This is a genomic window from Pseudomonas sp. 31 R 17 (assembly GCF_900004915.1).
Lineage (GTDB): Bacteria > Pseudomonadota > Gammaproteobacteria > Pseudomonadales > Pseudomonadaceae > Aquipseudomonas > Aquipseudomonas orientalis_A.
In genome coordinates, this window is sequence record NZ_CVTN01000067.1 from 11,098 (window position 1) to 59,060 (window position 47,963).

Genomic DNA, 47,963 nt, shown 5'->3' on the forward strand with positions numbered 1-47,963 from the left:
AAAAGCAAAAGCGCGGCGGCCTTAGAGCCGACCGGCATCATTTGCCAGTCCGCGATCCAAATGTGGGAGGGGGCTTGCCCCCGATGGCGGCCTCTGGGCCGACCAGGATGCTGGGGGCATATCCGCTCCTGCGTTCAGCCAGCATGGTTTGACGGGGCGCTTGATATCAAAAGCAGATCAAGATCAAGAGCGACTCGCTTCGCATCGTGGTTAGCGTTGACGGCTGTAGCCTGCGAAGTTCTGTAGATATTGTTCATCGGCGGCAACCCCCTTCCACATTGACCCTTGCCAGCCGCCACTCTTGTCTACACTCATCCATACCCTCAGGAGCGTAAACGCTCGGCGACTCGCCGGCACAGGAGTGCTCGATGTCTCCCCGATTTCATGGCAAGCAACGTGGCGCTATCGGCCTGATGGCGGTGGGTGTGTTGGGGCTGGTGTTGGCGTTTACGTTGCTGGCGGTGGACAGCGGGCGGCTTTACCTGGAAAAACGCAAGCTGCAAGGGGTCGCGGACACCGCAGCGCTGGAGGCCGTAAGCCGCAATGGCACGTGTGCAGCGGGTTTGAGCGCAGCAGCGTATGCGACGCAAAGTGGCGCGCGTAATAAATTTGTGACGGGTAACGGCAATACCTTGGTCACCCGCTGCGGCGCGGTAACCACGGCGGCTTCCGGCCGACGGGTGTTTGCTGCCAACCCGGCGCTGTCGTCAGCCATTGAGGTGGTGGTCGCCAAAACCGTGCCCACCAGCGTGGCCGGTGGCATCTGGTCGCTGATGTCGGGTAACTCGGTCAACCTCAATACCCGGTTGAGCGCGACGGCAGTGGCGGCCAAACCCACCCCGCCGATTGCGCAGTTGAGCATCAGGAGCACGTTGGTTAACTTTGATACCGCCAGTGCCAGCATGATGAACGCGGTGTTCAGTGGGCTGCTCGGTGGTGGGGTCAATGTTTCTGTGCTCGGCTGGAACGGCCTGCTCAACAGCAATATCAATATGCTCAGTTACCTCGATCAATTGGCCGTCGACCTGCATGTCACCGCCGGCGACTACACCCAACTGCTGAGCACCACGGTGAGCGCCTCGCAATTGGTTCAGGCGGCAATCACCGTGCTGGGCAGCGACCCGTTGACGCTGGATGCAGTCACCGCGCTGGGTGCTATCAAAGGGGCGACGCTCAACAATCCGTTGCCGCTCACACTGGGCAAAATCCTGCAGCTGCAGACGGGTATCACCGCCGCCGCGCTGAATGCCAATCTTCAGCTCTTTCAGCTGGTCCAGGGCGTGGTGCAACTGGCCGGCAACCAGAGCGCGGCGGCGGTGACGCTGCCCGTGAGCCTGTTGGGGCTGGCCAATATCACCACGCAGATCAAAGTCATGGAGCCGCCGCAGTTATCGGCCATCGGCAATCCGATGCTGGCGGCGGCCAACCCGTTGGGCCCGAATAAAATTTATGTGCGCACCGCCCAACTGCGCACGCAGATAACCGTGAGTTTGCCGGTGCTCGGCAGTTTGTCCGGCTTGACCACGGCGGTAAATGACCTGGTGGGGCCGCTGACACCGGTCCTCAACGGCCTGTTGAGCTTGAACCTGGTGACCACGATTAACTCGACGCTTTGCCTGTTGGGCGCCGGTTGCCAACAGTTGGACGTGCTGGCACTGCCGGGCAACCTGCCGCTGAAGATCGTGCTGGATGCCGGCGGCGCCAGCAGCTATGTCACCGCCTATAGCTGCCCGGCGGCAGGCGCGGGCACCAAGAGCTTGACGGCCTACACCACCACCTCGGCGGCATCGCTGAACGTGGGCAATATCAGCAATGCATTTTCATCCACACAGCCAATGACCGTGGAGCCATTGGCCTTGATCGATTTCGGCATCAAGACGTGCCATAAGATCCTCGGCATCGGCAGTTGCGACCCTCGCGTACCGTTTGCGGGGGGCGGCGTCGGGATCAAGGTACAAAGCCCGATTGCGGGCAGCAATAGTATCCAGAACCTGGTGTTTTCCAGCACCACGCCCTTTGCCATGCCCGCCAATGTGGGGCTGGCCCCCAGCTATCAAACGTTTGCACCGGCCACCAACCTGGTCAGTGGCCTTACCACAGCCCTCAATGGCGTCGGCATTACTGCTTATCAACCGGTGGGGAGCAACCCCTTGGGAAGCGTGATCGCCGGCACGGTATCGTTGCTCAGTGGCGTCAGCACGCTGGTGACGCCCATGTTGAACAATGTGCTGAGCCCGCTGCTCAATCCGATCCTTAACAACCTGTTGAGCAGCTTGGGTATCAGCCTGGCAAGCGTGACCGTGGGCGCCAACCTGAGCTGCGGCCAGGCCGGCGAGGCCTATCTGGTGATTTAAGCATCGGTGACCCTGGGCAGCTCCACGCAGAACCGCGCGCCGTGTTCGCCGTTGCTGACGCTGAGGCGTCCGCCCATGTTTTCAACGATGCCGTAGCTCACCGACAGGCCCAGCCCGGTGCCCACGCCAATCGGCTTGGTGGTGAAGAACGGCTCGAAGATGCGCTCCAGCAAACGCGGGTCAATGCCGCCACCGTTGTCTTCGACCCAGATGCGCACGTGGCGGCTGTCGTGTTCGGTGTGCAGGGCGATACATGGGCGCAGGTCCGGGTGCTTTTGCTTCAGGCTCAATAGCGCATCGCGGGCATTGACCATCAGGTTGATCAGCACTTGCTCCAGCTGGTCGGCGTAGCCTCTGACCTGCACAGGCGTATCGGCCTGGGTCAGTTTGATTTCCACGCCCTTGCCGCGCAGGCCTTCGCTGAGCAGTGACAGGGTACCTTCCACCGCCTGCGCCGGGTCGAAGGGCTGCTGCTCGACTTCCGAGCGGCGGCCGAATACGCGCATGTGGTCCACCACCCGCGCCGCGCGTTGTACCTGCGCGTCAATGCGCTGGAGTTTTTCCGTCAGGTAGTCGATCTGCGCGTCGCCATTGCCCAGGCGCTTGAGTACGTTGACGATGGCCATGCGCATCACGTTCAGCGGCTGGTTGATCTCATGGGCCAGGCCGGTGGCCATTTCGCCGAGGGTGGCCATTTTCGCGCTTTGCGTCAGTTGCTGTTGCGAGCGCCGCACTTCGGTGTTGTCGCGGCCCACGGCCTGCACTTCGAGCAGATTGCCGTGTTCGTCGAACACGCCACGGTCCGACCACACCCACCAGGCATGCTCGCGCCCCGGCAGTTGCAGGCTGATTTCCGCCGTGCTGACGGGAAATTCCGGGGTCAGTTGCTCGATGCGCGCCACGAACGCCGCGCGTTGCTCGGGCGATAACCAGTGCCCAAGGTTCAGCCCCGGCAATTGGCCGGGCAGGCACTCCAGGTAGTTGGCCAGGGGCGTGTTGCCAAAGGTCAGGGTCAGGTCCGGACGGTAGCGGCAGATCATCGCCGGGGAGTCTTCCACGAGGATGCGGTAGCGTTCCTCGCTGTCCTTGACCTGTTGCGCGGCCAGGGTGGCCTCGGTGACGTCCAGCCACAGGCCGACCGCCTCCACCGGCAGGCCGAGGTCGTCGCGCAGCAACTTGGCTTCGTCGAGCAGCCAGTGGTAGTCGCCGTGTTTATCCTGGACCCGGTAGCGGCTGCGCACACTGCCTTCGCGCAGCAGTTGGCGCGTACGCTGGAAATACAGGTCGCGGTCATCCGGGTGGACCCATTGCACCAGGCTGTCGTGGCTGCATTCGGCGAGCGTGCGGCCCAGCAGCGGCAGCAGGCTGTCGCTGAAAAACACCGGCTCCAGGGCGCCTTTCACGTAGCGCTGCACATAGATCACCGCCGGCGAGCTGGCGATCAGGTTGTCCAGGCGGGCGTGGGCGGCGTCGGCTTGCAGTTGCTGGTTCTTGACGTCGCTGATATCGAGCATGAAGCCGATCCAGCGGCGCTGCTCACCGGCGCCCAGGGCCTGGCCCTGCACGCGGTACCAAGTGGGTGGCTGGTCGCTGTCGCCACGGTTGAGGCGCACGCTGGCGAGCAAGGGTTTGCCGAGGGTCTGCAAGTCGTGCAGGCGGCTGTGCAGTTCCTGGCGATCGGCCGGGTGGATGAGGTTCAGCCAGGTTTCCAAGCGTTGACGGGTAGGGCTTTCTTCGCCGCTCAGGTTGCGCATCAACTGCGGTGCGAGCTGGATCTCGCCGCCGGCGGGCAGCAATTCCCACCAGCCGGTGCCCAGCAAACCCTGCAGGGCTTCCTGGCGTTCCAGTTGCAGATGGTGGTGCTGTTCACGCAGACGGCTGAGCAGCGGGGCGGCGAGGGCGGCGGCGAGGTCCAGCCAGTCGCGCTCACGTGTGTCGGCTTCACCGCTGAAGGCTGCGCACAACAGCCACGCGGCGACACCCTGGGCATCGCGGTAGGGCACCAGGAAACCGTCGGCATTGCCGAACACGCTGTGCAGCCGCGGGTGCTCCCCGTGACCGTAAGTGACGTGCAGGCTCGAGGGAACGGTGCCGTCGAGGCAGTCCAGGCACGTGCCAAGGCGCTGCCCGGTGTGCCACAACTGCGGCGCGTCATGCTGGGCGTACTGGCTGTAGATCACCCAGCCCTGGTCCTCTTGATCAACAAGCGCCAGGGCGATACACGGGATTCGCCAGCGCTGCGCCACGCTGCACAGTTGGTCGTTGAACACCTCGGGCAAGCGGCTGAGGCTGCACACGCGCAATTGCTCGCTGGCCTGACTGGTCAATTGCTGGTTCTGTTCACGCTGCTCGGCCAGTCGTCGGCCGCTGAGCAGATCGCCGATATCCACCGCATGCAGCCGCCACCCGGTGTCGTGCGGCTCGAGGGTGGCACGGGTGTGCAGCACCTGCCCGGCGATGCCCTGGAAATCCAGGTCAAGGCTATGGCGCTGCCAGTCGGCGGGAACGCCCTCCACCGTCAGGGCGCTATGGGCGCGCAGCAAGGCTCGCAGCGGCGCCGCCTCGGCATGGGGCGCCAGCTGTGAGCGCAGTGTGCCGCTGATACCGAGCACCTGGCCCTGCGCATCCAGTTGCACCTGCAAACCGGCCGAAGGCGGCGCAGCGGGTAGGATTGCCAGCGCAGCGCTACGGCCAAGCAAACGCCCGAACAGCGTGTCCCCCGACGTCAAAACTGCAAGCTCGACTGGGCCCGCAGCGTCGCCGGCAACTGCGGCACGCTGCCAATGCCGGGCAGCACGATGAAGGGCATCACCGCCTGTAGATTGGCTGAGGGATAGTCGATCTGTACCGACAGCAGGCCATTCACGAACGTGGTGCTGACATGGGTTGCCGCATCGAAGTGATAGGCGCTGGGGATCCACTTCAGGCGGTCGCTGATTGCGCTTCTGGCGGTGGTTTGCACGGCGCTGCTGTAGCCCTGCATCGCCGGGTCGAGCCCCACGCTGAGGCGTACCGCTTCGGCGGTGGCCTGGTTGAACGACTGCAGCAACAGCAGCGGCAGGCTATAGCTGACCATGCCATAGAACACCGCGAAAAAAATCACGAAGACGGCCACGAACTCGATCGCGGCTGTGCCTTTCTGCTTGTGGGGGAGGCTAGTTTTCATCACCGCGTCTACCCTGACGGCTACTACTTGATATCAGCATAGAATCAATCAGCGAAAAGGCAGGTTTTTTACGTGATCCAGGGTGTAGTGGTGATGGTGTGGTTGGTGGTGTGTGCGGTGCAGGACACGCGGCAGCGATTGCTCGCCAACCGCCTGACGCTGGGGGTTGCATTGCTGGGCGGGGTCTACCTGTTCTGGACCGGCAGCACCTGGCTCGGCGCCTCGGTCGGCCAAGGCCTGTGGGCATTTGTGCTGGCGCTGCTGTTGACCTTGCCGGGTTACGCCCTGGGCCGTCTCGGCGCCGGGGATGTGAAGCTGCTCGCAGCCCTGGCATTGGTCTCGGACGCCGAGTATTTATTGGGTGCGTTTATCGGCGCCGCCCTGACGAGTGTGCTCTGGCTGTTGCTGGCGCCAAAGCTCTGGCCGCTTATGGGTCAAAGGCTTACGGATTGCCTCGGGCACCTGGCCCCCGAACCGTCAAAAAAACTGCCGTTTGCACCCTTCCTGCTGGTGGGATTTACGCTGGTCTGGTTTTGGATCCACTGAGCGCCGCAGGGCTCTGGCGCTATGTACAGAGTCGGGAAGTACGTCTACGTTTAATAAGGCGTTGTATAGGAATTGAGTGGTTTGAGGATGGGTCAATCTTTGGCTTGCCAGGCATGGAGTAGCGCGTGAACAAGCTTAATTCTGCGGTAAAAGTGCTCGTGGTCGACGATCAGCCGCTGATCGTGGAAGAGCTGTGTGAGTTTCTTGAAAGCAGCGGGTTCCGTTGTGTCCCCTGTGAGTCCAGTCAGCAAGCCTTGAAGCGCTTTAGCGAAGACAGTGAAATCGGGTTGGTGCTGTGCGATCTGCATATGCCGGGCATGGACGGCATCGAGTTGGTCCAGGCGCTGCAAAAGATTGCCGGCAGGCAGCGGGTGTTCGAGTCGATCATGTTGACCGGGCGCTCCGACAAGCAGGACGTGATCAAGGCCTTGCGCGCCGGCATCGCGGACTACTACCAGAAGCCAATCAATCTGGACGAATTGCTCGAAGGTTTGCAGCGCCAGGAAGTCGCGTTGCAGGAGCGCAGGAAAGACCTGCAACTGGGCAACCTGAACCAGAAGCTGCAATTTCTCTCCGAAACGATCGACGACCTGTACCAGGATCTCGATAAAGTGCGCCGCAGTCCGCCCGGGCCGGACGCTGAAGAGGCCTCGACGCAGGAGGCGGGCCAGGTTGAAATGCCTGCGATTTTCCACCAACTGTCACCGCGCCAACTGGACGTGGCCAGGCTGGTCGGAAAGGGACAGACCAATTATCAGATTGCCTGCGAGCTGGGCATCACCGAGAACACCGTCAAGCTGTATGTTTCCCAGGTGCTGCGGCTGACGCATATGCATAACCGCACGCAGTTGGCCCTGGCGTTGGCGCCCAACAACGCGACGATGCGCCAGCGGGTGACGGCGCACTGAAGGCAACGGTCGATGATGATGTAGGAGCGAGCTTGCTCGCGAAAAACGTCAACGATAACGCGTGCTTGCTGAATGAACGCGGCGCCTGTGAGTTTTTCGCGAGCAAGCTCGCTCCTACATTTTTGCGTGCTCAGTTGCCGCCCTCGGTTTTTCCGCCGACTTTCTGCTCGAAAAACTCCGGAATCTCATGCTTGAAGCTGTCCACCCAGCGCTGCGCGGCCAGGTCGCGTTCGGCGGCGGAGGCTGCCTGTGGCGTGGTGGATGCAGCTCGGCCACTGACCTGCAGGGCCAGCCAGTCCTCCGTGGCGGCCTGCTGCGGGGAGGACGGGCCAGGCTCGATGGCCATGACGCTGAGGGGCAGGGCCAGCGCGGCCAGGCTGGCAAGACAGGGCAGTTTCATCGTCAATTCCTCGGGTTGCTGTGGGCTTCACTGACCGTGGCGATCTGATCCTTGGCCTTTGCGGCCTTGACGCTTGAGGCCTTGAGTTGCTCGGCGCGGGCCTGGGCCTGGGTGACTTGTTCGGGGCCCAGGCCTGTCTGGCTGACCACCTGCGCGGCCTGCTTCCAGTTGTCTTGATAGATCAGCAGCGTCACCAGATTGATGGCCGCCAGCGGGTCACTCTGCTTGAGCTCCATGGCGGTCATGAATTCAAACCGTGCATCTTCCAGGCGCAGTTGGTTCAGGTACACCACGCCCAGGTCATTGCGGATTTTCTCGTCGGTGGGCGCCAGCCGCGCCGCGCGCTGCAAATGGGCCATGGCCAGGCCGTTGTCGCCTTTGGCCGCGGCCATTTGCCCCAGGCCGTGTTCGCCTTCGGCGGCCATGCAGGTGCCGAGCAGGCTGCGGTACAGCGGCTCGGCGCTGCGCCCGAGCAAGCGATACGCCTTGGCCTGGCGCAGGCGCACCTGGGGCAAACTGGCCGGCAGGGTGTGCAGGTTGGCCAGGCTGGCGTGCAGTTTGCCGTCGTTGGCCATTTCATCGGCCAGGTTCAACGACAGCGTCTGTTCGGCGTCGGGCTTGGGGCAACTGCCGGGGGCCGTCAGGGCGCTCCAGGGGGGTTGGCCATCGGTGGCGCAACCACCGAGCAGCAACAGGCTCAAACCGGCGATCAAGGCTTTCATCGAGCATTCCTCATAAGTTACTCAAGGCCCGGGTGATGCCGATGAATGCCGGCCCCCCGAGCACGATCAGCAAGGCGGGAAACAGAAACACCATCATCACCACCGACATCTTCGCCGACATCTTCGACACAAATTCCTGGATGCGGGTCAGGCGCCGGTCGTCGAGCAATTGCTTGAGCGCCAGCAACGACTTCATCGCGCCGGCGCCCTGATGAACCAGTTGCTGGAGGATGATGCAGGTGTCGGTGAACTCGTCCACGGCCAGCAGCCTGGCGGTCTTGCCCAACTCTTCACTGAGCTCAAGGCCGGAGTCGACCCGGTTCAGTATCAGCCGCAGTTCATGGGTCAGCGCCGGCAGCAGGCGTTGCGCTTCGATGCTCAATACACGCAGCGCCTGTTCGACCGCCATGCCCGATTCGAACAGGATGCGCAGCAGCGGAATGAACGTCGAGACTTCCTGGGAGATGCGCTGCTGGCGGGCCTTGGCCACGCTGGCCAGGATACGCTTGGGCAACAGGTAGCCGATGCCGAGCGCGATCAGGGGCACCAGCCATGGCGAGTCGCCCTTGGGAAACAGCACCTGCTGCGTGATCAGGGTCACGATCAGCAGCAGCACCGGCGTGCCGATCTGGAAGGCGGCGAACATCGAGCGCTGGTTGGCTTTGCGCCAACCCACGCGGTTGAGCAGCGTCTGGGTTTCGTTGTCCAGGCTGACCGAGCGTTGCGCCAGCGGGCTGTTGCCCAACTGCCGCATCATCGCACCGAGACGGTGTTCGCGGCCCATCCGGCCTTGCAGGCGCTGGGCAACCAGGCGCTGACCACGCCGATGTTTGATCAGGTTGGCCAGCACCAGCGCCAGGGCGGCCAGAAACAACACGGCGCTGATCAGCAATGAAATAGCCATCTCATACGCTCCGCAACATGCGCCACAGGGTGAAGCAGCCGAGCACCTGCATGATCAGGGCGACGAACAACAGCAGGCGGCCGGTGCCGTCGTTCCACATGGTCATCAGGTAGTCCGGGTTGACCGCCAGGAAATAGCCCACCATCGAAATGGGCAACGCGGTGAGCACGTAGGCGGTCACCCGGGTTTCGCCGGTCAGGGCGCGCAGCTGGCGCGCGGCTTGCTCGCGCTCGCGGATCATCTTGATCAGGTTTTCCAACAGCTCGCTGGCATTGCCGCCGTAGCGGTGATTGACCTTCAAGCCCAGGGCGAACAAACGGAACTCGTCGCGTTCGTAGAATTCGGCGAAATCGTGGGCGGACTCCGGCAGGCTGACCCCCAACTGCACGTTGCGCCGCATTCGGCCCATGGCATTTTTCAGCGGGTCTTCGGCCACCTCGATACCGCCCAGCACCGCGTCGGCCAGGGTGCGTCCGGCCTTGAGACTGCGCACGGTGTGGTCGAGCAATTGCGGCAGTTGCTCGATCATGCGTTTGATCCGGCGCTGGTAACGCCAGGCGAGGTACAGGCGCAGCAGCACGGGCGGCAACAGCAGCATCACCAGCAGGCCGAGCCAACCGGCGAGCATCACCCCCAGCACGGCGCCCAGGCCCCAGGCGGTCAGCCACAGGCGCAGGTTGTCACTGGGTTTGCCCAGGCCGGCGCGCAGGAACATGCGTTCCACGCCGCTCCAGGAAGCGCTTTCTTCGACGAGCTGCGGCTGGCCTTCGGCGAGGCGGTCCAGCACGCGTTCGGTACGGGCGCGGCGCAAGCCGTTCTGGAATGAGCGGACCGACAGGCCGATCAGGATCAGGCAGATGCACAGCAGGATGGCCCCGGTCATGCTCGATTCCCCTCCAGGGCTAGGCCGGTTCGCGGCGCAGTTTTTCGCCGGCCGGGTTGAGCGCCTCGCGCACGAAGCCGAAGCCGGTACGCCGGTCATGGCGAAACAGCGTGTTGGTCACGTACACGTCGTCGCGGATGCCCACCACTTCGACCACCTCGCTGACGCAACGACGACCGTCCGGCAGGCGGGTCAACTGGACCACCACATCCAATGCCGCGCAGATCATCTGGCGCAGGGTCTTTTCCGCGACCACGCGACCGGTCAGGCCCACCAGGGTTTCCAGGCGCAGCAACGCATCGGCGGCATTGTTGGCGTGCACGGTGCTCATGGAACCGTCGTGGCCGGTGTTCATTGCGGTGAGGACATCGATCACTTCCACGCCGCGAATTTCGCCGAGGATGATGCGGTCGGGGCGCATGCGCAGGGCGTTGCGGATCAGGTCGCTGGCCTTGACCTCACCATGGCCTTCGGCATTGGGTGGACGGGTTTCCAGGCGTACGACATGGGGGTGGGCCAGTTGCAGTTCGGCCACGTCCTCGATGGTGACCAGGCGTTGATGGGGGTTGATCAACTGACTGAGGATGTTCAGCAGTGTGGTTTTACCGGTGCCGGTGCCGCCGCTGATGAGGATGTTGCAACGCTTGCCCACCGCTTCCTGGAAGAAGTCGAAAATGTTCTGGTCGATGGTCTGCATGGCCACCAGATCGCTGCTTTTGAGCATGTCCCTGCGAAATTTTCGAATCGACAGGCACGGCCCGTCCAGGGCAATCGGCGGGATGATCGCATTGACCCGGCTGCCATCGGGCAAGCGTGCGTCGACCATCGGCGACGACTCATCCAGGCGCCGCCCCAGCGGCGCGAGGATGCGCTGCATGACGCGCTCCACATGGTGCGCGTCGATAAAGCGCAGGTCGCTCTGGTGCAGCAGGCCGTCACGCTCGATAAACACCCGGTGCGGGCCATTGACCAGGATTTCGGTGACGGCCGGGTCGCGCAGCAGCACTTCCAGCGGACCGAAACCGGTCAGTTCGTCGACGATTTCTTCGGCCAGGCGCTCCATCTCGTAGCGCGAGATCGCCAGGTGCATGCGGTTGATGTACTCGGCGACTTTGTCGATGACAAATTGCGCCAGCGACTGGCGCGAGCCTTCCAGCAGGTTTTTCCCCGACTCTTCGATGGCATCGATGATGTAGCGGTGCAGCACCAGTTTCAGGCCGTCGTGGTCGGTGTTGCCACCCACGCCTCGTGCGGGGGCGCCGAAGAGTTTTTCGCTGGTCATTTATCGGCTCCCAACAAGCGCTCCAGCCAGCGGCTGGAGGATTTTCGATTCGCGTCCTGCGAACGTTTCGCCAGGCGCTCGCCCAGGGTCTTGAGCGCCTGAGTCAAGGCTTCGCGCGGTGTCAGCGCAAACAGGGTTTGCCCCTGGTTCTCGGCGTTCAGCCGGACCTCCGCGCTCAGCGGCAACACGGCAATCACTTCCAGGCCGAAGCTTTTGCTCAAGGCATCGGCGTCCGGCGCGCAGCTTTTGATGTAGCGATCGATCAGCAGTCTGGCATGGTCGAGCTTCATGCCTTTTTCGCGCCACAGGTTCAGTACGGCGAGGTTGCGCCGGCAGTCCAGCACGCTCTGATCGGTGTACCACAGCAGCTTGTCGCAATGGCTGACAAAGGTGCGCAGGGCTTCGCTGTCCGGCTGGCCGGCAAGGTTCACCACAATGTGCTGGAAGTGTTGGCGCAGCGCACTGAGCAGCATGTAGAGCTCGGCGGCGCTGGTGCGCTCCAGGGGCTCGTCGTTGTGCGTGTAGGCGAGAATGCGCAGGCCGCCTTCGACCGAGGTAAAGGCGCTGTTGATCAGGGTGGTGTCCAGCCGCCTCAGGTGGCGCAGGGCATCGCCGAAGTTGAACGAGCTTTCCAGGCCCAGCAGCGCCAGGCTGTCACCGCGTGGCAGGCCCAGATCGAGCAACAGCGTCTGCTGGCCGCTCTTTTGCACCACCAGCGCCAGGTGGCTGGTGAGCAGTGCGCCGTCGGAACTGCCCTGGGTGCCGTACAGTACCGAGAGGCCGCCCAGCAGCGTGTTGGTCGCCACCGGCGGCAGGCGCTTGCTCAGGCGGCGTACCAGGCCTGCGACTTCACTGGAGCGCGAGCCGTAGGCGACGAAATCCCGCGCTCCAGCGCGCATGGCATTGAGCACCAACTGGTTATCCATGCCGTCACCGAGGGCGACGATGGCCAGCATCGGCTTGGCTTCCAGGGCGCCTTCGATCAGCGCGCTCTGGGCCACCAGGTGCTCGCGGTCAAGGCCGACGAACACCAGGTTGGCGAAGGTTACATCGACCAGGGCGAGCAATTCATCGAGGGTGCCGCTGCCGGCGCTGACCACTTGGCCAAGGGGCGCCAGCGCGCCCTGCAGCCACTCCAGGTCGGTGGTGTTGCGGGTGATTGCCAGGAACGTCTGGCTCAGGTTGTCGCTCATTGGGACAGCCCGTTGAGCCGGTCGAAATTACCGTTTTCCAGGAAGAACAGGCGGTACCAGTTCGGGTCGTAGTTGCGCACTTTTTCACCGGGCAACGCCGGCAGCTGGGCATTGGCCGCCAGTGGTTGCACCAGGTGCGGCGTGACGATCATCAGCAGCTCCTTGTCTTCGCGTCGGACCGAGGAATCGCGAAAGAACGCGCCCAGGATCGGGATGTCACCCAGGCCGGGAAACTTGCCGATGTTGGTGGTGGTGTTGCTGCTGATCAGGCCGCTGATCACAAAGCTTTCGCCATCGGCCAGGGACACGCTGGTATCGGTGCGGCGGATGGTCAGGGCCGGCACGCGGATATTTTCGATGACCACGGCGTTGGTGTAGTCGAGCTCGCTGACCTCCGGCGCCACCTTGAGGGAGATGCGGTTACGGTCGACCACGGTCGGCGTGAGGGTCAGGCGGATGCCGAATTCCTTGTACTCGATCGAGATGGTGTCGCTGCCGCTGCTCGGCACCGGCACCGGGATTTCACCCCCGGCGAGAAAGGTTGCGCTTTGCCCGCTCATGGCCACCAGGCTTGGCCGGGCAAGGGTGTAGGCGAAGCCGCTGCTTTCCAGGGCGTTGATCATCGCCGAGACGCGACCACCGCCAAAGCCGATATTGAAGTTGTCCGCGCTCACCGGCAGTTTGAAGGTGCTGGGTGTGGGGAACAGCAAGTTCGGGCTGCCGAGGAAGAAGTTGTTGCCGATGCCGAGGATCTTGGTGCTGGCCTCCTTGAGTTTGGTACGGCTGACTTCGACGAAGCGGATGTCGGTCTGGACCTGGCTGGGCAGCAGCGGATCATCGGCCGGCGACAGCGACAGGCTGGTCAGGGCGCTGTTGGCCTTGCCCTTGACGAACACCATGCTCTGGCGCGGCGTGGTCGAGCAGGCGGTCCAGACCATCAGGCTGGTGGTGCCGGGGCCGACGCCGGTGAGCAGGAAGCCCCGGTCGCCATTGAGATGAACGTCGGCGATTTTCGGATCGCCAATGGCCAGGCGCGTGATCGCCACCGGCGATTGCAGTGCCTGTTGCAGGCCCTCGCCGACCGACAACGCGGCGGGCAATTGCCCAAGGCTGGCGCAATTGCCCTGAGCGGCCACGGCCAGGCTCATGGCCAGGTGCGACAGCAGCAGGGCGCAGGCGATTTTCCCTGTGAACACCGGTATGAAACGTCGGCTCATGCACAGCATCCTTGTTCAGTCGGGTGTTTGTTGGGTTGCTTGATTGCCACGGATCACCTCGACACCGGCCCGGCGCGGGGCACTGCTCTGGGCCACTTTCCTGGGGGCCTGGGTGAAGGCCAATTGCGTGAACTGATAAAGGTCGCGGTTAGCGTTCTGCAGGTTGCCCGGCGCGTCGCCTTCGCCGGCCCAGTAGCGGCTCAGCAAGCGTTCGTCGGCGCTGCGCACGGCCAGGCGCAGGGTGCCGGCCTGGGTGGCCAGCATCAACCGGCTCAACAGCTGTTCGGGCACGGCCAGCACCACCGTGCGTGAGGGGGCCTGGCGCTGGGCTTTCTCTTCGGCGGTGAGCGCACGAGCAGACGCCGGAGTACCGTCGTTGGTCAGGCCCATCTGGTCACCGACACTGAGCAGGCGTATGGCGGGGATCACCACTTGGGCCGATTGTTCAAGGTTGGCGGCGTCCTGGCGCAGGTACAGCAGCACGTCCACATAGTCGCCGGGACTCAACTGGCCGGCGGCGCCAATCACTTCATCGACGGCGACGGCCAGGGCGCGTTCATCGGCACGGATCATGCGCGCCAGCGGCCCACCGGGGGTGAAGCTTTCGTCGTTCAACCAACTGCCGGCGCCGAGTGCGCGCCACGGTGTACGGCCGATGGCCTGCTCGACACTGCTCATACTGCCGGCCGGTGCCGTGCGCAGTTTTTCGATGCTCAGATCAGCGGCCACCAGGGCGACGAAGGGGGGCACATCGTGGGCCAGGACGACGACCGATTGACGGGTCTGGTCTTCCACCGCGGCAACGGCTTGTTCGGCGGGAGCTGCCGCGGGTGGCGGTGGCGGCGCCGGGGTGGGCTCACGGCTGAGGACCAAGCCCCAATAGCCGGCAAACAGCGCACCGACCAGTAACACACCGGCCAGTACCATGCTCAGACGCGTGTTCATGACGGCTCTCCATTTCCTGCTACACCACAGCCCGCCTATCCAGCAGGCTTACGTCGCAGCCTGGCTGCTATGAACAGTGACTAACTATTTCGCTATTTGACGGTAGTTCAGCTAGGACGAAATGCCATTACTGACGCAAAGATTTCTTCGGCATGCAAGGTGCGCCCCCTTTGAAAACACGCATTTACGAGGTCAGAGAGGCCCCTACTACTTTATGACTAGTCAATTCTTACAGTTGTGAGGCCGGGGTTTGTTGGCAATGCTCAGGTGGCACATCGCAATTACTGTGCAGCACCGGGATAGGGCGCTTGGTCGCCTGAGGAGAAGTGTTTATGTTGCTTGACCTGTTGATTCGACTTCACGTGCAACTTCAGTTGCTGTTTCAGCGCAAGGAAGGGGCTACGGCCATCGAGTACCTCATTCTGGTCGCCATCGTGGCATTGGTCATACTGGCAGCCGGGACCACCCTGAAGCCTCAGATCACCGCGTTCTTCACCAAAATCACCACCGCGATTACCCCAACGCCTTAAGCAGTCGGAGCGCAAGGAGCAGGATCATGATCCTCAATCTGTTGATGAAACTCTGTGTTCAACTGCGGGTGCTCTTTGCGCGTAAAGAGGCGGCCACAGCGATTGAATACCTCATTCTGGTGGCCATCGTCGCGCTTGTGATATTGGCAGCCGGGACTACACTGTCGCCACAGATCACCGCGTTGTTTGAGAAAATTACAGGCACCATCACGCCCTGACCCTCAGGCAGGCAGCACTGCGCGGGTACTTTAGGTTTTTGATTGGCAAGATCAGGACGTGCCCATGAACGCTGCTGTATCCCCCCGCCAGCAAATCCTGCTGGTGGACGACGAAGAGGATGCCCTCGTTGAACTGGCGGAGTCGCTGGAGAACGAGGGCTTCGTTTGTTTTACCGCCACCTCCGTGACATTCGCCCTGCAGGAACTCACCCTGCACCCCGATATCGCCCTGGTCATCACCGACCTGCGCATGCCCGAGGAAAGCGGGATTTCCTTGATCAAGCGCCTGCGCGAGCACACTTCCCGTTCCCACCTGCCGGTGATCGTGATGTCCGGCCATGCCGAGATGGATGACGTCAGCGACATGCTGCGCCTGCAGGTGCTGGACTTGTTTCGCAAACCCATCTATCTGGTGCGGCTGATCGATACGCTCAACAGTCTTTTCCCCCAGACAATTCATCAACTGTAGGTGTAGGAGCGAGCTTGCTCGCGAAGAACGCTAACGATGACGCGGGCATCCAGGTTCCCCGCGTCGCCTTGACGTTCTTCGCGAGCAAGCTCGCTCCTGCAGGGATGTTTGGCGTTTACAGCTGATAACTGAAGCTCAGCGTGTACCGCGCACGCCGGTTGAAGCTGTCCAGGGCGATGTCCGACATCGGCTTGGCGGCCTCCAGGGCGATGTTGTAGTACTTGTTATCGCCAAAGCGCAAACCCACCGCCGCCGAGGACATGTCGCCGGCCTTGACCGGCAGGTCGTTGAACCAGGTCCTGGCGCGGTCGAGCACCACGTAGGGTTGCAGCACCTTCAGCCAATCGCCGGTGCGGTTGAAACTGTAGTTGACCTCGTACGCCACGCCCCATCCCTTGTCGCCCGAGCCCTGGTCGTCGGGGTAGCCACGGCCGAAGTTCTGCCCGCCAAACGTGGCGCGTTCGCTGTCGGGCAGGCTGTTGTCGCTCCAGTAGAGCGCACCCGAGAGCACGCCTTGCCAGTTGTCGAAGAACTTGTCGCTTTGTACGCCGGACAGGCGCAGGCGGAAGAAGTCGAGGTCCGGTTTGGCCACGTCCAGGTCACTGCGCGCCTTGGCGCCCACACCGTCGATGCCGTGATACAGGCCGCCGGTGAGGATGCGCAGCTGTCGCGCGTCGGCCTTGCGCCAGTCGCCCTCGAACGCCAGGGCACGCAGGTTGGATTCGATATCGAAGCGCAGCGGGTAGCCCACCAGTTTGTAGCGGGTGGTCTGGTCCACCGCGTACAGGCGCGTGCCCAGGGTGAGTGACTCGGTGGGCGAGGCAATGAAGGGATGGCTCAGGCCGACGGAGTAGCGATCGATCGACTGATGGGGCTTGAGTTCGAAGCCGCCGTCCAGTTGCACACGGCTGTGGGGATCGGCGCGATAACGCTCTGCGGCGAGTGCCAGTTGGGTGCCTTCGGCATTGATGAATTGGTTGTAGTCCACGCGGTAGTAGTGCTCTTTGTCCTCGCCCGGTGGGAACAGGCCACTGACGCTCAACTGTTCGCCCAGGGCGGTTTGCGCATGGCTGGTGGCGCTGAGCAAGGCTTGGGTGCCGCCCCGACTTTTCTGCACCAGGCTCATGCTGCTGGTGAAGGGCTTGCGGCTGGCCTGGATCTGCATGTGCGTGGCGCCATCGGTGGTGCCCGGCGGCGGCACTTGCGCTTGTACGGTGAGGCCGGGGATGCGGCTCATCAGGGTGGTGTAGCGCTCGAAGGTCTTGCGCGTGAGGGGGCGTTCGGCGAGGAGCTTTTGCGCCAGTTTGTCGACATAGGCCGACACCGCACCGACATCGCCGCTTTGCTGGTAATCCTTGATGTAGCCTTCCACCAGTACCACGCGGACCAGGCCGTTTTCGAAGGTCTGTTGCGGCAGGAACGCGTAGGACAACAGGTAGCCGTCCTGCTGGTAGCGACGGGTGATGCCTCGGGTGGCTTCGATCAATTGCGCAAGATTGGTCTCATGGCCAATCAGCGGTGCATAGGCCTGGGCCGTCTCGGTGAGCGGATAGATCGTGCCGCCTTCGATCTGCAGTTTGCGGATGGTCACCCTGGTGTCCATCAACAGGGGCTGGCCGGCGGTGGGCTGCGCTTCAGGCACCTGGGTTGCGGCGTGGCCGGTCGATAGGCGTCGGCGGGCAGGTTGGGTACAGGCAAGGTGCGGATGGTGTCATTGCTGTTGAGGAAGTTGGGAAGGGTCTCGGCCTGGGCGTAAGCACTGAGGGTCAGCAGGAACAACGGCGTGAACACGCGCATGGGACACTCCTTGGTCAACTGCGGCAGCCCAGCAAAAAGACGAGAGACTGACTCCGTGTCTCTCGTCTCAACCAAGCGTAGGTGCCGCAGGGGAGACCGTCTAATCGGCCAGGTGCATTTTCTATCTGCCGGTCAGGCCGTTCACCAAACCGCCCAGGCCTCCGGTTGTTGCAGTGCCGCCGGTGCCGCCGTTGCCGCCTGTGACCAGGCCGCCCACTGAGCCTACCGTATTGCCCACGGCGGTTACGGTGGTGCCCAGGGTCGTGGTGACCGGGTTGGCGCTGGCCGTGCTCAGGTTAGTGCCCAGGCTGCTGACGGCGCCGCCGACTTGAGTCACCAGGCCGTTGACCGGAGCACCGACGCCGGTGGTGGTGCCGATGTTTTGCGTCACGGTGGTGACGCCGGAGGTCACTGGGTTCAAGGCTGCGCCGACGTTGGCGGTCACGGTTGCGACCGGGGCGGTGGCGCCGGTGTTGGCGACACCCGTGCCACCCAGTACGGTGCCCACCGAAGCAATGGTGTTGCCCAATGCGCCGCCGGTCACACCGGCTGCACTGACGGTGCCGTTGGTGTTGCCGACGTTGAGGCCGGTGCCTGCGTTGTTCACCAGGCCGCCGACCAGCTCCGGTATACCGGGGGCTGCGGCGCCGCCGGTGGGCGCGACATAGCCGCCGGACTGGTCGAGCGTGCCGCCGACGCCCGTCAGCACGTTGCCGACAAGCGTGGTCACAGGGTTGCCGGTACCGCCGGTACCGCCGGTGCTGGCGACCTGGGTGCCGAGGCCGGTGACGGCGGCGCCCACTTTGCCCACCAGGCCGTTGACAGGCGTACCCAGGCCTGTGGCATTGCCGAGGTTGCCGGTGGTGTTTTCCACCAGTGAAACCACCGGCACCAGTACCCTGCGGTTCACGTTGCCGGTCAGGGCGCCCAAGGGACCGGTGGTGCTGGCGGTGCTGAGGGTATCGCCGAGCATTGTCACGGCAGTGCCCACGTTATCCACCACACCACCGGCTGCGCCGCCCACGCCGCCGGTCAGGCCGCCGACGACGGGGACACCGCCGAGGGTGGTCGACAGCGATCGGCCGGTGGTCGACAGGCCACCGCCCAAATCGGACACGCCGTTGCCGACACCCGACACAGTGATGCCCAGCGAGTTACGGCGGGTGCCCAGGGAGCCCAGGCCACCGGTGACGCCGGTGCCGATGCTGGTGACGGCGGTGCCGGCCGAAGTGACCAGGCCGCCTGCCGTCGTGCCGACAATGGGCACACCGTTCAAGGTCGAACCGAGATCACCCACCGCTGCGCCCACATTGCCCACGGTGGTGCCGAGGGTGCCGGCGATCCGGCCAGTGACGAGCGGAGTGGCTGTCGAACCTGTTTCGCCGCCAGTGCCACCACCTGTGCCTCCGCCAGTGCCACCACCGGTACCGCCGCCAGTGCCGTCGCCTGTACCACCACCGGCACCACCACCGGCACCGCCACCGGTACCGCCACCGGTACCGCCACCCGTGCCGTCGCCAGTGCCACCACCGGTACCGCTACCCGTGCCGCCGCCTGTACCTCCACCGGTACCACCACCCGTGCTGCCGCCGGTGCCACCCCCCGTACCGCCACCGGCACCTGCGCCAGCATCCGGCGACGACGCCGCCACGCTTGATTTGTGTCCGCCACCACCGCTGCTGCAGCCGCCGAGGCTCATTGCCAGAATCAACGCCAGTGCGGTACTTGCTTTCCAGAACACGACTTGAGTTTTCATGATTGAGTTCCTTGCACCAGGTACAACCTTGGTTGTTTCAAACGTTCGCCGTTTCTTCGGCCAGCGATACGTTTGTCCGTGTGATTAATCACAGACCTGGGTCGGTTTTCTCGCAACGCTCAACTTCGTATTAACGATTTATATACATAAGGTCTTAGTCGGCTTAAGCGCTAATACAAACGGTATAAAGTGTAGAAGTTCAGTAAATATAGTTTATGAAAATCAATAAGTTGAATAAAAAAAGCGGACCCGGGCGGGTCCGCTATAACTTAAGGTGTATATATACAATTAAACAGTGGACTTCAGGCAATCGGTTGCCACTTCCCGAGCATATGCTCAATAGCCCCTGCGCCGTTCAACACTAACTCGCCACTTGAGCCGGCGCCGCTGGTCATCAGTATCACTTCGCCGGGCAGGCGTACGGGTTTTTTGAACTCAACTTCAATGTCGACATTGGCGAGCGGAAGGTGCTGGTCCAGCGCCGCCAGAGTGCGGGCCTTGTTCCATAACCCGTGAGCGATGGCCTGGGGGAAGCCGAACAGTCTGGCCGTCGGTGCGCTGAGATGAATCGGATTGTAATCGCCGGACACGCGGGCATAACGTCGACCGATATCAGCCGGGGCTTTCCAACGGGACAGCTCGCTGAGGGGCACGTGCACCGACAACCCATGCTCCACGGTCTCGCCCTCAAGCTTCACACCACGGCATAACATTGTGCTTTGGGCTTCCCAGAGCAGCCCCAAGGCATCCTCGACCACGGTCACCACGTCAAAGGTCGCGCCCTTGGCGTGGGGCTTGAGATTGCAGGTGTACACGCCGACGGTCAGCTCACTCACACCGCCCAGGGGTCGATGGACGCGAATGCGGTTGCTCAGGTGAATCAGGCCCAGCAACGGGAATGGAAAGGTCTTGTCGGTCAGCAATTGCATCTGCAGGCCGAACGCCAGGATGTGCGGATAAGTCGCCGGCAGCATCGGGCTGTCGGCAAACCCGCAGACCTTGCGGTACGCCGCGACAGCCTTGGGATCGACGCGCACCTGGCAACGCAGGCCATGTTCGGGCAGTGCGCTGCCGGTGATCTTGCGCTTGAGTGCCGCGCGCCAGTACAGCGGCGGTAGAAACGGTGTGCTGTCCACTGTCTGCCATTGCATAGTCACGCTCCCAGAAGACTCTGCCCGCACACCCGCAGTGCCTGGCCGCTGACGGCACCCGAGCCCGGCTGGCTCAGCCAGGCCACGGCTTCGGCCACGTCCTGCGGCACGCCGCCCTGGCCCAGGGAACTCATGCGCCGGCCGGCCTCGCGCAGGGCGAACGGAATATGCGCGGTCATCTGCGTTTCGATAAAGCCGGGTGCGACGGCGTTGATGCTGATCCCACGGGTTTTCAGCAGCGGTGCCCATGCCTGGGCCAAGCCGATCAGCCCGGCCTTGCTCGCGGCATAGTTGGTCTGCCCGCGATTGCCGGCGATGCCGCTGATGGAGGCCAGCAGCACCACGCGGGCGTTGTCGTGCAGGGTGCCGCTGTCGAGCAGTGCCTGGGTCAGCACTTGCGGCGCATTGAGGTTGACCGCCAGCACGGCGTCCCAATATTCCGGGGTCATGTTGGCCAGGGTCTTGTCGCGGGTGATACCGGCGTTGTGCACCAGGATATCGAGGCCGTCGGGCAAGTGTTCGATCAACTGCGCGGCGGCGTCCTCGGCGCAGATATCCAGCGTGAGGGTACGCGCGTTCAAGCGTGCGGCCAGGGCGTCAAGGTCGGCCCTGGCTTGGGGCACATCCAACAGGATCACCTCGGCGCCATCGCGCACCAGGGTCTCGGCGATGGAGGCGCCAATACCCCGGGCAGCGCCGGTCACCAGCGCCTTGCGCCCGGCCAGCGGGCGCGTCCAATCCTCGACCGGCGTGGCGCAGGCCTCCAGGCGAATCACTTGCCCTGAGATATAGGCGCTCTTGGGTGACAGGAAAAACCGCAACGCGCCTTCCAACTGGTCCTCGGCACCCTCGCCCACGTACAGCAACTGCAGCACGCCGCCGCTGCGCAGCTCCTTGGCCAGGGAACGGCTGAACCCCTCCAGGGCGCGCTGGGCGCTGGCGGCGAACGGATCGCCGAGGCTTTCCGGCGCGCGGCCAAGAATCACCAGGTGTGCGCTGGGAGCGAGGTTTTTCAGCAATGGCTGGAAGAATTCGCGCAGCTGCTTGAGCTGGTCGGTGTGTTGCAAGTTGCTGGCGTCGAACACCACAGCCTTGAGTTTGGGGCCGTGCCCCGGAATCCACGCCGGCGCGTCCAGCGTTTGGGCGCCATAGCTGTACAACGCATCGGTGAGTTTGTTGGCAAACGGCAGGATTTTATTCGCCAGCGCGCCGCCGCCCAGCAGCAGTGCACCTTCCACCGGGCGCAGGCGCCCGGCTTGCCAGCGTTCCAGGCGTACCGGTGACGGCAGGCCAAGGGCGGCGACCAGGCGATGGCCGAGGCTGGAGTTGGCGAAGTCGATATAACGGTCAGACATGGAACGCTCTCCGAAGACTGGGGTTCAAAGGGTTGACCATCCCAGGGTAGCAGTCGTTCGACTAGGCTCAGTGATCAAGCCCATAACAGACAGAGGGAGCTTTCCATGACTCAATTGCGCCGTGTGGCGATCATTGGCGGTAATCGCATTCCCTTCGCCCGCTCCAATGGCCCCTACGCCACGGCCAGTAACCAGGCGATGCTCACCGCCGCCCTGGAGGGCCTGATCGAACGTTTCAACCTGCACGGCCTGCGCATCGGCGAGGTGGCGGCCGGCGCGGTGCTCAAGCATTCCCGCGACTTCAATCTCACCCGTGAATGCGTGCTCGGCTCGCGCCTGTCGCCGCAAACCCCGGCCTACGATGTGCAGCAAGCCTGCGGCACCGGGCTGGAGGCCGCCTTGCTGGTGGCCAACAAGATTGCCCTGGGCCAGATCGAATGCGGCATTGCCGGTGGGGTAGACACCACCTCCGATGCGCCGATTGGGGTCAATGAAGGCTTGCGCAAGCTGTTGTTGCAAGCCAACCGCAGCAAGTCCATGGCGGATAAGCTTAAAGTCCTGTTACAACTTCGTCCGCATCACCTCAAGCCGCAGCTGCCGCGCAACGGTGAACCGCGCACCGGGTTATCCATGGGCCAGCACTGCGAGCTGATGGCGCAGACCTGGCAGATCCCCCGCGCCGAGCAGGACCAGCTTGCACTGCAGAGCCACCGGAACATGGCCGCCGCCTACGCCGAAGGCTGGCACAACGATTTGCTCACGCCGTTTCTGGGCCTTACCCGCGACAACAACCTGCGCCCCGACCTGAGCCTGGAAAAACTCGCCGCGCTCAAGCCCGCGTTCGAACGCAGTGAAAAAGGCACGCTCACCGCCGGCAACTCCACGCCGCTGACCGACGGCGCCTCGCTGGTGCTGCTGGGCAGCGAGGCCTGGGCCAGGGAGCGCGGTTTGCCGATCCTCGCGTACCTGCGCGACGGCGAAGCGGCGGCGGTGGATTTCGTCAACGGTGCCGAAGGCCTGCTGATGGCGCCGGTGTACGCCGTCCCGCGTCTGTTGGCGAGGAATGGCCTGACGCTGCAGGACTTCGATTACTACGAGATCCATGAAGCGTTCGCTGCCCAGGTGTTGTGCACGCTCAAGGCCTGGGAAGACGCCGATTACTGCAAAACGCGCCTGGGCCTGGAGGCGCCGCTGGGCGCCATCGACCGCAGCCGTCTCAACGTCAAGGGTAGTTCACTGGCCGCCGGGCATCCGTTTGCCGCGACCGGTGGGCGCATTGTCGCCAACCTGGCCAAGTTGCTGGATGCGGCGGGCAAGGGCCGTGGCTTGATTTCGATCTGCGCGGCGGGGGGGCAGGGCGTGACGGCGATCATTGAACGATGAACGAGGCTTGACGAATCCCCCTTGCAGGAGCGAGCGTGCTCGCGAAAGATGTCACGGATAACGCGTGCATCCTGGATAAACGCGTTGCCTTTGAGTTCTTCGCGAGCAAGCTCGCTCCTACAGGAAATTGCGGTAGCCTCTCCCTCCAACGAGTGGATTGCCGTATAACGAGTGCCACACGCGTGTTTGGTAATACAGGACCCACAATAAAAGCTGATGAAGACTCCTAAACGCATTGAACCCCTGATCGAAGACGGTCTGGTCGACGAAGTGCTGCGCCCACTCATGAGTGGTAAAGAAGCAGCTGTTTATGTGGTGCGCTGCGGCAACGAATTGCGTTGCGCCAAGGTTTACAAGGAGGCGAATAAACGAAGTTTTCGTCAGGCGTCCGAATACCAGGAAGGCCGCAAGGTCCGTAACAGCCGTCAGGCCCGGGCCATGGCCAAGGGCTCCAAGTTCGGCAAGAAAGAAACCGAAGATGCTTGGCAGAACGCCGAAGTGGCGGCGTTGTTCCGCCTGGCCGGTGCGGGCGTTCGCGTGCCCAAGCCGTACGACTTTCTCGAAGGCGTGCTGTTGATGGAGCTGGTGGCCGACGAGTACGGCGATGCGGCGCCGCGTCTGAACGACGTGACGCTGGAGCCGGACCAGGCGCGCGAATACCACGCCTTCCTGATTTCCCAGATCGTGCTGATGCTGTGTACCGGGCTGGTGCACGGTGACCTGTCCGAGTTCAACGTACTGCTCACGCCGACCGGCCCTGTGATCATCGACCTGCCCCAGGCAGTCGATGCGGCGGGCAACAACCACGCGTTCAACATGCTGGAGCGGGACGTGGGCAACATGGCTTCCTACTTCGGGCGCTTTGCCCCGGAGCTGAAGAAGACCAAGTACGCCAAGGAAATGTGGGCGTTGTACGAAGCCGGCACCTTGCACCCAGCCAGTATCCTGACCGGTGAGTTCGACGAGCCGGAAGAACTGGCGGACGTGGGCGGTGTGATCCGCGAGATCGAAGCGGCGCGGTTGGACGAAGAGCGCAAGCAAGCGATTCGTGCGGCGGACGATGCGCCATCGGCCAAGACGGCAGAAGAACCGCCGCCGCCCTGGATGCAGTGAACTTCAGGTAGATGAAAATCAAAGTGTGAGAGGGGGCTTGCCCCCGATGGCGGTGTGTCAATCAACACATGCCTGGCTGACAAACTGCCAGCCCCCTCCCACATTGGATTTATGTGCAACCAGTCAGGTGCAGCACTTGCCTGACGCCAATTCCTTGAGAATCGGACAATCCGGCCGGTGGTCGCCCTGGCAGTGTTCCACCAGGTCCTGCAACGTATCGCGCAGTTGCTCAAACTCGCGAATCTTCTGATTCAACGCCTCGACATGCTGGCGCGCCAGGGCTTTCACGTCGGCGCTGGCGCGTTGGCGGTCCTGCCACAAGGTCAGCAACTTGCCGACTTCTTCCAGTGAAAACCCCAGGTCCCGCGAGCGTTTGATGAACGCCAGGGTGTGCAGGTCGTCTGCACTGAAGAGGCGATAACCACTCTCGGTGCGATGAGCGGCCTTGAGCAGGCCGATGGATTCGTAGTAGCGAATCATCTTCGCGCTCAGCCCGCTTTGGCGGGCGGCTTGGCCGATATTCATGGGCGTTGATCCTCCAGGTCCTTGGGTTTCCAGGTTTTCAGCAGCAGCGCATTGCTCACCACACTGACGCTGGACAACGCCATCGCCGCGCCTGCCAGCACCGGGTTGAGCAGGCCGAAGGCCGCCAGCGGGATGCCGATCAGGTTATACACAAAGGCCCAGAACAGGTTCTGGCGAATTTTTGCGTAGGTCTTGCGGCTGATCTCCAGGGCCGCCGGCACCAGGCGCGGGTCGCCGCGCATCAGGGTGATGCCGGCGGCGTGCATGGCCACATCGGTGCCGCCGCCCATGGCGATGCCGATATCGGCCGCAGCCAGGGCCGGTGCGTCGTTGATGCCGTCGCCGACCATGGCCACCACGCCGGTTTTTTTCAGTGCGGTCACGGTGGCGGCTTTGTCGGCGGGCAGCACTTCGGCGTGGACATCTTCGATGCCCAGGGCCTCTGCGACCACCCGCGCGCTGCCGCGATTGTCGCCGGTGAGCAGGTGGCTGCTGATGTGCTGGGCCTTGAGTTGCTGCACGGCGTGCAGTGCGCCGGGCTTGAGCGTGTCGCCAAACGCGAACAGGCCCAGCACGCGCGGATGTGCGCCTTGTTCGATCAGCCAGGACAGGGTGCGACCTTCGGCTTCCCATTCAGTCGCGCGCTGACTCAGCGGGTCGGCGCCAAGGCCGGTTTCTTCCAACAGGCGTCGATTGCCCAGGGCCAGTTGCCGGCCGTCCAGGGTGCCGGCGATGCCGCGTCCGGTCAGGGACTGGCTGGCACTGACGTCAGCCGGGTGCAGCTCCTGTTCGTCACAGGCATCCAGCACCGCCTTGGCCAGCGGGTGCTCGCTGCCACGCTGCAGGGCTCCCGCCTGTTGCAGCAGGCGCGACGTGTTGCCGTCCACCGCCGCCAGATGGGCGATTCTCGGCGCGCCCGAGGTGAGGGTGCCGGTCTTGTCGAACACCACGGCGCTCACCGCATGGGCATGCTCCAGCGCCTCGGCGTCCTTGATCAGAATGCCATGGCGCGCAGCGACGCCGGTGCCGGCCATGATTGCCGTCGGCGTCGCCAGGCCCAAGGCGCACGGGCAGGCGATCACCAGCACCGCGACCGCGTTGATGATTGCGCTCTCCAGGGGCGCGCCGTACAGCCACCAGCCCGCGAGGGTGAGCAACGCCACTACCAGCACCGTCGGGACGAATACCTGGCTGACTTTATCCACCAGTTTCTGGATCGGTGCCTTGGCGGCCTGGGCGTCCTCGACCAGGCGGATGATCCGGGCCAGCACGCTTTCCGCGCCCAGGGCCTGGGTACGCACCAGCAGGCGACCTTCACCGTTGATCGCGCCGCCGGTGACCCGGTCGCCCGGTTGTTTCGGCACCGGCAGGCTTTCGCCGCTGATCAGCGCTTCGTCGGCATGGCTTTGGCCATCGAGAACTTCGCCGTCTACCGGGAAGCGTTCGCCTGGCTGGACCCGTACCAGGTCACCGAGCTTGAGCGCAGTGATGGCGACCTCTTCCTCACGCCCCTGCAACACGCGCACCGCCCGCTCGGGGCGCAAGGCTTCGAGGGCACGAATGGCGCTGGCGGTCTGGCGCTTGGCGCGGCTCTCCAGGTATTTACCCAGCAGCACCAGTGCGATCACCACGGCCGAGGCTTCGAAATACAAATGCGGAGCGGGCCGGGTGAGCCATTGATAGACGCTCAGGCCGTAGCCGGCACTGGTGCCGATCGCCACCAGCAGGTCCATATTGCCCGCGCCGGCGCGCACGGCTTTCCAGGCGGCCCGGTAAAAACGCGCACCGAGGATAAATTGCACCGGTGTCGCCAGGGCGAACTGCACCCAGGCGGGAAGCATCCAGTGCAGGCCGAAGGGTTCGACCAGCATCGGCAGCACCAGGGGCAATGCCAGTACGATCGCCAGCATCAGCGCCCAGCGTTCGCGATGCAGGTGCCGGGCTTGATCGGCCTGGGTGGCGGTGTCGGCCTGGGGCAGGCTGGCGGTGTACCCGGCTTTGTCGACGGCGGCGATCAGCACGCCGGGGTCCATCTGGCCGATTACCTCAATGTGGGCGCGTTCGTTGGCCAGGTTGACGCTGGCACGTTGCACCCCCGGCACCTTGCCCAGCGCACGCTCCACACGGCCGGCGCAACTGGCGCAGGTCATGCCGCCGATGGGCAAGTCAAAGGTGGTGGTTCCATTCATGGGGCAGTCCTCCGCAAGACAGTGCCCCCAGCATCAACCTTGACCTGTGGGTAAGGTCAAGTCCCAGCTTACAAGTCCCAGCTTAATAGCCCAGCTCGGCGGCTTTGAGGTACATGCCGTCCGGGCCCTGGGCAATCCGCAGCTTGCGCACGTCGCCGGCCTTGAGCGTGATGTTCTGGGCGGGCGGGGCGAGCATGCCGGGCAGACAGCCCGGCGATTGCCCCGGCAGCAGTTTCAGGCGCAGTGACACATTGCCGGCAGGCAGGTTGAATGAAGTGGACTCTTCCTGAAACAGGCGGCCGGCCAGTTGATCCTGGATATACAGGCCGATTTCACAGGAAGTCGGCACTTCCAGGCGCTCCCGGGAAATGATCAGCACCGCGTAGTCTTCAGCGGCGGGCGCAACGGCAGAAAAACTCATCAGGCCGGCAAGGGCAAAAAAAGACCAGCGCATGGCGAATGCTCCGTGGGTCACATCGATAAAGTTGAAGCTTGGCCGACGTCGCCGCCGAATACCAGCCCGGCCGACGTTTCTGAAACTTGACCTTGCCATCGTGGCAAGGTCGAGACTGGGTTCAACCTCATCCAAGGAGTCTTGTCATGCAAATATTCAATGTTGAAGGAATGACCTGCGGCCATTGCGTTCGGGCGGTGACCCAGGCGGTGCACAGCCAGGATGCAGATGCCGAGGTGACGGTCGATCTTGCGGCGAAGCAGGTCAGGGTGCAAAGCCAGCTGGAGCGCGAAGCGATCGCACAGTTGATCAAGGAAGAAGGCTACACCGTGGTCTGATTTTTAATAGTTAGCGAGCTATCTTAATGTTCAAGGCACCCAAGCGCGGCTAGACTGTCGGGCTGCCGACTCACTTGGGTGCCTGATGAACCTTCGCATTATTCTGATCCTCGGCGCCTTGAGCGCCTTTGCGCCGTTGGCGATCGACTTTTACCTGCCGGGCTTTCCGGCCATCGCGAGCGCTTTTGCCACCGACGAAAAACATGTCCAACTGACCCTGGCGGTGTATTTCGCGGGGTTGGCCATCGGCCAATTGATCTACGGCCCGCTGGCCGACCGCTTTGGCCGGCGCGTGCCGCTGCTCAGCGGTGTGACGCTGTTCACCCTCGCGTCCTTCGCCTGTGCCTATGCGCCGTCCCTGGAATGGCTGATCGGTGCGCGCTTCGTGCAGGCGCTCGGCGGTTGCGCGGGCATGGTGATTTCGCGGGCGGTGGTGAGTGACAAATGCGACGCCGTGGGCTCGGCCAAGGTGTATTCGCAACTGATGCTGGTCACAGGCCTTGCGCCCATCCTTGCGCCGCTGGCGGGTGGGCTGATGGTGGGGCTGTGGGGCTGGCAGTCGATTTTCCTGGCGCTGTCGCTGTTCAGCGTGATGGCGGCCATTGCGGTGGCGGTGGGCTTGCCGGAAACCTTTCCGGCGCATCAGCCGCGTCAGCCGTTGTCTGGCTCGTTGCGCCGCTACGGCGCGCTGTTGTCGGACCGGGTTTACCTGGGCTACGCCCTGACCGGTGGCATCTCGATTGCGGGGATGTTTGCCTATATCGCCGGTTCACCGTTCGTCTTCATCAAACTGTATGGCGTGCCCGCCGAGCATTACGGCTGGCTGTTCGGTTCCAATGCCGCCGGGTTTATCCTGGTGGCGCAGTTGAATGCGCGGTTACTGGCCAAGCGCGGCCCGGCGTTTCTGCTCTCGCGGACGGTGTGGGTTTACGTGGCGGCGGCGCTGACGCTGCTTGGGATTGCAGCGCTGCGCACCGAGGCCCTGTGGCCGTTACTGGTACCGTTGTTTATCTGTATCGCCAGCCTGGGTTGCATTCTGCCCAACACCTCGGCGTGCGCCATGAACGGGCAAGGCGCACGCGCCGGCAGCGCCTCGGCCTTGCTCGGGTGCATTCAATTTGGTGTGGCGGCGGGGGCGGCATCGTTGGTCGGGGTGTTGCACGACGGCACGGCCATGCCGATGGCGATGGTCATCAGCCTGTGCGGGGTACTGGCGGTGACGATTGCGATGGCCACCCTGCGCCTGCAACGGGCAAGGGCCTTGCAGGCGCAGGTCTGAAGAGCCGATCAGCCGGCGGCGCGTTGCTGGCTGAGTGGAAAGCGGTGGGGGGCCTGGATGCGGGTTTGCAAGGTGTCGGCGAAGGCACGGGCCTCGGCTTCGGTGTGAAAAATAATCGACCGCTGGTCCAGGCGGACCTCCCACTGGGATTTTTTTGCTAACGCTTTTATCAGGATCTTCATTGCTGACTTCCTCACGTAAAAGAATCGTGGCAAAGGCGGCCAATATAAACCCGTATGCGCTCACAGAGATGACAAAGGTCAACTCTCGGACTAATGGTGTCGTCCATTACTTACATAAGTAACAGACGACACTGACAGCCGTTTTCTAGAACCCCTCTAACACGATCTTGCCCTTGGCCTTGCCGCTTTCCAGCAGCGCGTGGGCACGGCGCAGGTTCGCCGCATTGATCACGCCAAAATGCTCGCCGAGCGTGGTTTTCAAGGTGCCGGCGTCGATCAGCGCGGCCACGCGGTTTAGCAGGTTGTGCTGCTCGATCATGTCCGGGGTCTCGAACATTGAGCGGGTGTACATGAACTCCCAGTGCAGCGACAGGCTCTTGCGCTTGAGCGAGCTCACGTCCAGCGCCTTGGGGTCGTCGATCAACGCCAGCTTGCCCTGGGGCTGCAGGGCTTCTACCAGTTGGTCCAGGTGCAGGTCGGTCTGGGTCAGGCTGGCGACGTGGGTCACTTGCGGGTGACCGGCGTGTTTGAGTGCCTCGCTCAGCGGCTGGCTATGGTCGATCACCAGGTCGGCGCCCAGGGCCTTGGCCCATTCCTGGGTCTCCGGGCGCGACGCGGTGCCGATGACTTTCAGCGCGGTGAGCTGGCTGGCCAGTTGGGTCAGGATCGAGCCCACGCCGCCCGCTGCGCCGACGATCAACAGGCTCTGGCCCTGGTCCTGTTTGCCCTCGGCTATTTGCAGGCGTTCGAACAGCAGCTCCCAGGCGGTGATGGCGGTCAACGGCAGCGCCGCGGCTTCGGCAAAGCCCAGGCTCTTGGGCATATGACCGACAATGCGTTCATCCACGGTGTGCAATTGGCTGTTGCCGCCCGGGCGCACCAGGGAGCCGGCGTAGAACACCTTGTCGCCGGCCTTGAACAGCGTCACTTCGCTGCCGACCGCCTTGACCACGCCGGCCACGTCCCAGCCGAGCACCTTGGCGGCGCCGTTTTCCGGAGCGACGTTCTGGCGCACCTTGGTGTCCACCGGGTTGACCGAGATGGCTTTGACTTCCACCAGCAGGTCACGCGGCCCGGCGACGGGTTCTGGCAGTTCGATGTCTTGCAGGGCGTTCACGTCGCTGATGGGCAGGGAGGTGTAATAGGCGATGGCTTTCATGATTTCTCCGGGGTAAATACGGGCAATGCAGGCGCGAGCTTGCTCGCGAAAATCGTTAACGAGGACGCAATATTTCTGGTTGAACACGTCGTTCTTGCGTTTTTCGCGAGCAAGCTCGCTCCTACAGAAATAGGGGATGGTCAGGCTAGAAACTTCAGGCGCTTGAGTTCGAAGTGTTCGATCACGTCGGCGGCCTTGGTCCGGAACGCCTGGATATGCGCACTCTGGTCGTGGTCGGCCAGGGCCGCGTCGTCGCTCCAGCGCTCGAGCATGTAGAACGTCTCGGGATGTTGCAGATCCTGGTGCAGGTCGTACTGCTCACAACCGGCTTCCAGGCGCGTCGGCTCGAGCAGACCGCGCAGCAGGGTTTCCAGGGTGGCCTGTTGGCCGGGCTTGGCGATCAGCGTGGCGATCACGTTAAAGGCGGTAGACATATCAACTCCTGGTCGATAGGGAACGGGATGGCCAGATGATTGGCTATTTCCAGCACGGATAAAAGCGGCTAAAACAAAGGTCTGTTTCAATAGAAAATTGATAATCGGCGGAAATTGATGGTGCGCTTTGATGATTTGCAGTTGTTTGTCCGGGCAGCGGACCTGGGCAGTCTGTCGGCGGCCGCACGGGTCATGGACCTGTCCCCGGCGGTGGCCAGCGCTGCGTTGAAGCGCATAGAACAACAGCTGGGTGCGCGTTTGCTGGCACGTTCCACCCGCAGCCTGCGCTTGACCGCCGAAGGTGAGGGCTTTCTCACCTATGCCCGCGCCGCGTTGAGCTCACTGGATGAAGGGCGACGCCTGTTGGCGAGTGGGCAGGACCATGTCAGCGGCATGCTGCAACTGTCGGCGCCTTCGGATTTCGGTCGCAACCTGCTGTTGCCCTGGCTGGATGATTTCCAGCGTGAATACCCGCAACTGAGCGTGCGCCTGCTGCTGGGGGATCGCATTGCCGACCTGTACCGCCAGCCGGTGGACATCGCCTTGCGCTATGGCGAACCCGAGGATTCCAGCCTGGTTGCGCTGCCCATCGCGCCGGAAAATATCCGGGTGCTGTGCGCGGCGCCCAGTTATCTGGCCCGCCACGGCGAACCGCGGCATCTGGAGCAACTGGCCCAGCACAATTGCCTGCTCTACATGCTCGCTGACCGGGTACACGACCATTGGCGTTTTTATGACGGCAAGCGCGAGGTCAGCCTGACGGTTTCCGGCGATCGCGTCAGTGACGACGCCGACGTGGTGCGCCGCTGGGCGGTGGCCGGCGTCGGCATTGCCTACAAGTCCTGGCTGGATGTGAGTACCGACGTCGTGGCCGGGCGTCTGCGCTTGATCCTGCCGGAGCTGCGCGGTGAGCGTACCCCGCTCAACCTGCTGTGCGCGCACCGTGCGCAGTTGAGCAAGCCCGTCAACTTGCTGCGGGAAATGCTCGTGTCCCGTTGTGCGACATTGACGAAGCAATTGTCGGAGCGATTCGCTGGGAAGTAATGGCCTCCAGCAAAGCAGGACATTTCCCTCAAGTGCTGTCCGCATTCAGTCTGTAAGACGTGATGGAACCGGCTGTTTTGGCCCCTATACTTTGGCGCCAACCGCAGCAGAAAAACGGTTCAACGGGGAGTCGAAAGATGGAACAGGCACCATGTATCAGTCGTATCGCCAGCTTGCTTGCCGAGCCCAAGCGCACCGCAATGCTGTGGGCATTGATGGACGGTTCGGCGAAATCTTCAGAGGAGTTGGCGACGTTCGCCGGGCTGTCACCGGCGTCGGCCAATGCCCATCTGGCGCGGTTGACCGGCAGCGGCTTGCTGCGGGTCGAAGCGCGCCGGGGCAAACGGCTGTTTCGCGTGGCGGCGGCCGATGTCAGTGCCGCCATCGACGCGCTGGCGACGACCACCATGGCGAGTGCGGCGCGCGCCGCGCCGGATGTTCAGCTCCCCGCGTTGCAGACCCCGCCGCTGGTGCGTCGCGCCCGCGTGTGCCACGACCATCTCGGCGGTGAACTGGCGGCCGGGCTGTATCAACGGATGGCGCAGGCAGGCTGGATCCAGCGCTACGAACAACGTACCGAAGTGACGGTCAAGGGCACCCGGCATCTGGCGGAGCTGGGTATTTTCATCCAGGCATTCTCGTCGCCGTTGGTGTGTGACTGTTTCGACTGGAGCCAGCAGCAACCGCATGTCGGCGGTGCGCTTGGCGCCGGGCTGTTGCGGCTGTTTTTGCAGTCGAACTGGGTGAGTGCCATCGGCGAGTCCCGGGCCTTGGCTGTCAGCGACGCCGGGCTTGTGCACATCAACCGGTTGGCCGCACTGCAGGAGCGTCGCTCCTAGTTTCGGTCAGGTCGCATCCAGCAATCGCCAGGGCAGACGATGCCGCACACTCGGCCAGGGTTTTTTCACACTTGGGGGGGGCATGGGGATGCAGGACTATAGCGCAGCAGAGCGGCTGGAACGGTTGCCCATCAGTGGTTACCACCGAATCATTTTCATCATCATTGCCCTGGCGTTTTTTTTCGACTCCATGGACCTGGCAATGATGACGTTCCTGTTGGGCTCGATCAAAGCCGAGTTCGGCCTGAGTACGGCCCAGGCCGGGTTGCTGGCCAGTTCGAGTTTTTTCGGCATGGTGGTCGGTGCTTCGCTCTCGGGGATGCTCGCTGATCGCTTCGGGCGCAAGCCGGTATTTCAGTGGAGCATCGTGTTGTGGGGCGTCGCCAGTTACTTGTGCTCGACGGCGCAGACGGTCGAGACGCTGACCCTGTTTCGCATCCTGCTGGGCATTGGCATGGGCATGGAGTTTCCGATCGCACAATCGATGTTGTCCGAGCTGATTCCGGCAAAGCGGCGCGGGCGGTATATCGCGTTGATGGATGGTTTTTGGCCGCTGGGGTTTGTCGCTGCCGGCGTGCTGTCTTACTTCCTGCTGCCGGTGGTGGGTTGGCGCGACATCTTCCTGGTGCTGGCGGTGCCGGCGATATTTGTACTGGCCATCCGGTTTTTTATTCCGGAGTCGCCGCGCTGGCTGGAACAGGCCGGGCGCCACGAGGCGGCGGACAAGGTATTGCTGGGCATCGAGCAAAAGGTGCGCGACTCCCTCGGGGGCGCCGAATTGCCGCAGCCTGTTGCCTTGCCGCGGGTGGCGAGTACGCCAGGCACGTTCTTCTCGGCCTTCCAGCAGTTGTGGTCGGCTCAGTACCGTCAACGCACGATGATGATCTGGAGCGTGTGGTTCTTTGCCCTGCTCGGGTTCTACGGACTGACGTCGTGGTTGAGTGCGTTGCTGCAGCAGTCAGGCTTTGCCGTGACGCAATCGGTGTATTACACGGTCATCATTTCCCTGGGCGGGATCCCCGGTTTTCTGATGGCGGCGTGGCTGGTCGAGCGTTGGGGGCGCAAGCCGGTATGCGTGGTGACGTTGCTGGGCGGCGGGGTGATGGCGTTTTTGTATGGGCAGAGCGCGGTGTTCGGCGGCAATGTCGGACTGCTGGTTACGACCGGTTTGTTGATGCAGTTCTTTCTGTTTGGCATGTGGGCGGTGTTGTACACCTATACGCCGGAGCTGTATCCGACCTCGGCGCGCGCAACGGGGTCCGGGTTTGCCTCGGCGATTGGTCGCGTGGGGTCATTGCTGGGGCCACTGGTCACCGGGCTGGTGTTTCCGATAACCGGGCAGGGCGGGGTGTTTGCCTTGGGCGCGCTGTGTTTTGCGGTGGCGGCGCTGGTGGTGTGGGTGTTTGGGATGGAGACCAAGGGCAAGACGTTGGAGGAGTTGTCTGAAGTCTGACAGACAATATTAAACCCCTGTGGGAGGGGGCTTGCCCCCGATAGCGGTGTATCAGTCAATACATGTCTGTCTGACAGACTGCAATCGGGGGCAAGCCCCCTCCCACATTTAGCGTTCATTCATTCAGTAAATAGCGGTCAAGGCTTGACCAATCGCGCATCCAGGCTGTTTTGCGCCAGGCGTTTGGCCTGGTCCTGGGTCATGCCCAGGGACGTGTACAGCGCGTGGAAGTTCTCGGTGACATAACCGCCGAAGTAGGCCGGGTCGTCCGAGTTCACCGTGACCTTCACCCCACGCTCAAGCATGTCGAGGATGTTGTGCTGGGCCATGTCGTCGAAGACGCACAGCTTGGTGTTGGACAGCGGGCACACGGTCAGCGGGATCTGCTCGTCGATGATGCGTTGCATCAGGCGCTCGTCTTCGATGGCGCGCACGCCATGGTCGATGCGCTGGATTTTCAACAGGTCGATGGCTTCCCAGATGTACTCGGGCGGGCCTTCTTCGCCGGCGTGGGCGACGGTGAGGAAGCCTTCGTGACGGGCACGGTCGAACACGCGCTGGAATTTGCTCGGCGGGTGACCCATCTCGGAACTGTCCAGGCCCACGGCGACGAACGCGTCACGGAACGGCAGCGCCTGGTCGAGGGTTTTCTCCGCTTCGGCTTCGCTCAGGTGGCGCAGGAAGCTGAGGATCAGGCCGCTGGTAATCCCCAGTTGCTGCTCGCCGTCCTTGAGCGCGGCAGCGATACCGTTGAGCACCACTTCGAAGGGCACGCCTCGGTCGGTGTGGGTTTGCGGGTCGAAGAAGGGTTCGGTGTGAATCACGTTCTGGGCTTTGCAGCGCAGCAGGTAGGCCCAGGTCAGGTCGTAGAAATCCTGGGAGGTACGCAGCACGTCGGCGCCCTTGTAATACAGGTCGAGAAACTCTTGCAGATTGTTGAAGGCGTAGGCCTTGCGCAGGGTTTCGACGTCGTTCCACGGCAACGCAATCTTGTTGCGTTCGGCCAGGGCGAACAGCAACTCAGGCTCCAGCGAGCCTTCCAGGTGCAGGTGCAGTTCAGCCTTGGGCAGGGCGTTGAGCCAATCGTACATAGCTAAAATCTCATCAGGTGCAATCGCGGCATTCTACAGGCCATGGCTGAAATAATCGGCAAAACCTGACCAGCAGGAGAGTATTTGATTTATTCGCCCAAGTTCGACGTGAACTAAGGTGTAACGAAACGTTAGCGGCGTGGCGCAGTCTGTACCCCAACGATGACTGATTTGCCGTACATAAAGGCCCCCCATGCTCACTTCTCTCAAGCAAGAAAAATTCATGCTGCTGGCGCTGATTGCCGCCGTTGCCGCCTACCCGCTGGAACACTGGATGCTCCACAGTGGGCAGATGGTGGCGTTGCTCGCCGGTCTCGCCTTGATTGCGTTTATCGTGATGGCGTCGATGCGCGTGGCCCACCATGCCGAACAACTGGCGGAAAAGGTCGGTGACCCCTACGGCACCATGATCCTGACCCTGGCCGCTGTGCTGGTGGAAGTGGTGATCCTGGCGATCATGATGAGTAACGAGCCTTCACCCACGCTGGTGCGCGACACCATCTATTCGGCGGTGATGCTCGATATCAACGGCATCCTCGGCCTGGCCGCGCTGATGGGCGGCATCAAGCATGGCGAGCAGTCCTACAACGATGACTCAGCACGCACCTACAGCGTGATGATTCTCACCGCCATGGGCGTGTCGATGGTGGTGCCGGAGTTTATCCCCGAGGCCGACTGGAAAATTTACTCGGCCTTCACCATCGGCGCGATGGTGGTGCTCTACACCTTGTTCCTGAGAATGCAGGTAGGCCCGCACAGTTATTTCTTCAGCTACAGCTACCCGGAAAAACGCCGCAAGAAATCAACCGAGCAAGAGCACGAGCAGCCCGTAAACCTCGCGTTCTCGATCGGCACCCTGGTGTTTGGCGTGATAGTGATTGGTGCGTTGGCCGAGGTGATGTCCAAGACCCTCGACCTGGGCCTGGAGGGCACGGGCGCCCCACCGGTGATCACCGCGATCGTCGTGGCGGCTATTTCCGCCGCGCCGGAAATCCTGACGGCATTGCGCGCCGCCTTGGCCAATCGCATGCAGTCGGTGGTGAACATCGCGCTGGGTGCGTCGCTGTCGACGGTGATCCTGACGGTGCCGGTGATGGAAGCCATGGCGCTCTACACCGGCCAGCCATTCCAGATGGCGATGACGCCGGTGCAGACAGTGATGGTGTTTATTACGCTGATCGTCAGTGCGATCAACCTCAATGATGGCGAAACCAATGCCATCGAGGGCATGACGCATTTCGTGCTGTTTGCGACCTTTATCATGCTGTCGCTGCTGGGGTTGTAAAGCACCATAAAACCAAATGTGGGAGGGGGCTTGCCCCCGATGGCAGTGGGTCAGCCAGCTTATATAGGACTGACACACCGCCATCGGGGGCAAGCCCCCTCCCACATTTTGGACTGTGCTTGGTTTAGATTCCGGCGATCAACTGACGGGCCGCCCGGGTGTGATCGGCGATCAGAGCTTTCAGGTCGAGGCCTTCGACTTGACCGTCGATTACCCGCCATTGACCTGCAATCATCACCCGGTCCGCTCGATCGGCACCGCACAGCAGCAGCGCTGAAATCGGATCGTGGCTGCCGGAGAAGCGCAACTCATCGAGTTTGAACAGCGCCAGGTCAGCCTGTTTGCCTACCGCCAACTCTCCAATATCCGTACGGCCCAACAACTGCGCCGAGCCTTTGGTCGCCCAGCCCAACACACCTTCAGGGGTGATTTTTTCTGCGCCGTAACGCAGGCGCTGGATGTACAGGGCCTGGCGCGCTTCCAGAATCATGTTCGAAGCGTCGTTGGAGGCGGAACCGTCCACGCCCAGGCCGAGGGGGGCACCGGCGGCGAGCAGGTCGAGGGTCGGGCAGATACCGGAGGCCAGGCGCATATTCGAACTCGGGCAATGGCAGATGCCCGTACCGGCAGCGCCCAGGCGTGCGATTTCATCCGGGTTGAAGTGAATGCCGTGGGCCAGCCAGGTGCGCGGGCCGAGCCAGCCGACGCTGTCGAGATAATCCACGGTGCGCAGGCCGAAACGTTGCAGGCAGAAGTCTTCCTCGTCGAGGGTTTCCGCCAGATGCGTGTGCAGGCGCACGTCGAGCGAGGTGGCCAGTTCGGCACTGGCGCGCATGATTTCGGGGGTAACGGAAAACGGCGAACAGGGCGCCAGGGCAATCTGGATCTGCGCGCCGTCGCCGCGCTCGTGGTATTCACGGATCAGGCGTTGGCTGTCGTCGAGAATGACCTGGCCCTGTTGCACGGTTTGCTGCGGCGGCAGGCCACCCTCGGCTTCGCCCAGGCTCATGGAACCGCGGGTGAGCATGGCGCGCATGCCCAGCTCGCGTACGCTGTCGACCTGCACATCAATGGCGTTTTCCAGGCCGTCGGGGAACAGGTAGTGGTGGTCCGCTGCCGTGGTGCAACCCGAGAGCAGCAATTCCGCAAGGGCCACTTTCGACGCCAGGGCGAGTTTTTCCGGGGTCAGTCGGGCCCAGACCGGATACAGGGTTTTCAACCAGGGAAACAGCGGCTGGTTGACCACCGGTGCCCAGGCGCGGGTCAGGGTCTGGTAGAAATGGTGGTGCGTGTTGATCAGCCCGGGCAGGACGACATGCTCGCGGGCATCGAACACCTGCGCACAGGGTTGTGCAGGTGCTTGCCCTTGGGCCAGCACCTCGGTGATGACGCCGTCTTGCAGCACCAGGCCGCCACGGGCATCGAGGCCATTGGCGGTGAAAATCGCGAGGGGATTTTTTAACCAGATACGGGTCGCAGGCATTGGCCGGCTCCTCTGAATGATGGGTTCAGGTTTGCCAGCTCAGTGTTGCCCTGTCTGCTGATCCAGGGTCGCCGGTGAAGGCGAGGTGGGTAGATTACGTGTCGGTCCATGTGCAGGCAAGCGGACGCGGTCAGTGTGGGAGGGGGCTTGCCCCCGATAGCGGTGGGTCAGCCAATTTATATATGACTGATACACCGGCATCGGGGGCAAGCCCCCTCCCACAGGGTAATCGGTGTATCTACCAGGCGATGGTGTCGCCCTTGTAGTCCACAAAATGATGGCCGCCCTTGCCGGTGTAGGCATTTACCTGGTCCACCAGGCCACGCACGCTGGTCTCGACGTCGATGTGCGCATTTTCGCCGCCCATGTCGGTTTTCACCCAGCCCGGGTGCAGCGATAACACCGTCGGCTTGTGCTCGCCCAGTTGGGTGATAAAGCTGTTGGTCATGGAGTTGAGCGCCGCCTTGCTGGCCTTGTACAGCGCCATGTCCGAACCGTCGGGAATGGTGACGCTGCCCAGCACCGAACTCATGAAGGCCAGCACGCCGGTGTCCTTGCGGATCTGCCCGACAAAACGCTGGGCCAGGTTGATCGGAGCCACGGCGTTGGTGAAAAACAGTTGGCCGACTTCCGCCAGGGTGGCGTGCCCCGGCTCCTGGTTCGCGGGGCCCTTGACGCCGGCATTGACGAACAGCAGGTCGAAGGTGCGGTCTTTCAGGCGTTGGGCCAGGGCGATCACGGCTTGCTGATCGTCCATGTCGAGTTTTTCGATCTGCACCGGGCCAACGGCTTTCAGGGCGTCGGCCTTGTTCGGGTCACGCACGGTGGCGGTCACGTCCCAGCCGTCCTGGAGCAGTTGCTTGACCAGGCCGAGGCCCAGCCCGCGCGAGGCGCCGATGATCAGTGCGGTTTTTGGCGTAGACATGAAAAGCTTCCTTTGGAGTCGCGGTTCAGGGAGTTGCGGTGAGCAACAGTAGCAGTTTCAGCGTTGCAGCAGGATACGTCCCCGGCTCAGGTCGGCGAGTTGGGTTTGCAAGGTGTCGATGTGGGCTTCGCCCAGGGCCAGTTGCAGCTCCACGCCGTTGGCGGTGAAGGTTTCTTCCACGACGAGCCCGTCCAGTTCGGCAACGCGCAGTTTCAGCAGGTTCAATTCGGAGAAACCGCAGGCGCACCTCAGCGGTACACGACTGATCAGCTCGATGCGCTCGGCATTCTGCAGGCATTTATTTGCGCCGCCGCCGTAGGCACGGGCGAGACCACCGGTGCCCAGTTGAATCCCGCCGTACCAGCGAATCACCAGCACGACGACCTGATCAAACCCTTGCGCCTCGATGGCCGCCAGGATCGGCCGCCCGGCGGTGCCGCCGGGTTCGCCGTCGTCGTTGCTGCGGTATTGGTCGGCCAGTTTCCAGGCCCAGCAGTTGTGCGTCGCGTTGAAGTCGCTGTGCTGCTCGATAAACGCCTGGGCGTCGTGCGCGCTGGTAATCGGCGCCGCCAGGGTGATAAAGCGGCTTTTGCGTATTTCTTCACGAAATTCGCAAAAGCCTGTGAGCGTGAATGGCATAAGTCGCTTCGTTCAGGGGGCCGGCTTGATGCCGCAGCCTTTGAGAATAATGTGGATCAGGTTGGTGCCGGCGTCCTCCATGTCCTGCTTGGTCAGCTTGGTGCGACCGGTGACGCGGCAGATCTGGGTGGCGAAGTCGGCATAGTGCTGGGTGCTGCCCCACAGCAGGAAGATCAGGTGCACCGGGTCGATGGGGTCCATCTTGCCGGCATCGATCCAGGCCTGGAACACGGCTGCACGGCCGCTGAACCAGGCGCGGTAGTCCTGGCTGAAATATTCGGTGAGGCATTCGCCGCCGCTGATGATCTCCATGGCGAAGATCCGCGAGGCCTGTGGCTGGCGTCGCGAGAATTCCATCTTGGTGCGGATGTACCGGGAGAGGGCCACGGCCGGGTCGTCCTCGGCGGTCAGCGCGTTGAACGTGCTGTCCCACAATTCGAGAATATTGCTGAGCACCGCAATGTACAGGCCCAGTTTGTTGGTGAAGTAATAGTGCAAGTTGGCTTTGGGCAGCCCGGCACTCGCCGCGATGGTGTTCATGCTGGTGCCCTTGTAGCCATGGCGCGCGAATTCATCCTCAGCCGCCTGGAGAATCGCTTGTTCGTTCTTTTGCCGAATGCGGCTGGCGGGTTTACCGGCGTGGTTGCTGTGGGCAGGAACTTCGAGGCTCATGGAGGTTTCCGTGCTGATCGATGGGGGCGACGTGTGCACAGATAACCCACCCTCAAGCCTCAGACAAGTGTTGATGCAATAAAACCGTCAAAGCGATTCCAGGGAGTCGCTTTCGGGCGTGGGGTTTGTAACGGCGTGGACGGTTTTGGCCTCGGGTAACAGCAGGCACAGCACAATGGCGGTCAGCCCGCCGCTGGTGATGGCGGAGTCGAACAGGTTCTGCACCAGGGTTGGCATCAAGTGCAGCAGGTTGGGCTGGGCGGCGATGCCCAGGCCGACACCGAAGGCGGTGGCGATGATCAGCATGCTGCGTCGATCCAGCGGCGCCTGGGCCAGGATGCGTACACCGGCTGCGGCGACGCTGCCGAACATGACCAGGGTCGCACCGCCCAGCACCGGTTTGGGGATTTGCTGCAACACCGCGCCGATCATGGGAAACAACCCAAGGCATACCAGCACCACGCCAATGTACAAGCCGACATAACGGCTGGCCACGCCGGTGAGTTGGATCACCCCGTTGTTTTGCGCGAAGGTGGTATTGGGGAAGGCGCTGAACGTGGCGGCGATCATGCAACTGACGCCATCCCCGAGCACGCCGCCTTTGAGTCGGCTTATATAAGACGCACCGCTGATGGGTTGGCGGGCGATCATGCAGTTGGCGGTGAGGTCTCCGACGGTTTCGATGCTGCTGATCAGATAAATCAGCGCGATGGGCAGGAAGGCGCTCCAATCGAAGTTGAAACCAAAGCGAAACGGTACGGGCAGGCTGATCAGAGGCACGTCGGGTAATGCCTGGGGCACCAGCTTGCCACTGAACCAGGCGGCGAGGCTGCCGAGCGCCAGGCCGATGATGATGGCCGAGAGGCGTACCCAGGGCGTATTCGAGCGGTTGAGCAGGATGATCGTCAGCACCACGAACAGGCCCAGGGCCAGGTTGATGGGGGCGCCGAAGTCGGGGGCGTTGAACCCGCCGCCCAGATCGGTGATGCCGACTTTTATCAGGCTGATGCCGATCAGCGTAATCACGATCCCGGTCACCAGGGGCGTGATGACCCGGCGCAGTTGACCGATAAACCGGCTCAGCACGATCTGCACCAGGGCGCCGAAAAAGCACACGCCGAAAATCATCGCCAGGATGTCCTCAGGGCTGCCGCCGCGTTGCTTGACCAGGAAGCCGGCGGACAGCACCGCGCCCAGGAACGCAAAGCTGGTGCCTTGCAGGCAAATCATCCCGGCGCCGATACCGAACGGCCTGCGCGCCTGGATGAACGTGCCGACGCCGGAGACCATCAGCGCCATGCTGATCAGGTAGGGCAGGTGCGCGGTGAGGCCCAGGGTGGAACCGATGATCAAGGGCGGCGTGATGATCCCGACGAACGCGGCCAGCACATGTTGCAGGGCGGCCAGCAGGGCGGGCAGTGGTTTGGGGCGATCATCGAGGCCGTAGATCAAGTCGTTGGGGCTGGAGGATTCTGGTGGCATGGCGGGTCAACTCGGGGCGGACAGTTCAAGGTCCTTGTGCCTTGCAAAAAACTGTCCACCTGCTCAGCTTTTTGTGCAAGGCCCGTGTTAGCGCGTTGCCGCCAGGCTCTCCAGAAAGCTTTCCAGCACCAAATGGGGGCGACGGCCCTTGCGCGTGACCGATGCCAGGCTCAAATCGTAAAACCGTGTAGCCGGTTTCAGCGCGCGCAGTCGGCCTTGTTGTACCCAAAGGTTGGCGTAATGGTCGGGCAGGTAGCCGATATAGCGCCCGGTGAGGATCAGGAACGCCATGCCCTCACGGTCCGAGGCGCTGGCGGTGCACGTGAGCGCCTGGTAATGGGCCTGGATCTCGGCGGGCAAGCGGAAGGTGGGGGCGATGGCGTCCTGGCTGTCGAGGCGCGCGTCGTCCAGTTGCTTGTCGTCGGCATAAAACAGTGGATGACCGACCGCGCAATAAAGCAGCGAGCGCTCGCTGTACAGCGGTTGGTACTCCAGGCCAGACAGCGCGCTGGCCTGGGGCACCACGCCGACATGCAGACGGCCGTCGAGGACACCTTGCTCGACTTCACTGGGGGCGATCATGCGGATTTGAATTTGCACATCCGGGCCACGTTCCTTCAATTGCGCCAGGGCGTGGGTGATGCGCATATGGGGCAGGGTGACGAGGTTATCGGTCAGGCCGATGATCAGCTCTCCGCGCAAGTGCTGGTGCAGGCCATTGACTTCGGTGCGAAAACTTTCCAGCGCACTCAACAGTTGCAACGCCGACTGATAGACCTCGCGGCCTTCTTCCGTCAGCGAGAACCCCGCGCGGCCGCGTTGACAGAGCCTCAGCCCGAGGCGTTGTTCCAGGTCGCTCATTTGCTGGCTGATGGCCGAACGACCAATCCCCAGTACGGTTTCCGCCGCCGAAAAGCCACCACACTCCACCACGCTGCGAAAGATGCGCAGCAGGCGAATATCAAAGTCGCTGACCTGGGCCAAGGGGTCGGGGCGACGGCTGCTCATAGTTTAGTGAAGTCCTGACTGAAGGTTAGAAGAGTTGGATTTCACCGACTTTATCCCCGTGGCAATTTAGCTGCAACTACGCTTTTTTCAATCCCGACGCTACCTTTGCCTTGCGAGGTTTTGCTGATGAACATGCCGGAAAACGCCCCATCATCCCTGGCCAGCCAACTCAAGCTGGATGCTCACTGGATGCCTTATACCGCCAACCGTAACTTTCAGCGCGATCCGCGCCTGATCGTGGCCGCCGAAGGCAGCTGGTTGACCGATGACAAGGGGCGCAAGGTCTACGACTCGCTGTCGGGCCTTTGGACCTGCGGCGCCGGGCATACGCGCAAGGAAATCCAGGAGGCGGTGTCCCGGCAGTTGGGCACCCTGGACTACTCTCCGGGCTTCCAATACGGTCATCCGTTGTCCTTTCAACTGGCGGAAAAGATTACCGACCTGACCCCAGGCAACCTCAACCATGTGTTCTTCACCGACTCCGGCTCCGAGTGCGCCGATACCGCCGTGAAGATGGTGCGCGCCTACTGGCGCCTGAAGGGCCAGGCCACCAAGACCAAGATGATCGGCCGCGCCCGTGGGTATCACGGTGTGAACATTGCCGGTACCAGCCTGGGCGGCGTCAACGGTAACCGTAAGCTGTTTGGTCAGTCGATGATGGACGTCGACCACCTGCCGCATACGTTGCTGGCGAGCAATGCCTTCTCCCGTGGCATGCCGGAGCAGGGCGGTATCGCATTGGCCGATGAGTTGCTCAAGCTGATCGAACTGCATGACGTATCGAACATCGCTGCGGTGTTTGTCGAGCCGATGGCCGGTTCCGCAGGCGTGTTGGTGCCGCCACAGGGTTACCTCAAGCGTCTGCGCGAGATCTGCGATCAGCACAACATCCTGTTGGTATTCGACGAAGTGATCACCGGTTTCGGGCGCACCGGTTCGATGTTCGGCGCCGACAGCTTTGGCGTGACCCCGGACTTGATGTGCATTGCCAAGCAAGTCACCAATGGCGCAATTCCGATGGGCGCGGTGATTGCCAGCAGCGAGATCTATCACACCTTCATGAACCAGGCGACGCCGGAGTACGCGGTGGAGTTTCCCCACGGCTACACCTACTCGGCGCACCCGGTGGCCTGCGCGGCCGGACTCGCGGCACTGGACCTGCTGCAAAAGGAAAACCTCGTGCAGAGCGTAGCCGATGTCGCACCGCACTTTGAGAATGCGCTGCATGGCTTGAAGGGCAGCAAGAACGTGATTGATATTCGTAATTACGGTCTGGCCGGAGCCATCCAGATTGCGCCGCGTGACGGGGATGCCATCGTGCGTCCGTTCGAGGCCGGCATGGCGCTGTGGAAAGCCGGTTTCTACGTGCGCTTTGGCGGCGACACCCTGCAGTTCGGACCAACCTTCAACAGCAAGCCGCAGGACCTGGATCGCCTGTTCGATGCGGTCGGTGAAGTGCTGAACAAGATCGACTGATTTCTCCTTCTATATAGAACAACTTTTCAGGAGCCCTGCATGAGCCTTATCCAGCATTTGATCAACGGTGAATTGGTCAATGACAGCGGTCGTAGCGCCGATGTGTACAACCCGTCCACCGGCCAGGTCATTCACCAGGTACCGTTGGCCAATCGCGAGACCATTCAACAGGCGATTGACTCGGCCAAGGCGGCGTTCCCGGCCTGGCGGAACACGCCTGCGGCCAAACGGGCGCAGGTGATGTTTCGTTTCAAGCAGTTGCTGGAGCAGAACGAAGCGCGTATCTCGCAGCTGATCAGCGAAGAGCACGGCAAGACGTTGGAGGATGCCGCCGGTGAGTTGAAGCGCGGGATTGAGAACGTTGAGTACGCGTGCTCGGCGCCGGAGATTCTCAAAGGCGAATACAGCCGCAACGTCGGCCCGAACATTGATGCCTGGTCGGATTTCCAGCCGCTGGGCGTAGTAGCGGGCATTACGCCGTTCAACTTCCCGGCGATGGTGCCGTTGTGGATGTATCCGCTGGCGATTGTGTGCGGTAACTGTTTCATCCTCAAACCGTCGGAGCGTGATCCGAGTTCGACGTTGCTGATCGCGCAATTGTTGCAGGAAGCGGGTCTGCCCAAAGGCGTGCTGAGCGTGGTGCATGGTGACAAGGGCGCGGTGGATGCATTGATCGAGGCGCCCGAGGTAAAAGCGCTGAGCTTTGTAGGATCGACGCCGATTGCCGAGTACATCTATTCCGAAGCGACCAAGCGCGGCAAGCGCGTGCAGGCACTGGGCGGCGCGAAGAACCATGCCGTGCTGATGCCGGACGCGGACCTGGATAACGCTGTCAGCGCCTTGATGGGCGCAGCGTATGGCTCCTGCGGTGAGCGCTGCATGGCGATCTCGGTGGCGGTGTGTGTGGGTGACCAGGTGGCGGATGCGTTGATTGCCAAGCTGGTGCCGCAGGTCAAGGCGCTGAAGATCGGTGCGGGCACCACCTGTGGTCTGGACATGGGGCCGCTGGTGACGGGGCAGGCGCGGGATAAGGTCAGCGGCTATATAGAAGAAGGCGTGTCGGCGGGTGCCGAGTTGGTTGTTGACGGTCGTGGCTTGAGCGTCCTCGGGCATGAAGAAGGGTTCTTCCTCGGTGGCAGCCTGTTCGATCGCGTGACCCCCGAGATGCGGATCTATAAAGAAGAGATCTTCGGGCCGGTGTTGTGCGTGGTGCGTGTGGCCAGCCTGGAAGCGGCGATGCAGTTGATCAACGACCATGAGTACGGCAACGGTACGTGCATCTTTACCCGTGACGGTGAGGCGGCGCGTCTGTTCTGTGATGAAATCGAAGTGGGCATGGTGGGGGTCAACGTGCCTTTGCCGGTGCCCGTGGCTTATCACAGCTTTGGTGGCTGGAAGCGGTCGCTGTTTGGCGACTTGCATGCCTATGGGCCGGATGGGGTGCGTTTCTATACCCGTCGCAAGGCGATCACCCAGCGTTGGCCGCAGCGGGCCAGTCATGAAGCCTCGCAGTTTGCTTTCCCCAGTTTGTAAGGCGGGATAAGTGGAAGGCCGGCCCCTTGGGGCCGGCCTTCGCGTTTTCCGGGGTTTTTGACTTATATGACAGAAATGTGAAAAAGAAGGTTGACGGCAGATTCTGTACGCCTATAATTCGCCCCACTTCCGGCGCAGTCGAAACGGAAAACTCCTTGGTAAACAATGAGTTAAGCAGTTTTCGGCAGCAGGTCGCTTCAGTTCATCGAAGCCAAAAGGACGTTGAAAAAGAGGTGTTGACAGCAGCGTGTAACGCTGTAGAATTCGCCTCCCGCTTACGAGAGATCGCAAGCGCAAGTGGTTGAAGTTGTTGAGGAATTCTTCGAAAACTTCTGAAAATAACCACTTGACAGCAAATGAGGCTGCTGTAGAATGCGCGCCTCGGTTGAGACGAAACATCTTAACCAACCGCTCTTTAACAACTGAATCAAGCAATTCGTGTGGGTGCTTGTGGAGTCAGACTGATAGTCAACAAGATTATCAGCATCACAAGTTACTCCGCGAGAAATCAAAGAATAACCAACGATTGCTGAGCCAAGTTTAGGGTTTCTTAAAAACCCAAAGATGTTTGAACTGAAGAGTTTGATCATGGCTCAGATTGAACGCTGGCGGCAGGCCTAACACATGCAAGTCGAGCGGTAGAGAGAAGCTTGCTTCTCTTGAGAGCGGCGGACGGGTGAGTAAAGCCTAGGAATCTGCCTGGTAGTGGGGGATAACGTTCGGAAACGGACGCTAATACCGCATACGTCCTACGGGAGAAAGCAGGGGACCTTCGGGCCTTGCGCTATCAGATGAGCCTAGGTCGGATTAGCTAGTTGGTGAGGTAATGGCTCACCAAGGCGACGATCCGTAACTGGTCTGAGAGGATGATCAGTCACACTGGAACTGAGACACGGTCCAGACTCCTACGGGAGGCAGCAGTGGGGAATATTGGACAATGGGCGAAAGCCTGATCCAGCCATGCCGCGTGTGTGAAGAAGGTCTTCGGATTGTAAAGCACTTTAAGTTGGGAGGAAGGGCAGTTACCTAATACGTGATTGTTTTGACGTTACCGACAGAATAAGCACCGGCTAACTCTGTGCCAGCAGCCGCGGTAATACAGAGGGTGCAAGCGTTAATCGGAATTACTGGGCGTAAAGCGCGCGTAGGTGGTTTGTTAAGTTGGATGTGAAATCCCCGGGCTCAACCTGGGAACTGCATTCAAAACTGACTGACTAGAGTGTGGTAGAGGGTGGTGGAATTTCCTGTGTAGCGGTGAAATGCGTAGATATAGGAAGGAACACCAGTGGCGAAGGCGACCACCTGGACCAACACTGACACTGAGGTGCGAAAGCGTGGGGAGCAAACAGGATTAGATACCCTGGTAGTCCACGCCGTAAACGATGTCAACTAGCCGTTGGGAGCCTTGAGCTCTTAGTGGCGCAGCTAACGCATTAAGTTGACCGCCTGGGGAGTACGGCCGCAAGGTTAAAACTCAAATGAATTGACGGGGGCCCGCACAAGCGGTGGAGCATGTGGTTTAATTCGAAGCAACGCGAAGAACCTTACCAGGCCTTGACATCCAATGAACTTTCCAGAGATGGATTGGTGCCTTCGGGAACATTGAGACAGGTGCTGCATGGCTGTCGTCAGCTCGTGTCGTGAGATGTTGGGTTAAGTCCCGTAACGAGCGCAACCCTTGTCCTTAGTTACCAGCACGTCATGGTGGGCACTCTAAGGAGACTGCCGGTGACAAACCGGAGGAAGGTGGGGATGACGTCAAGTCATCATGGCCCTTACGGCCTGGGCTACACACGTGCTACAATGGTCGGTACAGAGGGTTGCCAAGCCGCGAGGTGGAGCTAATCCCACAAAACCGATCGTAGTCCGGATCGCAGTCTGCAACTCGACTGCGTGAAGTCGGAATCGCTAGTAATCGCGAATCAGAATGTCGCGGTGAATACGTTCCCGGGCCTTGTACACACCGCCCGTCACACCATGGGAGTGGGTTGCACCAGAAGTAGCTAGTCTAACCTTCGGGAGGACGGTTACCACGGTGTGATTCATGACTGGGGTGAAGTCGTAACAAGGTAGCCGTAGGGGAACCTGCGGCTGGATCACCTCCTTAATCGACGACATCAGCTGCTCCATAAGTTCCCACACGAATTGCTTGATTCATTGAAGAAGACGAAAGAAGCAGCC

The 47,963-nt window shown here is 62.1% G+C and carries 42 protein-coding genes, 1 rRNA gene and 1 pseudogene; 17 read left to right on the forward strand and 27 right to left on the reverse strand.

The window, feature by feature from the left end:
• The first annotated feature begins 368 nt into the window (after positions 1–368).
• A complete protein-coding gene (locus tag BFP89_RS16275) occupies positions 369–2,354 on the forward strand; it encodes a pilus assembly protein TadG-related protein (RefSeq protein ID WP_065886477.1) in 1,986 nt (661 codons plus the stop codon).
• Here the strand turns inward: BFP89_RS16275 and BFP89_RS16280 are convergent.
• Positions 2,351–5,083, reverse strand: coding sequence for a PAS domain-containing sensor histidine kinase (locus BFP89_RS16280; RefSeq protein ID WP_065886478.1), 2,733 nt, complete (start codon positions 5,081–5,083; stop codon positions 2,351–2,353). The two genes, BFP89_RS16275 and BFP89_RS16280, sit on opposite strands and share 4 nt — an antisense overlap.
• Positions 5,080–5,520, reverse strand: a complete 441-nt coding sequence (locus BFP89_RS16285; RefSeq protein ID WP_065886479.1) for a TadE family protein — start codon at positions 5,518–5,520, stop codon at positions 5,080–5,082. Before BFP89_RS16285 ends, BFP89_RS16280 begins: the two co-directional genes overlap by 4 nt.
• A gap of 75 nt (positions 5,521–5,595) precedes the next feature.
• Here BFP89_RS16285 and BFP89_RS16290 point away from each other — a divergent pair, with 75 nt between their 5' ends.
• Together BFP89_RS16290 and BFP89_RS16295 are read left to right on the forward strand one after the other, a co-directional pair.
• On the forward strand, positions 5,596–6,066 hold the full coding sequence (locus BFP89_RS16290) for a prepilin peptidase (RefSeq protein WP_170827586.1): 471 nt from the start codon (positions 5,596–5,598) through the stop codon (positions 6,064–6,066).
• A 125-nt stretch (positions 6,067–6,191) separates the two neighbouring features.
• The gene (locus BFP89_RS16295; protein ID WP_065886480.1) at positions 6,192–6,974 is read left to right on the forward strand and encodes a response regulator transcription factor; all 783 of its coding nucleotides are present in this window, start codon (positions 6,192–6,194) and stop codon (positions 6,972–6,974) included.
• Positions 6,975–7,104: 130 nt separating this feature from the next.
• Here the strand turns inward: BFP89_RS16295 and BFP89_RS16300 are convergent, their stop codons facing one another.
• Genes BFP89_RS16300 through cpaB form a run of 8 tightly spaced genes read right to left on the reverse strand, consistent with a single transcriptional unit; the run spans position 7,105 to position 14,520 of the window.
• Positions 7,105–7,374 carry a DUF3613 domain-containing protein gene (locus tag BFP89_RS16300; protein ID WP_065886481.1) on the reverse strand — a complete coding sequence of 90 codons (270 nt, stop codon included), beginning with the start codon at positions 7,372–7,374 and terminating at the stop codon, positions 7,105–7,107.
• A gap of 2 nt (positions 7,375–7,376) precedes the next feature.
• On the reverse strand, positions 7,377–8,096 hold the full coding sequence (locus tag BFP89_RS16305) for a tetratricopeptide repeat protein (protein WP_065886482.1): 720 nt from the start codon (positions 8,094–8,096) through the stop codon (positions 7,377–7,379).
• Between the two features lie 10 nt (positions 8,097–8,106).
• The gene (locus BFP89_RS16310) at positions 8,107–9,000 is read right to left on the reverse strand and encodes a type II secretion system F family protein (protein ID WP_083208086.1); all 894 of its coding nucleotides are present in this window, start codon (positions 8,998–9,000) and stop codon (positions 8,107–8,109) included.
• Between the two features lies 1 nt (position 9,001).
• Positions 9,002–9,883, reverse strand: a complete 882-nt coding sequence (locus BFP89_RS16315) for a type II secretion system F family protein (RefSeq protein ID WP_065886483.1) — start codon at positions 9,881–9,883, stop codon at positions 9,002–9,004.
• Positions 9,884–9,902: 19 nt separating this feature from the next.
• Entirely contained in the window at positions 9,903–11,165 is a 1,263-nt protein-coding gene (locus tag BFP89_RS16320) for a CpaF family protein (protein ID WP_065886484.1), read from the reverse strand.
• A complete protein-coding gene (locus BFP89_RS16325; RefSeq protein ID WP_065886485.1) occupies positions 11,162–12,358 on the reverse strand; it encodes an AAA family ATPase in 1,197 nt (398 codons plus the stop codon). Before BFP89_RS16325 ends, BFP89_RS16320 begins: the two co-directional genes overlap by 4 nt.
• Complete coding sequence (locus tag BFP89_RS16330) at positions 12,355–13,575, reverse strand: type II and III secretion system protein family protein (protein ID WP_065886486.1); 1,221 nt, start codon at positions 13,573–13,575, stop codon at positions 12,355–12,357. The genes BFP89_RS16325 and BFP89_RS16330 overlap by 4 nt, the downstream gene beginning before the upstream one ends.
• A gap of 15 nt (positions 13,576–13,590) precedes the next feature.
• Positions 13,591–14,520 carry a Flp pilus assembly protein CpaB gene (gene cpaB, locus BFP89_RS16335; RefSeq protein WP_065886487.1) on the reverse strand — a complete coding sequence of 310 codons (930 nt, stop codon included), beginning with the start codon at positions 14,518–14,520 and terminating at the stop codon, positions 13,591–13,593.
• A 332-nt stretch (positions 14,521–14,852) separates the two neighbouring features.
• Here cpaB and BFP89_RS16340 point away from each other — a divergent pair, with 332 nt between their 5' ends.
• The 3 genes from BFP89_RS16340 to BFP89_RS16350 all read left to right on the forward strand — a co-directional run bounded on the left by BFP89_RS16340 (position 14,853) and on the right by BFP89_RS16350 (position 15,737).
• On the forward strand, positions 14,853–15,050 hold the full coding sequence (locus BFP89_RS16340; RefSeq protein WP_065886488.1) for a Flp family type IVb pilin: 198 nt from the start codon (positions 14,853–14,855) through the stop codon (positions 15,048–15,050).
• 26 nt (positions 15,051–15,076) lie between these two features.
• Positions 15,077–15,268, forward strand: a complete 192-nt coding sequence (locus BFP89_RS16345; protein WP_065886489.1) for a Flp family type IVb pilin — start codon at positions 15,077–15,079, stop codon at positions 15,266–15,268.
• Positions 15,269–15,332: 64 nt separating this feature from the next.
• A complete protein-coding gene (locus BFP89_RS16350; protein ID WP_065886490.1) occupies positions 15,333–15,737 on the forward strand; it encodes a response regulator in 405 nt (134 codons plus the stop codon).
• A 115-nt stretch (positions 15,738–15,852) separates the two neighbouring features.
• Here the strand turns inward: BFP89_RS16350 and BFP89_RS16355 are convergent.
• The 4 genes and pseudogenes from BFP89_RS16355 to BFP89_RS16370 form a co-directional block, all read right to left on the reverse strand.
• Positions 15,853–17,534 (reverse strand): annotated as a pseudogene (locus BFP89_RS16355) (ShlB/FhaC/HecB family hemolysin secretion/activation protein).
• A 121-nt stretch (positions 17,535–17,655) separates the two neighbouring features.
• Positions 17,656–19,290, reverse strand: coding sequence for a collagen-like triple helix repeat-containing protein (locus tag BFP89_RS16360; RefSeq protein ID WP_065886491.1), 1,635 nt, complete (start codon positions 19,288–19,290; stop codon positions 17,656–17,658).
• A gap of 302 nt (positions 19,291–19,592) precedes the next feature.
• Positions 19,593–20,441 (reverse strand): MaoC family dehydratase, encoded by an 849-nt coding sequence (locus BFP89_RS16365; protein WP_065886492.1) that lies wholly within the window; start codon positions 20,439–20,441, stop codon positions 19,593–19,595.
• A gap of 2 nt (positions 20,442–20,443) precedes the next feature.
• Positions 20,444–21,796 carry a 3-oxoacyl-ACP reductase gene (locus BFP89_RS16370; protein ID WP_065886493.1) on the reverse strand — a complete coding sequence of 451 codons (1,353 nt, stop codon included), beginning with the start codon at positions 21,794–21,796 and terminating at the stop codon, positions 20,444–20,446.
• Positions 21,797–21,901: 105 nt separating this feature from the next.
• Here BFP89_RS16370 and BFP89_RS16375 point away from each other — a divergent pair, with 105 nt between their 5' ends.
• Positions 21,902–23,179, forward strand: a complete 1,278-nt coding sequence (locus BFP89_RS16375) for an acetyl-CoA C-acetyltransferase (RefSeq protein ID WP_065886494.1) — start codon at positions 21,902–21,904, stop codon at positions 23,177–23,179.
• A gap of 216 nt (positions 23,180–23,395) precedes the next feature.
• Complete coding sequence (locus BFP89_RS16380; protein WP_065886495.1) at positions 23,396–24,292, forward strand: PA4780 family RIO1-like protein kinase; 897 nt, start codon at positions 23,396–23,398, stop codon at positions 24,290–24,292.
• Positions 24,293–24,415: 123 nt separating this feature from the next.
• On the opposite strand, the gene cueR is transcribed toward BFP89_RS16380, so the two are convergent.
• The 3 genes from cueR to BFP89_RS16395 all read right to left on the reverse strand — a co-directional run bounded on the left by cueR (position 24,416) and on the right by BFP89_RS16395 (position 27,460).
• A complete protein-coding gene (gene cueR / locus BFP89_RS16385) occupies positions 24,416–24,817 on the reverse strand; it encodes a Cu(I)-responsive transcriptional regulator (protein WP_065886496.1) in 402 nt (133 codons plus the stop codon).
• Positions 24,814–27,006 carry a heavy metal translocating P-type ATPase gene (locus BFP89_RS16390; protein ID WP_065886497.1) on the reverse strand — a complete coding sequence of 731 codons (2,193 nt, stop codon included), beginning with the start codon at positions 27,004–27,006 and terminating at the stop codon, positions 24,814–24,816. Before BFP89_RS16390 ends, cueR begins: the two co-directional genes overlap by 4 nt.
• Positions 27,007–27,088: 82 nt before the next feature.
• Positions 27,089–27,460, reverse strand: coding sequence for a hypothetical protein (locus tag BFP89_RS16395; RefSeq protein WP_065886498.1), 372 nt, complete (start codon positions 27,458–27,460; stop codon positions 27,089–27,091).
• Positions 27,461–27,606: 146 nt separating this feature from the next.
• Here BFP89_RS16395 and BFP89_RS16400 point away from each other — a divergent pair, with 146 nt between their 5' ends.
• Positions 27,607–27,798: a heavy-metal-associated domain-containing protein gene (locus BFP89_RS16400; protein WP_065886499.1), complete on the forward strand. Its 192-nt coding sequence runs from the start codon at positions 27,607–27,609 to the stop codon at positions 27,796–27,798.
• Between the two features lie 85 nt (positions 27,799–27,883).
• Positions 27,884–29,077, forward strand: a complete 1,194-nt coding sequence (locus BFP89_RS16405; protein ID WP_065886500.1) for a multidrug effflux MFS transporter — start codon at positions 27,884–27,886, stop codon at positions 29,075–29,077.
• 8 nt (positions 29,078–29,085) lie between these two features.
• On the opposite strand, the gene BFP89_RS28960 is transcribed toward BFP89_RS16405, so the two are convergent.
• The 3 genes from BFP89_RS28960 to BFP89_RS16415 form a co-directional block, all read right to left on the reverse strand.
• Positions 29,086–29,259 carry a hypothetical protein gene (locus BFP89_RS28960; protein ID WP_163001561.1) on the reverse strand — a complete coding sequence of 58 codons (174 nt, stop codon included), beginning with the start codon at positions 29,257–29,259 and terminating at the stop codon, positions 29,086–29,088.
• A 145-nt stretch (positions 29,260–29,404) separates the two neighbouring features.
• Positions 29,405–30,418, reverse strand: coding sequence for a zinc-binding alcohol dehydrogenase family protein (locus BFP89_RS16410; RefSeq protein ID WP_065886501.1), 1,014 nt, complete (start codon positions 30,416–30,418; stop codon positions 29,405–29,407).
• A 140-nt stretch (positions 30,419–30,558) separates the two neighbouring features.
• Positions 30,559–30,852, reverse strand: a complete 294-nt coding sequence (locus BFP89_RS16415) for a putative quinol monooxygenase (RefSeq protein WP_065886502.1) — start codon at positions 30,850–30,852, stop codon at positions 30,559–30,561.
• 117 nt (positions 30,853–30,969) lie between these two features.
• On the opposite strand from BFP89_RS16415, the gene BFP89_RS16420 reads away from it, so the two are divergent.
• From BFP89_RS16420 to BFP89_RS16430, 3 genes are all read left to right on the forward strand, one after another.
• Entirely contained in the window at positions 30,970–31,896 is a 927-nt protein-coding gene (locus BFP89_RS16420; RefSeq protein WP_065886503.1) for a LysR family transcriptional regulator, read from the forward strand.
• 137 nt (positions 31,897–32,033) lie between these two features.
• Positions 32,034–32,735 (forward strand): ArsR/SmtB family transcription factor, encoded by a 702-nt coding sequence (locus BFP89_RS16425; RefSeq protein WP_065886504.1) that lies wholly within the window; start codon positions 32,034–32,036, stop codon positions 32,733–32,735.
• Between the two features lie 82 nt (positions 32,736–32,817).
• Positions 32,818–34,188, forward strand: a complete 1,371-nt coding sequence (locus BFP89_RS16430; RefSeq protein ID WP_065886505.1) for an MFS transporter — start codon at positions 32,818–32,820, stop codon at positions 34,186–34,188.
• 137 nt (positions 34,189–34,325) lie between these two features.
• Here the strand turns inward: BFP89_RS16430 and BFP89_RS16435 are convergent, their stop codons facing one another.
• Positions 34,326–35,279, reverse strand: coding sequence for an adenosine deaminase (locus tag BFP89_RS16435; RefSeq protein ID WP_043051475.1), 954 nt, complete (start codon positions 35,277–35,279; stop codon positions 34,326–34,328).
• A 193-nt stretch (positions 35,280–35,472) separates the two neighbouring features.
• Here BFP89_RS16435 and BFP89_RS16440 point away from each other — a divergent pair, with 193 nt between their 5' ends.
• Entirely contained in the window at positions 35,473–36,564 is a 1,092-nt protein-coding gene (locus tag BFP89_RS16440; RefSeq protein ID WP_065886506.1) for a calcium:proton antiporter, read from the forward strand.
• A gap of 124 nt (positions 36,565–36,688) precedes the next feature.
• On the opposite strand, the gene BFP89_RS16445 is transcribed toward BFP89_RS16440, so the two are convergent.
• The 6 genes from BFP89_RS16445 to BFP89_RS16470 all read right to left on the reverse strand — a co-directional run bounded on the left by BFP89_RS16445 (position 36,689) and on the right by BFP89_RS16470 (position 42,773).
• Positions 36,689–38,047 carry an 8-oxoguanine deaminase gene (locus tag BFP89_RS16445; protein WP_065886507.1) on the reverse strand — a complete coding sequence of 453 codons (1,359 nt, stop codon included), beginning with the start codon at positions 38,045–38,047 and terminating at the stop codon, positions 36,689–36,691.
• A 238-nt stretch (positions 38,048–38,285) separates the two neighbouring features.
• Positions 38,286–38,972, reverse strand: a complete 687-nt coding sequence (locus BFP89_RS16450) for an SDR family oxidoreductase (protein ID WP_057726414.1) — start codon at positions 38,970–38,972, stop codon at positions 38,286–38,288.
• A 57-nt stretch (positions 38,973–39,029) separates the two neighbouring features.
• Entirely contained in the window at positions 39,030–39,611 is a 582-nt protein-coding gene (locus tag BFP89_RS16455) for an IMPACT family protein (RefSeq protein WP_065886508.1), read from the reverse strand.
• Between the two features lie 12 nt (positions 39,612–39,623).
• Positions 39,624–40,283, reverse strand: coding sequence for a TetR/AcrR family transcriptional regulator (locus BFP89_RS16460; RefSeq protein WP_065886509.1), 660 nt, complete (start codon positions 40,281–40,283; stop codon positions 39,624–39,626).
• Between the two features lie 87 nt (positions 40,284–40,370).
• Complete coding sequence (locus BFP89_RS16465) at positions 40,371–41,765, reverse strand: uracil-xanthine permease family protein (protein ID WP_065886510.1); 1,395 nt, start codon at positions 41,763–41,765, stop codon at positions 40,371–40,373.
• Positions 41,766–41,852: 87 nt separating this feature from the next.
• On the reverse strand, positions 41,853–42,773 hold the full coding sequence (locus BFP89_RS16470) for a LysR family transcriptional regulator (RefSeq protein ID WP_065886511.1): 921 nt from the start codon (positions 42,771–42,773) through the stop codon (positions 41,853–41,855).
• 126 nt (positions 42,774–42,899) lie between these two features.
• On the opposite strand from BFP89_RS16470, the gene BFP89_RS16475 reads away from it, so the two are divergent.
• The 3 genes from BFP89_RS16475 to BFP89_RS16485 all read left to right on the forward strand — a co-directional run bounded on the left by BFP89_RS16475 (position 42,900) and on the right by BFP89_RS16485 (position 47,889).
• Positions 42,900–44,249, forward strand: coding sequence for an aspartate aminotransferase family protein (locus BFP89_RS16475; protein WP_065886512.1), 1,350 nt, complete (start codon positions 42,900–42,902; stop codon positions 44,247–44,249).
• A gap of 39 nt (positions 44,250–44,288) precedes the next feature.
• On the forward strand, positions 44,289–45,782 hold the full coding sequence (locus tag BFP89_RS16480; RefSeq protein WP_065886513.1) for a CoA-acylating methylmalonate-semialdehyde dehydrogenase: 1,494 nt from the start codon (positions 44,289–44,291) through the stop codon (positions 45,780–45,782).
• Positions 45,783–46,352: 570 nt separating this feature from the next.
• Positions 46,353–47,889 (forward strand): 16S ribosomal RNA (locus tag BFP89_RS16485).
• Positions 47,890–47,963 lie beyond the last annotated feature (74 nt).

Excerpts from the sequence above, each read along its gene's own strand:
- BFP89_RS16275 (WP_065886477.1), top strand. The coding sequence starts at position 369 with ATGTCTCCCCGATTTCATGGCAAGCAACGTGGCGCTATCGGCCTGATG.
- BFP89_RS16285 (WP_065886479.1), bottom strand. The coding sequence starts at position 5,520 with ATGAAAACTAGCCTCCCCCACAAGCAGAAAGGCACAGCCGCGATCGAG.
- BFP89_RS16300 (WP_065886481.1), bottom strand. The coding sequence starts at position 7,374 with ATGAAACTGCCCTGTCTTGCCAGCCTGGCCGCGCTGGCCCTGCCCCTC.
- BFP89_RS16305 (WP_065886482.1), bottom strand. The coding sequence starts at position 8,096 with ATGAAAGCCTTGATCGCCGGTTTGAGCCTGTTGCTGCTCGGTGGTTGC.
- BFP89_RS16310 (WP_083208086.1), bottom strand. The coding sequence starts at position 9,000 with ATGGCTATTTCATTGCTGATCAGCGCCGTGTTGTTTCTGGCCGCCCTG.
- BFP89_RS16315 (WP_065886483.1), bottom strand. The coding sequence starts at position 9,883 with ATGACCGGGGCCATCCTGCTGTGCATCTGCCTGATCCTGATCGGCCTG.
- BFP89_RS16320 (WP_065886484.1), bottom strand. The coding sequence starts at position 11,165 with ATGACCAGCGAAAAACTCTTCGGCGCCCCCGCACGAGGCGTGGGTGGC.
- BFP89_RS16325 (WP_065886485.1), bottom strand. The coding sequence starts at position 12,358 with ATGAGCGACAACCTGAGCCAGACGTTCCTGGCAATCACCCGCAACACC.
- BFP89_RS16330 (WP_065886486.1), bottom strand. The coding sequence starts at position 13,575 with ATGAGCCGACGTTTCATACCGGTGTTCACAGGGAAAATCGCCTGCGCC.
- cpaB (WP_065886487.1), bottom strand. The coding sequence starts at position 14,520 with ATGAACACGCGTCTGAGCATGGTACTGGCCGGTGTGTTACTGGTCGGT.
- BFP89_RS16340 (WP_065886488.1), top strand. The coding sequence starts at position 14,853 with ATGTTGCTTGACCTGTTGATTCGACTTCACGTGCAACTTCAGTTGCTG.
- BFP89_RS16345 (WP_065886489.1), top strand. The coding sequence starts at position 15,077 with ATGATCCTCAATCTGTTGATGAAACTCTGTGTTCAACTGCGGGTGCTC.
- BFP89_RS16350 (WP_065886490.1), top strand. The coding sequence starts at position 15,333 with ATGAACGCTGCTGTATCCCCCCGCCAGCAAATCCTGCTGGTGGACGAC.
- BFP89_RS16360 (WP_065886491.1), bottom strand. The coding sequence starts at position 19,290 with ATGAAAACTCAAGTCGTGTTCTGGAAAGCAAGTACCGCACTGGCGTTG.
- BFP89_RS16365 (WP_065886492.1), bottom strand. The coding sequence starts at position 20,441 with ATGCAATGGCAGACAGTGGACAGCACACCGTTTCTACCGCCGCTGTAC.
- BFP89_RS16370 (WP_065886493.1), bottom strand. The coding sequence starts at position 21,796 with ATGTCTGACCGTTATATCGACTTCGCCAACTCCAGCCTCGGCCATCGC.
- BFP89_RS16375 (WP_065886494.1), top strand. The coding sequence starts at position 21,902 with ATGACTCAATTGCGCCGTGTGGCGATCATTGGCGGTAATCGCATTCCC.
- BFP89_RS16380 (WP_065886495.1), top strand. The coding sequence starts at position 23,396 with ATGAAGACTCCTAAACGCATTGAACCCCTGATCGAAGACGGTCTGGTC.
- cueR (WP_065886496.1), bottom strand. The coding sequence starts at position 24,817 with ATGAATATCGGCCAAGCCGCCCGCCAAAGCGGGCTGAGCGCGAAGATG.
- BFP89_RS16390 (WP_065886497.1), bottom strand. The coding sequence starts at position 27,006 with ATGAATGGAACCACCACCTTTGACTTGCCCATCGGCGGCATGACCTGC.
- BFP89_RS16395 (WP_065886498.1), bottom strand. The coding sequence starts at position 27,460 with ATGCGCTGGTCTTTTTTTGCCCTTGCCGGCCTGATGAGTTTTTCTGCC.
- BFP89_RS16400 (WP_065886499.1), top strand. The coding sequence starts at position 27,607 with ATGCAAATATTCAATGTTGAAGGAATGACCTGCGGCCATTGCGTTCGG.
- BFP89_RS16405 (WP_065886500.1), top strand. The coding sequence starts at position 27,884 with ATGAACCTTCGCATTATTCTGATCCTCGGCGCCTTGAGCGCCTTTGCG.
- BFP89_RS28960 (WP_163001561.1), bottom strand. The coding sequence starts at position 29,259 with ATGAAGATCCTGATAAAAGCGTTAGCAAAAAAATCCCAGTGGGAGGTC.
- BFP89_RS16410 (WP_065886501.1), bottom strand. The coding sequence starts at position 30,418 with ATGAAAGCCATCGCCTATTACACCTCCCTGCCCATCAGCGACGTGAAC.
- BFP89_RS16415 (WP_065886502.1), bottom strand. The coding sequence starts at position 30,852 with ATGTCTACCGCCTTTAACGTGATCGCCACGCTGATCGCCAAGCCCGGC.
- BFP89_RS16420 (WP_065886503.1), top strand. The coding sequence starts at position 30,970 with ATGGTGCGCTTTGATGATTTGCAGTTGTTTGTCCGGGCAGCGGACCTG.
- BFP89_RS16425 (WP_065886504.1), top strand. The coding sequence starts at position 32,034 with ATGGAACAGGCACCATGTATCAGTCGTATCGCCAGCTTGCTTGCCGAG.
- BFP89_RS16430 (WP_065886505.1), top strand. The coding sequence starts at position 32,818 with ATGGGGATGCAGGACTATAGCGCAGCAGAGCGGCTGGAACGGTTGCCC.
- BFP89_RS16435 (WP_043051475.1), bottom strand. The coding sequence starts at position 35,279 with ATGTACGATTGGCTCAACGCCCTGCCCAAGGCTGAACTGCACCTGCAC.
- BFP89_RS16440 (WP_065886506.1), top strand. The coding sequence starts at position 35,473 with ATGCTCACTTCTCTCAAGCAAGAAAAATTCATGCTGCTGGCGCTGATT.
- BFP89_RS16445 (WP_065886507.1), bottom strand. The coding sequence starts at position 38,047 with ATGCCTGCGACCCGTATCTGGTTAAAAAATCCCCTCGCGATTTTCACC.
- BFP89_RS16450 (WP_057726414.1), bottom strand. The coding sequence starts at position 38,972 with ATGTCTACGCCAAAAACCGCACTGATCATCGGCGCCTCGCGCGGGCTG.
- BFP89_RS16455 (WP_065886508.1), bottom strand. The coding sequence starts at position 39,611 with ATGCCATTCACGCTCACAGGCTTTTGCGAATTTCGTGAAGAAATACGC.
- BFP89_RS16460 (WP_065886509.1), bottom strand. The coding sequence starts at position 40,283 with ATGAGCCTCGAAGTTCCTGCCCACAGCAACCACGCCGGTAAACCCGCC.
- BFP89_RS16465 (WP_065886510.1), bottom strand. The coding sequence starts at position 41,765 with ATGCCACCAGAATCCTCCAGCCCCAACGACTTGATCTACGGCCTCGAT.
- BFP89_RS16470 (WP_065886511.1), bottom strand. The coding sequence starts at position 42,773 with ATGAGCAGCCGTCGCCCCGACCCCTTGGCCCAGGTCAGCGACTTTGAT.
- BFP89_RS16475 (WP_065886512.1), top strand. The coding sequence starts at position 42,900 with ATGAACATGCCGGAAAACGCCCCATCATCCCTGGCCAGCCAACTCAAG.
- BFP89_RS16480 (WP_065886513.1), top strand. The coding sequence starts at position 44,289 with ATGAGCCTTATCCAGCATTTGATCAACGGTGAATTGGTCAATGACAGC.